50 protein-coding genes, 1 tRNA gene and 1 pseudogene (1 of these 52 running past the window's edge) are annotated in these 57,671 nt (G+C 53.3%); 32 read left to right on the top strand and 20 right to left on the bottom strand.

Annotated elements, in window-relative coordinates:
* The 6 genes from MOY_RS05815 to MOY_RS05790 form a co-directional block, all read left to right on the top strand.
* On the top strand, positions 1-324 hold the 3' portion of the coding sequence (locus MOY_RS05815; RefSeq protein ID WP_009097531.1) for a class I adenylate-forming enzyme family protein. The gene continues 1,278 nt to the left of window position 1, outside the view; the window shows 324 of its 1,602 coding nt (coding positions 1,279-1,602); its start codon lies beyond the left edge, outside the window; the stop codon is at positions 322-324.
* Positions 321-785, top strand: a complete 465-nt coding sequence (locus tag MOY_RS05810; protein ID WP_009097529.1) for a PaaI family thioesterase — start codon at positions 321-323, stop codon at positions 783-785. The genes MOY_RS05815 and MOY_RS05810 overlap by 4 nt, the downstream gene beginning before the upstream one ends.
* Positions 782-2,185: a hypothetical protein gene (locus MOY_RS05805; RefSeq protein WP_009097527.1), complete on the top strand. Its 1,404-nt coding sequence runs from the start codon at positions 782-784 to the stop codon at positions 2,183-2,185. Before MOY_RS05810 ends, MOY_RS05805 begins: the two co-directional genes overlap by 4 nt.
* A 151-nt stretch (positions 2,186-2,336) precedes the next feature.
* Positions 2,337-3,086: an electron transfer flavoprotein subunit beta/FixA family protein gene (locus MOY_RS05800; RefSeq protein WP_009097525.1), complete on the top strand. Its 750-nt coding sequence runs from the start codon at positions 2,337-2,339 to the stop codon at positions 3,084-3,086.
* Positions 3,087-3,115: 29 nt separating this feature from the next.
* Positions 3,116-4,042, top strand: coding sequence for an electron transfer flavoprotein subunit alpha/FixB family protein (locus tag MOY_RS05795; RefSeq protein WP_009097523.1), 927 nt, complete (start codon positions 3,116-3,118; stop codon positions 4,040-4,042).
* Positions 4,043-4,115: 73 nt separating this feature from the next.
* On the top strand, positions 4,116-5,087 hold the full coding sequence (locus MOY_RS05790; RefSeq protein ID WP_009097521.1) for an NAD(P)H-dependent flavin oxidoreductase: 972 nt from the start codon (positions 4,116-4,118) through the stop codon (positions 5,085-5,087).
* Here MOY_RS05790 and MOY_RS05785 read toward each other — a convergent pair.
* The 8 genes from MOY_RS05785 to MOY_RS05750 all read right to left on the bottom strand — a co-directional run bounded on the left by MOY_RS05785 (position 5,069) and on the right by MOY_RS05750 (position 16,215).
* Complete coding sequence (locus MOY_RS05785) at positions 5,069-5,848, bottom strand: enoyl-CoA hydratase/isomerase family protein (RefSeq protein ID WP_009097519.1); 780 nt, start codon at positions 5,846-5,848, stop codon at positions 5,069-5,071. The genes MOY_RS05790 and MOY_RS05785 overlap by 19 nt on opposite strands.
* 33 nt (positions 5,849-5,881) lie before the next feature.
* Positions 5,882-7,000, bottom strand: a complete 1,119-nt coding sequence (locus MOY_RS05780) for an acyl-CoA dehydrogenase family protein (protein WP_009097517.1) — start codon at positions 6,998-7,000, stop codon at positions 5,882-5,884.
* A gap of 7 nt (positions 7,001-7,007) precedes the next feature.
* Positions 7,008-8,201 (bottom strand): acyl-CoA dehydrogenase family protein, encoded by a 1,194-nt coding sequence (locus tag MOY_RS05775; RefSeq protein ID WP_009097515.1) that lies wholly within the window; start codon positions 8,199-8,201, stop codon positions 7,008-7,010.
* A 1-nt stretch (position 8,202) separates the two neighbouring features.
* Positions 8,203-9,672 carry an enoyl-CoA hydratase/isomerase family protein gene (locus tag MOY_RS16660; protein ID WP_009097514.1) on the bottom strand — a complete coding sequence of 490 codons (1,470 nt, stop codon included), beginning with the start codon at positions 9,670-9,672 and terminating at the stop codon, positions 8,203-8,205.
* A gap of 201 nt (positions 9,673-9,873) precedes the next feature.
* Positions 9,874-11,019, bottom strand: coding sequence for a TAXI family TRAP transporter solute-binding subunit (locus MOY_RS05765; RefSeq protein ID WP_009097512.1), 1,146 nt, complete (start codon positions 11,017-11,019; stop codon positions 9,874-9,876).
* Between the two features lie 28 nt (positions 11,020-11,047).
* Positions 11,048-13,054: a TRAP transporter permease gene (locus MOY_RS05760; protein ID WP_009097510.1), complete on the bottom strand. Its 2,007-nt coding sequence runs from the start codon at positions 13,052-13,054 to the stop codon at positions 11,048-11,050.
* Positions 13,055-13,144: 90 nt separating this feature from the next.
* Positions 13,145-14,305, bottom strand: a complete 1,161-nt coding sequence (locus tag MOY_RS05755) for a TAXI family TRAP transporter solute-binding subunit (protein ID WP_009097508.1) — start codon at positions 14,303-14,305, stop codon at positions 13,145-13,147.
* Positions 14,306-14,514: 209 nt separating this feature from the next.
* The gene (locus MOY_RS05750) at positions 14,515-16,215 is read right to left on the bottom strand and encodes a SulP family inorganic anion transporter (RefSeq protein WP_009097507.1); all 1,701 of its coding nucleotides are present in this window, start codon (positions 16,213-16,215) and stop codon (positions 14,515-14,517) included.
* 296 nt (positions 16,216-16,511) lie between these two features.
* Here MOY_RS05750 and MOY_RS05745 point away from each other — a divergent pair, with 296 nt between their 5' ends.
* Entirely contained in the window at positions 16,512-18,170 is a 1,659-nt protein-coding gene (locus MOY_RS05745; protein WP_009097505.1) for a methyl-accepting chemotaxis protein, read from the top strand.
* Here the strand turns inward: MOY_RS05745 and rarD are convergent.
* Entirely contained in the window at positions 18,141-19,049 is a 909-nt protein-coding gene (gene rarD / locus MOY_RS05740) for an EamA family transporter RarD (protein WP_009097503.1), read from the bottom strand. The two genes, MOY_RS05745 and rarD, sit on opposite strands and share 30 nt — an antisense overlap.
* Positions 19,050-19,120: 71 nt before the next feature.
* Between rarD and MOY_RS05735 the strand changes: the two genes are divergently transcribed.
* Positions 19,121-19,936: an amidohydrolase gene (locus tag MOY_RS05735; protein ID WP_009097501.1), complete on the top strand. Its 816-nt coding sequence runs from the start codon at positions 19,121-19,123 to the stop codon at positions 19,934-19,936.
* Entirely contained in the window at positions 19,936-20,640 is a 705-nt protein-coding gene (locus MOY_RS05730) for a pseudouridine synthase (protein ID WP_009097498.1), read from the top strand. Before MOY_RS05735 ends, MOY_RS05730 begins: the two co-directional genes overlap by 1 nt.
* A gap of 158 nt (positions 20,641-20,798) precedes the next feature.
* Here the strand turns inward: MOY_RS05730 and MOY_RS05725 are convergent, their stop codons facing one another.
* The 6 genes from MOY_RS05725 to gloB are packed head-to-tail and all read right to left on the bottom strand — an operon-like array spanning position 20,799 to position 28,565.
* Complete coding sequence (locus tag MOY_RS05725) at positions 20,799-22,397, bottom strand: ABC transporter ATP-binding protein (RefSeq protein ID WP_009097496.1); 1,599 nt, start codon at positions 22,395-22,397, stop codon at positions 20,799-20,801.
* Positions 22,390-23,463, bottom strand: coding sequence for an ABC transporter permease (locus tag MOY_RS05720; RefSeq protein ID WP_009097494.1), 1,074 nt, complete (start codon positions 23,461-23,463; stop codon positions 22,390-22,392). The genes MOY_RS05725 and MOY_RS05720 overlap by 8 nt, the downstream gene beginning before the upstream one ends.
* 2 nt (positions 23,464-23,465) lie before the next feature.
* The gene (locus MOY_RS05715; protein WP_009097492.1) at positions 23,466-24,539 is read right to left on the bottom strand and encodes a microcin C ABC transporter permease YejB; all 1,074 of its coding nucleotides are present in this window, start codon (positions 24,537-24,539) and stop codon (positions 23,466-23,468) included.
* A gap of 20 nt (positions 24,540-24,559) precedes the next feature.
* Positions 24,560-26,464 (bottom strand): extracellular solute-binding protein, encoded by a 1,905-nt coding sequence (locus tag MOY_RS05710; protein ID WP_009097490.1) that lies wholly within the window; start codon positions 26,462-26,464, stop codon positions 24,560-24,562.
* A gap of 41 nt (positions 26,465-26,505) precedes the next feature.
* Entirely contained in the window at positions 26,506-27,768 is a 1,263-nt protein-coding gene (locus MOY_RS05705; RefSeq protein WP_009097488.1) for a transglycosylase SLT domain-containing protein, read from the bottom strand.
* A gap of 29 nt (positions 27,769-27,797) precedes the next feature.
* A complete protein-coding gene (gene gloB / locus MOY_RS05700) occupies positions 27,798-28,565 on the bottom strand; it encodes a hydroxyacylglutathione hydrolase (protein WP_009097486.1) in 768 nt (255 codons plus the stop codon).
* A gap of 193 nt (positions 28,566-28,758) precedes the next feature.
* Here gloB and MOY_RS05695 point away from each other — a divergent pair, with 193 nt between their 5' ends.
* From MOY_RS05695 to nudC, 4 genes are read left to right on the top strand one after another with little or no spacing between them, the layout of a single operon-like run.
* Positions 28,759-29,559 carry a class I SAM-dependent methyltransferase gene (locus MOY_RS05695; protein ID WP_009097484.1) on the top strand — a complete coding sequence of 267 codons (801 nt, stop codon included), beginning with the start codon at positions 28,759-28,761 and terminating at the stop codon, positions 29,557-29,559.
* Positions 29,552-30,031: a ribonuclease HI gene (gene rnhA / locus MOY_RS05690; RefSeq protein ID WP_009097482.1), complete on the top strand. Its 480-nt coding sequence runs from the start codon at positions 29,552-29,554 to the stop codon at positions 30,029-30,031. Before MOY_RS05695 ends, rnhA begins: the two co-directional genes overlap by 8 nt.
* Complete coding sequence (dnaQ, locus tag MOY_RS05685; protein ID WP_009097480.1) at positions 30,019-30,756, top strand: DNA polymerase III subunit epsilon; 738 nt, start codon at positions 30,019-30,021, stop codon at positions 30,754-30,756. Before rnhA ends, dnaQ begins: the two co-directional genes overlap by 13 nt.
* A complete protein-coding gene (gene nudC, locus MOY_RS05680; protein WP_009097476.1) occupies positions 30,749-31,522 on the top strand; it encodes an NAD(+) diphosphatase in 774 nt (257 codons plus the stop codon). Before dnaQ ends, nudC begins: the two co-directional genes overlap by 8 nt.
* Before the next feature lie 54 nt (positions 31,523-31,576).
* Here nudC and MOY_RS05675 read toward each other — a convergent pair whose 3' ends face one another.
* Entirely contained in the window at positions 31,577-31,888 is a 312-nt protein-coding gene (locus MOY_RS05675; RefSeq protein WP_009097474.1) for an SCP2 sterol-binding domain-containing protein, read from the bottom strand.
* A gap of 196 nt (positions 31,889-32,084) precedes the next feature.
* Between MOY_RS05675 and sohB the strand changes: the two genes are divergently transcribed.
* Positions 32,085-33,149 (top strand): protease SohB, encoded by a 1,065-nt coding sequence (sohB, locus tag MOY_RS05670; RefSeq protein ID WP_009097472.1) that lies wholly within the window; start codon positions 32,085-32,087, stop codon positions 33,147-33,149.
* A gap of 49 nt (positions 33,150-33,198) precedes the next feature.
* Here the strand turns inward: sohB and MOY_RS05665 are convergent, their stop codons facing one another.
* A complete protein-coding gene (locus MOY_RS05665) occupies positions 33,199-33,519 on the bottom strand; it encodes an ArsR/SmtB family transcription factor (RefSeq protein WP_009097469.1) in 321 nt (106 codons plus the stop codon).
* Positions 33,520-33,816: 297 nt separating this feature from the next.
* Here MOY_RS05665 and MOY_RS05660 point away from each other — a divergent pair, with 297 nt between their 5' ends.
* The 3 genes from MOY_RS05660 (at position 33,817) to MOY_RS05650 (ending at position 37,384) form a co-directional block, all read left to right on the top strand.
* Positions 33,817-35,733, top strand: a complete 1,917-nt coding sequence (locus tag MOY_RS05660) for a propionyl-CoA synthetase (protein ID WP_009097467.1) — start codon at positions 33,817-33,819, stop codon at positions 35,731-35,733.
* A 159-nt stretch (positions 35,734-35,892) separates the two neighbouring features.
* The gene (locus MOY_RS05655; RefSeq protein ID WP_009097465.1) at positions 35,893-36,561 is read left to right on the top strand and encodes a 7-cyano-7-deazaguanine/7-aminomethyl-7-deazaguanine transporter; all 669 of its coding nucleotides are present in this window, start codon (positions 35,893-35,895) and stop codon (positions 36,559-36,561) included.
* Positions 36,562-36,577: 16 nt separating this feature from the next.
* A complete protein-coding gene (locus MOY_RS05650) occupies positions 36,578-37,384 on the top strand; it encodes an alpha/beta fold hydrolase (RefSeq protein ID WP_009097462.1) in 807 nt (268 codons plus the stop codon).
* Here the strand turns inward: MOY_RS05650 and MOY_RS05645 are convergent.
* Complete coding sequence (locus MOY_RS05645; RefSeq protein WP_009097460.1) at positions 37,365-38,789, bottom strand: 3'-5' exonuclease family protein; 1,425 nt, start codon at positions 38,787-38,789, stop codon at positions 37,365-37,367. The genes MOY_RS05650 and MOY_RS05645 overlap by 20 nt on opposite strands.
* 33 nt (positions 38,790-38,822) lie before the next feature.
* On the bottom strand, positions 38,823-39,971 hold the full coding sequence (locus MOY_RS05640) for an ABC transporter substrate-binding protein (RefSeq protein WP_009097458.1): 1,149 nt from the start codon (positions 39,969-39,971) through the stop codon (positions 38,823-38,825).
* A gap of 151 nt (positions 39,972-40,122) precedes the next feature.
* Here MOY_RS05640 and MOY_RS05635 point away from each other — a divergent pair.
* From MOY_RS05635 to MOY_RS05565, 15 genes and pseudogenes are all read left to right on the top strand, one after another.
* A pseudogene (locus MOY_RS05635) lies at positions 40,123-41,821 on the top strand (potassium/proton antiporter).
* Between the two features lie 58 nt (positions 41,822-41,879).
* Positions 41,880-41,970 (top strand) — tRNA-Ser (locus MOY_RS05630).
* A 160-nt stretch (positions 41,971-42,130) separates the two neighbouring features.
* Entirely contained in the window at positions 42,131-43,411 is a 1,281-nt protein-coding gene (locus MOY_RS05625) for a tyrosine-type recombinase/integrase (RefSeq protein ID WP_009097456.1), read from the top strand.
* The gene (locus tag MOY_RS05620; RefSeq protein WP_009097454.1) at positions 43,408-44,004 is read left to right on the top strand and encodes a hypothetical protein; all 597 of its coding nucleotides are present in this window, start codon (positions 43,408-43,410) and stop codon (positions 44,002-44,004) included. Before MOY_RS05625 ends, MOY_RS05620 begins: the two co-directional genes overlap by 4 nt.
* Positions 44,005-44,117: 113 nt before the next feature.
* Complete coding sequence (locus MOY_RS05615; protein WP_009097452.1) at positions 44,118-44,336, top strand: helix-turn-helix transcriptional regulator; 219 nt, start codon at positions 44,118-44,120, stop codon at positions 44,334-44,336.
* Positions 44,336-44,605, top strand: coding sequence for a hypothetical protein (locus MOY_RS05610; protein ID WP_009097450.1), 270 nt, complete (start codon positions 44,336-44,338; stop codon positions 44,603-44,605). The genes MOY_RS05615 and MOY_RS05610 overlap by 1 nt, the downstream gene beginning before the upstream one ends.
* Positions 44,592-45,074: a hypothetical protein gene (locus MOY_RS05605; protein ID WP_009097448.1), complete on the top strand. Its 483-nt coding sequence runs from the start codon at positions 44,592-44,594 to the stop codon at positions 45,072-45,074. Before MOY_RS05610 ends, MOY_RS05605 begins: the two co-directional genes overlap by 14 nt.
* On the top strand, positions 45,067-46,629 hold the full coding sequence (locus MOY_RS05600) for a YfjI family protein (protein WP_009097446.1): 1,563 nt from the start codon (positions 45,067-45,069) through the stop codon (positions 46,627-46,629). Before MOY_RS05605 ends, MOY_RS05600 begins: the two co-directional genes overlap by 8 nt.
* A 157-nt stretch (positions 46,630-46,786) precedes the next feature.
* Positions 46,787-47,287 (top strand): hypothetical protein, encoded by a 501-nt coding sequence (locus MOY_RS05595; protein WP_139029292.1) that lies wholly within the window; start codon positions 46,787-46,789, stop codon positions 47,285-47,287.
* Positions 47,288-47,611: 324 nt separating this feature from the next.
* A complete protein-coding gene (locus tag MOY_RS05590) occupies positions 47,612-49,171 on the top strand; it encodes a type I restriction-modification system subunit M (protein ID WP_009097442.1) in 1,560 nt (519 codons plus the stop codon).
* On the top strand, positions 49,168-50,430 hold the full coding sequence (locus MOY_RS05585) for a restriction endonuclease subunit S (RefSeq protein WP_009097440.1): 1,263 nt from the start codon (positions 49,168-49,170) through the stop codon (positions 50,428-50,430). The genes MOY_RS05590 and MOY_RS05585 overlap by 4 nt, the downstream gene beginning before the upstream one ends.
* A complete protein-coding gene (gene darT / locus MOY_RS05580; RefSeq protein WP_009097438.1) occupies positions 50,427-51,065 on the top strand; it encodes a type II toxin-antitoxin system toxin DNA ADP-ribosyl transferase DarT in 639 nt (212 codons plus the stop codon). Before MOY_RS05585 ends, darT begins: the two co-directional genes overlap by 4 nt.
* Before the next feature lie 9 nt (positions 51,066-51,074).
* A complete protein-coding gene (gene darG / locus MOY_RS05575; protein WP_009097436.1) occupies positions 51,075-52,112 on the top strand; it encodes a type II toxin-antitoxin system antitoxin DNA ADP-ribosyl glycohydrolase DarG in 1,038 nt (345 codons plus the stop codon).
* A complete protein-coding gene (locus MOY_RS05570) occupies positions 52,109-55,330 on the top strand; it encodes a type I restriction endonuclease subunit R (protein ID WP_009097434.1) in 3,222 nt (1,073 codons plus the stop codon). The genes darG and MOY_RS05570 overlap by 4 nt, the downstream gene beginning before the upstream one ends.
* 40 nt (positions 55,331-55,370) lie before the next feature.
* Complete coding sequence (locus MOY_RS05565; protein ID WP_009097432.1) at positions 55,371-57,473, top strand: DUF262 and DUF1524 domain-containing protein; 2,103 nt, start codon at positions 55,371-55,373, stop codon at positions 57,471-57,473.
* Positions 57,474-57,539: 66 nt separating this feature from the next.
* On the opposite strand, the gene MOY_RS16875 is transcribed toward MOY_RS05565, so the two are convergent.
* On the bottom strand, positions 57,540-57,671 hold a 132-nt coding region (locus MOY_RS16875), incomplete at its 5' end, for an IS3 family transposase (protein ID WP_139029290.1).

Below are 57,671 nucleotides of genomic sequence, written 5' to 3'. Positions count from 1 at the left end.
CGCAGCAAAGAGCTGATTATCCGCTCGGGGTTTAATATTTACCCACCGGACGTAGAAGCGGTGATTAATGAGCACCCGGCGGTAACGCTGACTGCAGTGGTCGGTCGGCAAATCGCCGGGAACGAAGAAGTCGTCGCCTTTGTTCAGTGTGAACCGGGCGTCGAGGTGGAGCTTACAGAGCTTAAGGCGTTTATCGCCGAGCGGCTGGCGCCCTACAAAAGGCCCACGCAAATTGTATTAATGGATTCGCTACCGTCCACAGCCAGCGGAAAAATCCTTAAAGGGCGACTGCGGGATTTAGCTCAGCAGGAGAGCGGCAAATGAGCCATTCATCTCAGCAGGCGCTAATGGGCTATCACGAACTGCTGGGCATGCACGTTGTTGAGTGGGAAGAGGGGCGAGTTGTCGTTGAACTGACCATTGAGCCAAAGCATCTTAACCGCAGCGGCAATGTCCACGGCGGTGTATTAGCCTCTATGTTGGATAGCGCCCTAAGCTTGGCGGGTCTGCACTGTCGCGTGCCGGGCAATATTCGCCGCGGCATGACGCTGTCCTTGACCACCACCTTTGTCGGGCCCGCGCAGCAAGGGTTACTGCGCGCCACGGGGACGCTGCGCGGAGGTGGACAGAAAACCTATATGACCAGCGGTGAGATAGTGGATGGAAACGGCAATTTAGTCGCCGTGGGTGAGGGATCATTCCGGCGCCGAAGCGGCAGTGAGTCCCCCGAAGGCATGCCCGATAATCAGCCCCAACTGACCAAACCGTGGGAGTCCGCTGAGTGAGTCCAGCCCGCCTGCGGGTCTCTTTTCTACTGCTGGTCACTCTGGCAACGCTGTTTCATCTGGTGCTCGGGAGTGTGGTGTGGCAAGCCGTCGGTATCGGTGCGCTGATCCTGTATTTAACAACCCTGGGTGCTCAGCTAACCCGCATGGCGAAAGGGTTACTGTTAGCCGCAGGAGTGTTAACACTGCTTGCGCTCTGGCGCGCATCAAACCCTGGCCAGCTTCTTTTTGAAGCCAGCGGGCGTTTTGCTTTTTTTGCCACCTTTGTGGTGGCTTTGAGTATGCTTCGTTTGCCTGCCTATCGCTCGCGTTTAGTACGCCGTTGTGGGCAGAGCATGCTGCTTCAGCCGCCTAGCCGTCGCTACCCAATTTTATCCCTTGGTTCAGCGCTATTTGGGATTATTCTCAATATTGGCGTACTTAACCTGTTTGCCGCCATGATTGAAAAAAGCAATACCCTAGGGGCGGCTCAGGGGCGGGTGTGGGTACGTGAGGCGCGCCAGCGGCGCATGATGCTGGCGCTATTGCGCGGGTTTTCCCTGGCGCCGCTGATTTCTCCTATGGGTATTGGTGTGGCGGTGGTGCTGTCGAGTCTTCACCAGGTGACTTGGCTGGAGCTTGCTCCCTACATTTTGGGCGCGGCGGTGCTGATATTTCTGGCGGGATGGGCCGTGGATTTTCTCACCGGGCCGCATCCTCCTGGCAATAAAACCCAGGCCAGTAAAACCCACCTAGCCGCACCCTCATTGCGCCCGCTGGGCCAGTTTAGTGTGCTGTTGCTGGGGATTGTCGCGCTGGTGTTTAGTATCGCGTGGCTACTAGAACTGCGCTTACCGATTGCCGCGCTTATTGGTGCGCCCACAGGAGCGCTGGTTTGGCTTGCCTGGCAGCGGCGCAGGCTTGGTTATGCAGGGCTACCTGCTGCCGTCAGCACAGTGCATCGTCAGTTGCCATGGCTGCTTTCACCCAGCGCCAATGAAATTGTGGTGCTTGGCGCGGCGGGGTACTTGGGGCACCTGTGTGTAGGGCTGGTGGATACACAACAGTTGGCGCCGCTATTAACTGTGCTGAACCAGTGGGGAGCGTTTAACGCCGTGCTCGCAATGCTGATGGTGGTGGGGCTAGCGCAAATAGGCGTTAATCCTATTGTCACGGTGACATTGCTGGTGGGTTTATTACCACAGCTTGGTATTGAAGGGCTATCGCCTGCGCTAATTGGCGCATCGTTGATGGTTGGCTGGGCGTTGGCGCTAATGTCGTCGCCGATGACAGCATCGATGCTGATTTTGTCTCGTTTTACCGGCGTACCGGCTACGCGCATCGGCTACCGCTGGAACGGCAGATTTTTGGTCGCGTCGATTCCGCTATTGGCAGCGTGGTTTATGTGGTCACCCTTTTGAGAGGTCGCGTTTAAGAAGTGCCGTTTGAAAGGCGCAAAAACGCGGAAGCGCTTGACCTTTGGTCGGCGTTTTTTTATTGTTATTTCTATAAAGTAAAACAGTATTTTGCTATGCAAAATAAAGTGCTATTTAATCGCCCGGAGCCGGCCTTATGAAAATACTCGTCGCGGTTAAACGCGTCATTGATTACAACGTCAAAATCCGTGTCAAAGCGGATCACTCAGACGTTGATCTTACCAATGTCAAAATGGCCATGAATCCGTTTTGCGAAATTGCTGTGGAAGAGGCGGTGCGCCTGAAAGAGAAAGGCGTGGCCACGGAAGTCGTGGCCGTAACGGTGGGGCCCAAAGCGGCCCAGGAGCAGCTGCGTACGGCGCTGGCGCTGGGTGCGGATCGCGCCATTCATATCGAAACCGATGAGCGCGTTGAATCTCTGGCGGTTGCCAAGCTGCTGGCTAAGGTGGTCGAGGAAGAGCAGCCGGGCATGGTCATTCTTGGCAAGCAAGCCATCGATACCGACAACAACCAAACCGGCCAAATGCTGGCAGCGTTGACTAGCCTGCCGCAGGGCACGTTCGCCTCAGAAGTGGCGGTGGACGGAGACAAAGTAAACGTTACCCGTGAAATTGACGGCGGCCTGCAAACTATTGCACTGACGCTGCCGGCGATTGTTACTACAGACCTGCGTTTGAATGAGCCGCGCTACGCCAAACTCCCCGATATCATGAAGGCCAAGAAAAAGCCGCTGGATGTGAAAACGCCTGCTGATTACGGCGTCGAGGTGGCTTCCAAGGTGAGCCTAATGAAAGTGGAATCGCCAGCTGAGCGTAAAGGCGGTGTCAAGGTTGCCTCCGTAGACGAGCTAATCGACAAACTAAAAAACGAAGCCAAAGTACTTTAACTAAGGTGCTTTAAATAGGAGCTAATTCCATGAGCATTCTGGTACTTGCTGATTTACACGAAGGCCAACTGGCTGGCGCTACGGCCCATGTCGTGGCAGCTGCGAAAGCCATTGGTGGTGATATTGATGTCCTCGTTGCCGGAGAGGGTGTTCAAGCCGCTGCCGACGCAGCCGCACAACTGGATGGCGTCAGCAAAGTGCGCGTTGCCGACAACGCCGTTTACGCCCACCAGCTAGCCGAACCGATGGGCGTGCTGCTGTTTGAACTGGCCGATAGCTACACCCACGTGCTAGCTAGCGCTTCCACCACCGGGAAAAACGTGCTGCCGCGCCTGGCAGCGCTCAAAGACGTTAGCCAGCTGTCTGACGTGATAGCGGTCGACAGCGCCGACACTTTCAAGCGGCCTATTTACGCGGGTAATGCCATCGCCACGGTTAAAAGCGCCGATGTGCTGAAAGTGATCACCGTGCGCACCACTGGTTTTGACGCGGTAGGCGCAGGCGGCAGCGCCAATATTGAAGCCGTGGACGTAGTGGTAGATAACAGCCAGTCGAGCTTTATCAAAGAAGAGCTGGCGAAGTCGGACCGTCCCGAGTTGGGCGGTGCCAAGGTGGTCATCTCCGGCGGCCGCGGGATGGGCAACGGGGAGAACTTCAAGTTGCTTGACGGCATTGCCGATAAGCTGGGCGCGGCTATTGGCGCCTCCCGTGCGGCCGTCGACGCAGGCTTTGTGCCCAACGATATGCAGGTAGGGCAGACCGGTAAGATTGTCGCTCCGGATTTGTATATTGCCGTCGGTATCTCCGGTGCCATTCAACATCTGGCGGGAATGAAAGACTCCAAGGTGATCGTTGCCATTAACAAGGACGACGAAGCGCCGATCTTCCAGGTCGCTGACTACGGGCTGGTGGGGGATCTGTTTGAGCTTTTGCCTGAGCTTGAGAGCAAGCTGTAAGCAGTTCATAAAAGGCTCCGAAAGGGGCCTTTTTAGTCATGAGTTCACACAATAACAACCAGTGAGTTGTCCTATGCTAACGCGCCTAACTGCCTCGTTAACTCTGCCGGTAATTGGCTCCCCTATGTTTATCGTCTCTGGGCCTGAATTAGTGATTGCCCAGTGCCAATCAGGGATCATCGGTGCCTTTCCGGCATTAAATGCTCGGCCCGCCGAAGCGCTCCGTGATTGGCTACAGCACATTACCCAAACACTGGCTGACTATGACGAGCAGCACCCCGATAAGCCCTCAGCACCCTTTGCGGTTAACCAAATTGTGCACCCCACTAACGATCGCCTAGAGCACGATGTTGCACTGTGCGCCGAGTTTAAGGTGCCCCTGGTGATTACTAGCCTGCATGCACCTAATCAGGTAGTGGAGCAGGTGCACGCCTATGGTGGACTGGTTTTTCACGATGTCACCACGTTGCGGCACGCCAAGAAAGCCATTGATGCGGGTGTCGATGGGCTGATACTGGTATGCCACGGCGCGGGTGGTCATGCGGGGCGATTAAACCCCTTTGCGTTTGTCGCTGAGGTTCGCCGTTTCTATGATGGTCCGCTGGTGTTAGCGGGGGCCATTACCAGCGGTGAGCAAATAGCGGCTGCCCAGGCGCTAGGCGTGGATTTTGTGTATATGGGTACGCGCTTTATTGCCACCCAGGAAGCCAACGCCCAAGCGGCCTATAAGCAGATGGTACTGGAGGCGGGGGCAGGAGACATTGTATATACCAACCTATTTACTGGCGTGCACGGTAACTACCTACGGCAAAGTATTGAGCAGGCGGGGTTGGATCCTGATGCGCTGCCTGAAGGCGATAAAGCCTCAATGCGCTATGGTTCAGGGGGTAGCAGTAAAGCAAAAGCATGGCGGGATATTTGGGGCGCGGGCCAGGGCGTAGGTGGTATTGCAACGCTTAATAGCGTGGCCGAAGAAGTGACCACGCTACGTGATGATTACCAGAAGGCCTTGGAGAAAGCGCAATCTCATTTGCGGCGGCTTTGACGAAACGCGGCTAGCCGCGCCTGAAACTCTTCAGACGCTTTGCACTGATCTTGAAGCTCGCCTTCTAATGCCATGGTGTCACTTAGCGAGCGTTGCGCTGCTTCACGCAACGCTCGCTTGGTGGCGCTTAGTGCCTGGGTTGACTGTTCAACCAGCATTTTTGCGAGCGTGCGAGCTTCCTGTAACACCTGGTCATCTTCAACCGCTCGATTGGCCAAGCCGAGTTCCAAGCATCGCTCTGCTGAAATCGGCGTCGCCAAGGCGGCCATTTCAAAGGCCTGGGCGTGACCAAGCTTGCGTACTAAATGCCAACAGGCGCCGCCATCGGGAATCAAGCCAATATTAATAAAGGCAAGCTTCAGGTAGGCTGATCGCCCCATTACTACCATATCGCTGGCGAGAACATAAGAAACACCAATACCTGCTGCTGCACCGGACACTGCCGCAATGACGGGCTTATTCATTGCCATCAAACCGCGTAGAGCAGGTAAGAAGAGCGTCTCCAATCGTTCGCTAGCCGGTTGAGACGATGCCTTCTCAAACTCCGCCAGGTCAGCACCGGCACAAAAAGAGCTGCCCTCGCCGCTAAGGATGACGCATCGTATCTGCTCATTGGCGGCTACCGCCGACAGCGCTTTGTTGAGCGCTAGGGCGGTGTCTTCATTAAGGGCATTACGTACTTCAGGACGTGCAATGGCGACTTCTACTACGCCGTTTTCAATAGCGCTGACAGTCACTAACTGGCTGGGGTGATCTGACATGTATCGCTCCTTTATCAACTTTCTAAGGCCGCCTTAGGCGACGTCTAATAGATCGCTGACCGTTTCAAGGTGGTAGTCACTGTCGCCTAGGTAGTGATCAAACATTACTAGGTGTTTAGCGTAGTGAGCCACATAGCACTCTTCTGTCATGCCCATGCCGCCGTGAAGTTGAATCGCCTGCTCGGCAATAAAGCGTGCCGACTCACCGCAATAAGCTTTGGCTGCGGCAATTTTATAATCCCGTTCGCTGGCAGGCAGCGTAAGGCTAGTGGCGGCTAAAATGGCCATGGAGCGGGACTGCTCCAGATGCAGGTGCATATCCACCATACGGTGCTGAAGCGCCTGGAAGGTCGATAGCGGCAAACCAAACTGCTTGCGTTCTTTTAAATAGGCAAGCGTTTGGTCGCAGGCCTCTTCCATGGCACCAATAGCCTGCGCGCATAGTGCGGCGCGGCCAAGGGCTAGCAAATCGGCCAGTGCATCGCTGACATCTTCGCTCAAGCAGTTTTCTGGCGGCAGCGTGACGTTATCTAGCGTTAGATCACCGGCGGGCTGGTCGTCCATGGTCAGGTAGAGGTGCGAAGATGTACCTGCGGTATTGTGGGGCACCACAAATAGCGCTAATTTACCGCTGTCTAATCGGGCGATTACCAAAGTGGCTGCAGCGGCCCCCAGGTTAAGAACCACGTCCTTTCTGCCGTTGATATGCCACTGGCCGTCACGTTGAGCGGCGTGGGTGGACACGTCAAACGCATCGTAGCGGGCGTCATGCTCCTGCCAGGCCAATGCCAGCTGATGCTCGCCTTCCAGCAGCGGAGTGAGCCAACGTTTTTGCTGTTCGCCGTTGGCAGTAAGCGCTAATAGCTGGCCTGGTAATACTAGGCCAGCTAAGTAAGCTTCAGGCACTAGGCCGCGGCCGAGTGCCTGCATGATTATCATTAGGTCGGTGCCGTCGCCGCCTAAGCCGCCAACGTCTTCGCTGAAGGGCATATGCAGCAGGCCCAGCTCAGCAAAGGTGTGCCACAGTGGGGAGCGTTCAGCGTTAGCGCTGCTGAGCATTGAACGGCGCTGTTCGGGGGATACTTGGTCAGTCACCAAGCGAGTAAGCGTCTCTTCGAGCATGCGCTGCTCGTCGGTTAAAGCAAAATCCATGGTGACCTCACATTTCTAAAATTGTTTTGGCGACAATACTTTTTTGTATTTCGTTGGAGCCGCCATAAATTGATAGCTTGCGACGGTTTAAATACTGGGCACTTGCCGCAGCGCTTTGCGTGTAGGCATCATCTAAGCGTTCATCGCCATGCAGGAACTCAGGAAAGAAGGGCAGTGCGGCGGGGCCAAGCGCGCGCCGAGTGAGTTCACTTAGTTCTTGGCGAAGTTCCGAGCCACGTACTTTTAGCAGTGAGCTTTCTGCGCCGGGTGCGCCGCCGTCACGGGCAGCGGCAATCACACGTAAATTGGTGACTTCCAGCGCCATTAGCTCAAGCTCGGCCTTCACCACCCGCTGACGAAAGCTGGGCAGCGCCAGCAGCGGCTTGCCGCGATGCTGAATGCGGCTGGCCAGTGACTTTAAATGCCGCAGGGCCTGCTTAGCGTGACCGAGCCCGGCAATGCCGGTGCGCTCATGGGTAAGCAAAAACTTGGCGCAGGTCCAGCCCTGGCCTTCTTCACCAACGCGGTTTTCAATCGGCACACGAACATTGTCTAAAAAGATTTCGTTAACTTCGTGAGCACCATCGAGGGTAATAATTGGCCGCACGGTAATACCAGGCGTCTGCATATCAATCAGCAAAAAGCTAATGCCGGCCTGCTTCTTGGCATCGGGATCGGTGCGTACCAAACAGAACAGCATGTTGGCGTGCTGACCCAACGTGGTCCAGGTCTTCTGACCGTTAACAATATAGTGATCACCGTCCCGCACGGCACGGGTATTCAGACCTGCTAAGTCAGAGCCAGCGCCGGGCTCGGAATAGCCTTGGCACCACCAGTCCTGGTTACTCAAAATACGCGGCAGGTAGTGCTGCTGCTGTTCTGTGCTGCCAAATTTCATGAGGACGGGGGCCACCATGTTGACGCCAAAAGGAACCACCGTTGGCGCGTGAGCAGCGGCGCACTCTTCATCGAATATATGCCGCTGCACCGGCCCCCAACCTGGGCCGCCGTGCTCCTTTGGCCAGTTAGATGCCAGCCAACCCTGCTCGCTGAGAATATTCTGCCAGCGCAGGTGGTCATCAGCGCTAAGGTGACGCCCTAGGCGCACGCGTTCGCTGATATCGCTGGGTAACGCATCCGCCAGAAAGCGCCGCACTTCTTCGCGAAACGCCTGCTCTTCGGGGCTAAAGGTGAGGTTCATGTTAGTCGTCCTTAGCAGTTGAATTAGCCGTTGAGCCAGCCTTTGAGACTATTTTTGAGAGGGTAGCTTGACGATGAGGACCGCCCAGGTGGCGTGGGTAGCCGAACGCTTCCACGGCCAGCAAATCAATGTCGCTTGCGCGATAGCAGAAGCCCTGTTCTGAAATACCCACGCTCACCCGTTCAAGGGCTGTTTGCTTGTCGCTGGCTGGCGCCTGTTGGATGGCTTCATACATTGTCTTCAGCAGGCTTTGCTGTTGGCTAACCACTACGTTTAGGCGAAGTGCTTTCAGCGTAAGTGCAGCCTGTTGTTGGATCAGTGGCCCTGCACTTAGGTCGACCAGCTCAACCATGCTGCCGTTATCAGCAACGATCAGGCTAAGCGCTGTGTCCTTGCCGCCGTTTTTACTGTTGCCACCATGAGTGTCAATGGCTTCCATCGTGATAACGGGACATTCGGTGGCAACGCTATTGGCGCTATTCGGGGCAACGAGGCATAGCTCAGTGTCACTGTTTGGCGCGCTGGTTAAGGTAATGCCTGCCCGATGGGCGGCTTTTTGCAGACGTTCAAATAGCGGATGCTGTCCGATTAACGCGACGTTGCTAAATGCGCTGGCGCTCTCAACGTTGGGCACTAGGTGGGGGCTGCGCGCGGCAAAAAAGAGGTGAATAAGGCCTGCGCGCTGGGGTGAGTCCATGCAGGCCAGAAACAGCTCCCGCTCGCGACGCAAGCCGTCCTGAAGTGACGCTGCAGTCACGCAGGCCTCGATCGCTTCTACAATGCGAAAGGGTGAAAAAAGCGCTGAAGCGTCTTGGTTTAACTGTTGCAGGGTAGAGGCAATCGCCTGTGGATTCGCCGCAGGGGCAGGAAGCTCTCCGGTGATGCGTGACGTTTGCCTGCCTGTGAGCACCTGCTCAGCGGCAGCTAAACCTGCTTCCAGGGGCGTTTGGGCATCACTAATGGCATCTATAATGCCTGCTTCAAGGGCTTCTTCAGCTTCTACAAAACGCCCGCTAGTGATTATCTCCAACGCGCGCTCGACGCCAACCAAGCGTGGTAACCGTTGTGTACCCCCCGCGCCGGGCAGTAAGCCAAGCTTCACCTCAGGCAACCCAACGCGAGTGCCCTTCAGTGCCACACGATAGTGACAGCCCAACGCAACTTCTAAGCCACCGCCTAGGGCGGTGCCATGTAGAGAGGCAATTAACGGTTTAGAACAGGCTTCCAGTTGGGTAATAACATCGGGCAGCAAAGGAGCCTGGGGAGGTTTGCCGAATTCTTTAATATCTGCACCGGCAATAAAGGTGCGGCCATCAGCTAACACTACCAGCGCTTTGGCTTGCGAGTCAGCGATACCTTCTTCAAGTGCCTTCACTAAGCCACTGCGCACGGCGTGCCCCAATGCGTTAACCGGTGGATTGGCAATGTGAATAACGCCTACATCGCCGTGACGCTGGTAATGAACAGACATGAATTGCTCCAATGTTTCGCATGGCGAAACTTATGATTATTTATTGGAATGAATAATGATTGAATAATGACGAAACAGGGCAGCTTAGTCAATATAGTAGAATTGTGTTCCGCAATGCAGAATTAAGCGGTTGCGAAATAACTGCTTTTAGCATTAGAAAAAATGCCGCCGCCTACTGAGGCGACATTTTTAGAAGGGTTTTTAAAAGACGGGATTCATGCTGGCGTTTTCCAACGCCGCGCGACGCGCTGTCATCCATCCCGCTATAAAGGCTTCTTCGTCCTCCGGGGCATCTGCTTTATAGCTTTCCCAGGTATCCATCAGAAGTGCCTGGCGCTCGACCAGTGCTTTTTGATGCTCTTCCATTGCCTCTGTCCAGACGCCAGTGTCTCGATAATAGTCAACAACCGCATCGTGAAAAGGCACCACCCAGGTCATGTTCTGATTTTCCAGCGCATAGCCGCTTGCACCTGGGGCGTTGTCTTTATAGTCATCAAATGATTCAGTCAGCGTGGTGATCAACCCGCGCGCAGTTTCTGGAGCAAGGTCGGCATTGCTGACCATAATGGGGTAAGGGTAGCTTGCGCTGGCGAGTGGGGCGTCGGCATTAATACCAGCCCCTGCAGTAACGTCGTGGGGCTGAAAGTAGGGTGCGACGTCGAGCATGCGCTCCCAGCCGTCTTTATCTTCTGTGGGTAATGTAGGCCACTGTAATCCGCGAGGGCTGGCAGAAAGGCGCTGCGCAGCTGGCGTGACGGTGGTGGTGATAGCAGCATCGGCTCGACCGCTGATTATGCCATCAAAGGCTGCGTTGTAGCCGGGGAAGTCAACGCGTTCAACGTCATCCCACGTCAGACCGGCAAACGCCAAATACGCCTCTGCGGCCTTGTTGAGGGCATCGTCTCCTCGTAGGTAGGCCAGTCGTTTACCCTCAAGGTCAGCGATTGAGTCAATCTCAACGTCACCTGCCACAGCCATACCTAAGCCAAAAGTGGCTATGGACGTGGAAATAACGCGAATAGGCTGTGGCCCCCAGTCGGGGCCTGCAAACATCATAACGCCTTCAGAACCGTAGTAGCTGGCAATGCCGCAGGCGCAAAGGTCAACCCGGCCTGTTTTTAAAGGCGTCATGCGCATTGTGTCGTTCTCGCCAGGAATAACGCGAGATTGGGTGCCGTACTCTTCCTGCAGTAGCTGACTGATGGCCATGATTTGCGCGTGGCCACTGGTTCCGGTGCCGTAGGCAGTCCAGTTAAGCGCATTAGGCATAGCAACCGCTTGGCCCGCGAACAAAATACCAATCGCTACTCCGCTTAATTTAAATGAGATTTTTGTTTTTGTGTGCATAAAACTCCTCAGGTTGTCGTTGCTCACATTAAGCGCTAGCTGAATGTGAGCGCTGATGGTGGCGCTGGCTTAAGCGCGCTAGTAGCACGCCAGGAATTAGCGCTGCGACGGCCATGCCAAGCAGTTCAAGCTGGCTTAGCGGCACCATGCCTCCGCCGGGCAGGGCCAGCAGCAGTCCCGCGATTAAGATCAGGCCGCGGATGATGGTCTCTTGTAGTACGCCATAGCCGAGACGGCCGATCCCAATCAGATAACCCTGCATCGCTGATGCAAATAGAATGATGCCAATCACCGCTTGGATAAACACGGCCACTATCGTCAACGGCTCGCCCTGCATAATCAGCGCGGGATTAAGGACAAACAGGAAAGGGATAAAGTAAATCACGCTGCCTAAGCGCATGGCCTGTAGGCCGGTTGCCATTGGCCGAGCGCCAGCCACGGTCGCTGCGGCAAAAGCACCGAGTGCCACGGGTGGCGTAATAAAACTCAACATGCCCCAATAGAGGATGAACATGTGTACCGCCATGGGATCAAGGCCTCCGCCTTGAATGAGTGCCGGGGCTAGCGCCACCGCCAGGAAGATATAGGCCGCGGTAACCGTCATTCCAATACCTAGCACGAAACTGGTTACGGCACCCATGATCAGCAGAAGTGGCACGCTGCCACCGGCGATGTTGATAAAGTCGTTGGCAATGGTGCCGGAAAGGCCGGTCATGGAAAGCGCGCCCACCAGCATGCCTACACCCGCCAAAATGGCAATTAGCTCAGCAAACAGCTTGGCGGCAGACGACAACGTATCGCCAACATCCTTCCAGCCCCAGCGGTTATGTTTTGAGAGTTGGTTAAGAACCAGCAGTAGCGCTGTTGCGTAAAAGGGTGCAACGGCTTCTCGTTGCATCACCAGTAACATCCACACCAAGAGCGCGAACACGAAGATAAAGTACCAGCCCTCTTTTAGGGTTTGCCAAAGCGAAGGCAGCTCAACCACAGGCAAGCCTTTAATATCGTTACGCGCCGCGTAAGCGTCGATCTGTATAAATAATCCCAAAAAATAGAGTACCGAAGGAATAACTGCGGCAAGAGCAATAGTGGAGTAAGGAATATCCAAAAACATTGCCATAACAAAGGCGGTGGCACCCATAACGGGTGGCATTAATACACCGCCGGTAGAGGCGCAGGCTTCTACACCCCCAGCAAAAGAGCGGGTCATGCCAATGCGTCGCATCGCCGGAATCGACAAAACACCGGTAGTCAGCACGTTGCTGATCACACTGCCGCTCATTGAGCCCATTAAGCCACTTGAGAAAATCGATACTTTGGCAGGGCCACCGCGGACATGTCCTAATAGTGCAAAGGCCAGGTTAATAAAAAATTTACCGCCACCGCTTTTCTGCAGCACCACGCCAAATACCAGAAAGCCGATCACTAGGCCCGCAAATGCTTGCAGCGGTACGCCCATGATGCTTTCAGTGCTCATGGTGTGGTACATGGCGGTTTGTTCAAGGGTCGATGGAAACGCTTGAATTGGGCCGGGGACAATATCGGCCACCAATGGGTAGAGTGAGAACAACCCGGCAATAATGGCGATAGGTAAGCCACCTGCACGTCGAGCTGCTTCAATAATCAGCAGCCAATAGGCGTAGCTGGCGTAGATAGCGAGGTCAGGTGCAGCAAACGCCCAACCGCGTTCTAAAATAGGTACCGCGTTATAAACAAAATAGCCGCCGACAGTGAGCGTTATGGCGCTAAGTAAGTAGTCGTACCAGGGAATAGGGCGATCTTGTAGGCTGCTGCGCATAGGCCATAGCAAAAAAACCAGCGGCAAAAGCAAGGCAACGACAGCGTAATAGAACTGCGTCTCCAGACCCGTCACAAAGGTAAGCCAGCCGATATTGAATAAGTAGTCCAGCGTCATCAGCATTAAAGCGACGGTGACAGTGGCTGGAATCCAGCGTATCGCCGACGGAAGCTGACGAATTTGGCTGATCTTTTCTTTCACTTGTTGCGTAGAGGCGGGCGCGGTATTTTTGGTCATGGCGAGGTATCTGTGGTCATGGCTGAGTGTCTATTGTTATGAAGAGGTTCATCCATCAGCAGGGGCGGCAAGCGCCGCCCCCCAAGCCGGTTATTCGAAGATGGGTTCGAAGCCAGCATCGTTCAGCGCAGTGGCGCGTGCTTCCATCCAGTCAGCAGCAAATGCCTCAGCATCACTGGGTGCATCCTGCATAAAGCTTTCCCATGCGCTTAAGAGAACGTTCTGACGCTCAACGAGCTGATCTTGATGCGCCTGCATTTCATCCGTCCACACATCGATCTCTTTGTAGTACTCCACGACTGCATCGTGAAATGGCATCACCCACTGAAGGTCTTGCTCCTCTAAGGCGTAGCCAAGTGCCCCCGGGGCATTGTCTTTATAGTCATCAAAATTTTCCTGCATTGCTTTGATCAGGCCGTAGGCGACGTTGTCATCTAGGTCTTGATTAGCAACCACAATCGGGTAGGGGTAGCTGGCACTTGGAACGGGATTGTCGGCGCTAATGCCACCGGCACCAGCGGTGACTTCATGGGGGCGGAAATAGGGTGCCACTGCCGCCATACGCTCCCAGCCTGCTTCATCTTCTGGGTCGAGCACTGGCCAGCTAATACCTCTGGGGCTGCTGGCAAGCTGCTGAGCAGGCGGTGTGACTGTCGTGGTGAACGAGGCGTCAACATCGCCGGCGATGATGCCGTCAAAAGAGCGGCCATAGCCGGGGTAGTCAACGCGCTCAACGTCGTCCCAGGTTAGCCCACCAAAAGCAAGGTATGCCTCGGTACCTTTGTTGAGTGCATCGTCACCCCGAATATAGGCAACGCGTTTGCCTGCTAAGTCAGCAGGCGTTTCAACGTCTAAGTCACCGGCGACCGCAAGGGATAGGCCAAAGGAAGCGGTGGATGTGGTAATGACGCGTAGCGGCTGAGGCCCCCAGTCGCGGTCGGCAAACATCATTACGCCTTCCGCACCGTAGTAGCTGGCGATCCCACAGGCGCACAAATCCACTCGGCCTTGCTTAAGCGGTGTCATACGAGACACATCGTTGTCGCCGGGCAAAATACGCACGGATGAACCGTATTTGTTTTGTAGCATGTTGCCGATGGCAACCGCTTGGGCATAGCCGCTGGAGTTAGTGCCGTAGGCGGTCCATGCCATGGTGCGTGGCAGGTCAACTTCACTGGCGTGGCTTACTGCAGCGCCTAGCAGTGATAAAGGTAAAGCGGCAATCAGTAATCGGTGAGCGAGTGGGCGCATTTAAATGCTCCTTTATTGTGGTTGTGGTTACATTTAGTTACTTTATGTTTTGCTATGCGGTATTTGGTTTTGCTAAGTGGTCGACTGATAGTAGGTAAGCCCATAGGGATATGTCAACGCTGTTCTAACAAGCGACCCTAAATAGCATGAACTTTGCGCAAAAAAGCCAGGCATTTGCCTGGCTTTTCAAGGTAGTAAGTTCGGAGAAATTAGCTAAATTCTCGCCATGCAGCGTAGGTGCTAAGGAAGACGCGCCCGGTAAGCGCTTCAAGGAAGTCGCTTTTTTTAAGCTGATCCATGACGGGCCCTTTTACTTCGGAGAGGTGGAGCTTTACATCGGAGTCTTTTAATCGTGCATTTATGGCCTCTAGGCTTTCTAGGGCTGAGGCATCAATTAAGTTTACCGCTGAACAAATGAGCACGACATGTTCAAGCTCTGGGCGGCTGGCGACTAGATTATAAACGGTATCTTCTAAATAGCGGGCATTGGCAAAATAGAGGCTTTCATCTATACGTAAAAGCGCCGCAGTGCTGACTGTTTCTACATCATGGCGCTCTATGTTACGAAAATGCTCAGTATTGGGCACCCGACCCACCAGCGCGCTATGGGGGCGACTTGTGCGATATAGGAAGAGGGCAATAGATAGCGTTACACCGCCAATAATTCCCGCCTCAATACCTTCAACTAACGTGAGCAGAATGGTGACCGCCATGGCCGCAAAATCACTGCGTGAATAGCGCCACGTCTGGCGTAGCATGGGGATATCTACCAGCGTCAAAATTGACACGGTGATGGTGGCGGCCAAGGTGGCAATCGGCAGGTAGTAGAGCCAGCCGGTAAACGACAGCGTGACCAGTGCAATGCCCAAGGCGGCAAATGCACCTGCCGCAGGCGTTTGGGCGCCTGCATCATAGTTAATGACGGTGCGTGAAAGGCCGCCCGTTACTGGCATGCCGCTGCTAACGCCAGCGGCTAAGTTGGCAGCTCCTAAGCCGATTAGCTCTTGGTTGGGTGAAATACGCTGGCGCCGTTTAGCGGCAAGCATTTGCCCCATGGATACCGACTCCACAAACCCAACTAAGCTAATCAACAGCGCTGGAATTAACAGCGCCCGCCACAGCGACGAATCCCCCCAGGGAAAACTCAGGGCGGGCAGGCCGCTAGGAATATGGCCTACCACGGCCACGCCCGCATCCGCTAATTGCCAGTGCCAAGCGGCCAGTGTGGTGGCGATGACAGCAAACACAGGACCCGCCTTGGCCGTTAAATCAGCAAGCGAATTGGGTACACCTAGGGCGCAAAGTCCCTGTTTGCCAAAACGACGCAAGGTGACCAGAAACACCAGAGTGCCACCTCCTATCGCAAAGGTGTAAGGGTTAACGTTGGACACGTTAGGCAGCAGGGTCATCAGGCGCTCGACCAAGGTAAAACCGCTGCTAGATATGCCGAGCAAGCTACCCACTTGACTGGCAGCGATAAGAATACCTGAGGCGGTTAAAAAGCCTGAAATCACCGGGTGGCTTAAAAAGTTGCTAAAAAAGCCCATTTTAAGCCCACCCATCACTACCAGCAGTCCCCCGGAGAGCAACGAGAGCACCAGTGCTGCTTGTAGGTACGCATCACTGCCAGGGGTGGCCACAGAGCTGAGCGCGGCGCCGGTCATTAACGCAATAATAGCCACCGGCCCCACGGCTAAGGTTCGGCTGGTCCCTAACAGCGTATAGACCAGCTGCGGTAAAATGCTGGCATACAAACCAACCACGGCAGGCAAGCCTGCGAGCAAGGCATATGCCAGGGACTGCGGTATGACCATCACCGTAACGATTAGCCCCGCCAGGATATCGGCACCAAGCAGACGCCGATGGTAATGAGGAAGCCAGGTCAGAATAGGTAAATAGCGCTTTAACATAAGCTCCTAGGCATGCTCCTACTGTGCTCAACAGCTGCTGGCAGGGAATGTCGTTGAAATATGGCTGATTAGTTTAACGCGTTATACCTTAATAATCGTTTTTTTCGCTGTGGGCATCATCTTTTCTAATCCGTTATCTCCCCCCGAAGTGCTACTTCTTTCATTAGCATTACCCGTTAAGCTGGCTTGGAAATAAGTAATCCCCAAATGGCATCGTTTAGAGGATAGGGGTGGGTTTGCTTTTTTCTCGCATTGCTTCGTTACTCAATAACGTCAATTAAAAAAGAGTGTTTCTTATGCGACTAATTTTTATGCTAGTACCGTTGGGGTTGCTGGGCCTTTCCGTTTGGCTGGCGTCACAGGCAAATATGCTGCCCTACCTCGCGGTCGCCTGCGCTGTATTGGCTGGCGCAGGCTTAATGCTCAGCGCGTTGCAAAGCGTTTATTCTGCCGATCAGAACCGTTTAGCAATGCCAACGCGTAGTTTAAAACCGCTGCGAGACTACGCTTCTTTGCGGGCGATGGCCTATAGGCTTATGAACCGCGCCAGCAGAACCGCCATTGCTTCGGCTGAGGTTTCTCACTACGCCGACTTGATGGATCAACGTCTATCCAAGCAAGAAGTAATGGCCAGGGATGCCTCGTCCAGCATGGGTGCGATTAACGCGGCCATTATGCAGGTCAGCGCCAGTGCTACCCAGGTGGCTTCGCTTGCTGAGAGTGCTCGACAGTCGAGCCACCTGAACCATAGCGAATTGGTTGACATTATTACTGATATGGCGGGTGTCGCCGAGCGCTCCGATCAAGCGCTTGAGATGTTGACGGCGCTTAACGATAAAATTGAACGCGTGCGTAATGTCACCTCCATGATTGAAGGCATTGCTGAACAAACCCACTTGCTGTCACTTAATGCGTCTATTGAGGCAGCGCGGGCAGGTGAGCATGGCAAGGGGTTTGCCGTGGTGGCCGGGGAAGTGCGTAATTTAGCGCTAAAAACATCAACGGCTACCCAAAGCGTCGATGAGCTTGTTAAGGACATGCACCAAAGCGGGCATAGCGTTGTCGCTACCATGGGGTCGTTAATGACTCGTATCCGCGAGCGTTCACAAGGACTGCAGCAAGTAGGTGGCAGCCTGGCGACAATTACCCAGGAGTTTGACGATGTGCAGCGTGAAATTACCAGCGTGGCAGAAGCCATGGCCAGCACCAGAGAGCACAGTCAAACGGTTGCGGACAGCCTGCGCCAGTTAGAAGACGATGTAGATGAAGGCAACAGAAATATGCACGATTTAGCCACCCAAGCCCGTGCATTAATGGATGCCGCAGAGGGTGTTGATGGTGAGCTAGCACAGCAGCGTTTAGAAGGACGGCACCAGCAAGTATTTAGCGCTGCGCGCCGCACCGCCGACCAAATAGGCAAGTTATTTGAAAAAGGGATCGAGAGTGGCCAGCTATCACAGGACGCGTTATTTCAGCCGGAGTATCGCCTCATCCCTGGCACTCAGCCGCCGCTTTACCATACGGGGTTTGACGACTTTACCGATCAACATCTGCACAGCCTGCAAGAGCCGCTGCTTTCCCAAGTTGGCCTGAGCTACGCCATTGCTTGTGACCGTAAAGGCTATGTGCCTACCCACAACGCGGCGGTAAGTCGGAAGCCCACCGGCGATATTGATCACGACTTAAAGTACTGTCGTAGTAAGCGTATTTTCGATGACCCAACGGGCAGCCGCTGTGGGGCCCATGAAAATCCGCTGCTGTTACAAACCTACAAGCGCGACACTGGAGAAATTATGCATGACCTTTCAGTGCCGATTTATGTGAATGGCAAGCATTGGGGCGGTTTCCGTGTTGGCTATTGCCCGGTACATGACGAAGTCACCCACCGTGATACTCCTGTACTGCCCCCCGCTAGCCAACCAACGCTAATTGACCCTCGGTTGACGCGGGCGTGATTGCCAGGAAGACCAGGAGTAGAGTGCAAGGCCTGTCCAGATCATCAAGAAGGTTGCCAGTTGAATAAGGCCAAGCGGTTCACCGAAAACGGTTAATGCAATCAAGAACTGGATGCTCGGGTTGATGTACATTAAAAACCCAAGCGTGGCGAGTCGTAAGCGGCGTGCGGCTCCCGCAAAAGCCATCAGTGGCAGCGCGGTAAGCACTCCGCTAATGACCAGTAGAATCGACATCGGCGCATCATGGATAAAGTGCGACTCCCCTTGCCAGCTAAGCCAAGTGAGCGCCATAAGTGCAAGGGGAAACAGCAGGAGCGTTTCCACAAACAGGCCAGAAAGCCCGTCTAACGGGACCTGCTTACGAAATAGCCCATAGCTACCGAAGCTTAGTGCTAGTAGCAGGCTAATCCAGGGAAGTTCTCCAAGCATTACAAACTGTATGCCAATAGCAAGGCTGGCTAACCCAAGGGCCACCAGTTGCAGGCGCGCCATGACTTCGCGTAGTACCAGCATGCCAAGGGCCACGTTTACCAATGGGGTTAAAAAGTAGCCTAAACTGGCCTGAAGTACCTGCTTACTTTCCACGGCATAAATGTAAATTCCCCAGTTAAACGCAATCAGCAGCGCGCAGGCTAATACACGTCCTAAGCGTTTAGGCTCTACCAGTGCCGCAACCACCGGTGGCCAGCGCCGCAATAGGCTGATCAAGCCCACTAAAAAAAGGCACGACCAGAGGATTCTGTGAATAAGGATTTCAAAGGCAGGAATTCCCTGGAACAGAGCAAAAAATAGTGGAAAGCAGCCCCACATGGTGTAAGCGGTTAAGCCAAACATAACGCCTTTAACCGCCTCGGGATCCCGGGAAGAAGGTGGAAGCATAGCAGCCTCATTAATTTAAAATGCTAATCTAGCACACAATAAGCGAAGACACTGACGAAAGGAGAGGTGGCATGAGTCAGCTGAGAACGAGCCTAGTACAGTGTGATTTACGCTGGGAAAACCCCGAGGCAAATCACACACACCTTGAAAAGTTGCTGGGGGAACTGGACAGTCGTGATACCGACCTTGTTGTGTTGCCCGAAATGTTTGCCACGGGCTTCACTATGAACTCTCGGGAAATGGCCCAGCCAATGGAGGAGAGCCAGAGCGTTTCTTGGCTTCAAAACCAAGCCAAAGCGAGGGGCTGCGTCATGACCGGCAGCGTCGCTATTGTTGACCAGGGCGAGTACTACAATCGAATGGTCTGGGCGACGCCGGAGGGCAGCCTTCGCTATTATGACAAACGCCACCTATTCCGTATGGCAGGTGAGCACGAGCGTTATGATATGGGTAAGCAGCGTCAGCTAGTTGAATTAAAGGGCTTCAAGCTACTACTGAGCGTTTGCTACGACCTACGCTTTCCCGTTTGGATGCGTCAGCAGCCAGCAGACGATGAGCATTTCGAGTATGATGCGCTGCTGTGTGTCGCCAACTGGCCTGCCCCGAGGCGCCAACCCTGGCGTACATTGCTTCAAGCTCGCGCGGTTGAAAACCTTGCCTACGTGGTAGGTGTTAATCGAGTGGGTCAAGATGCTAAAGGACTCGCCTACAGTGGTGATTCCATGCTGGTCGATTTCAAAGGGGAACCGCTGATCGACCAACCCGCAAATGCTCCGTTTATTGAAACGGGGACGCTAGATAAAACGGACCTAGATGCTTTTCGTGAAAAATTTCCTGCTTGGCAAGATGCCGACCGCTTTTCATTACTGCCAGGAGTGGGTCAATAATGCGCCTTGATCGCTTCTTGAGTGAAACAACTCCATTAACCCGCAGCTTAGCCAAGCGGGCGCTGAAAAATGAAGAAGTTACCTTAAATGGTGAACTCATCAAGCAATCAGCGACCCAGATAGATACTGCCCACGATGAAGTAAAACTCAACGGTGAAACGCTGGTATTAGTCGGGCTGCGTTACCTGATGATGCATAAACCGGTGGACGTCGAGTGCACCGCTCGGCGTGGGCTCTATCCACGGGTAATTGACTTGATTGACCTGCCGAAAGTGGAGCGGCTACAGCCGGTAGGGCGGCTAGATGTCGACACCACCGGCCTGTTATTGTTGACTGACGATGGGCAGTGGTCCCACCGGGTGACCTCTCCGCGCCATCGCTGTGCGAAGGTGTATATTGCTGATTTGGCTGAGCCATTTGAGGATGAGTCGGCTCAGTGGGCGGTGAAGCAGGTGGCCGAAGGGATCATGCTAGACGGTGAAGAGACACCCACTCAGCCCGCCACGCTGCGCTTTATTACGCCACAACAAGCCGAACTGACGATAACCGAAGGGCGCTATCACCAAGTAAAACGAATGTTTGCTGCCTTAGGTAATCACGTGACCACGCTGCACCGACGTTCGATTGGCGACGTGGTACTGCCGGATGACTTAGCGCCGGGTGAATGGCGAGAGCTTACGCCCGAAGAGATTGCTAGTTTCTAGCCTTATATGGACGAAAGTTTTCCGGCGCCCCATTGGCATGGCTTTGCAGTGGGGCGTTTTAATAGCAATGAGCATTTTTATACCGTTATCTTGTACTGGTCTATAGGGGCTGTTCATCTGTTAGCAAGTAGTGCCAAAAACTGAGCGTTAAGCAGACGCTAGCTTAGATGGGCGGCTTCTATAAGCGCTTTGGTATAAGCGTGCTTAGGGGTAGCAAGTACTTCAAGGCAGTTCCCTTGTTCAACCACGACACCATCCTTGAGCACCATGATCCGGTGTGCCATGGCGCGAACCACGGCGAGGTCGTGACTGATAAACAGGTAGCTTAGCTGGCGGCGTGCCTGAAGTTCGCGAAGTAGCGTCACTAGCTGCTTCTGCACGGTACGGTCTAGCGCTGAGGTTGGCTCATCCAATACCAGCAACTCTGGTTCTAAAATGATGGCGCGCGCCACGGCAATGCGCTGTCGCTGTCCGCCGGAAAACTCGTGAGGGTACCGCGCAGCACAGCTTTCCGGTAGGCCCACTTCGCGTAGCGTTCGGTGCACCCGCTCGGTGACTTCTGTGGTCGACAGAGTAGGGTAATGAAACCGCACACCTTCGCTAACAATATCAAACACGGACATGCGCGGGGAAAGTGCGCCGTAAGGGTCTTGAAACACCATTTGTAAGCGATGACGCTGGCGCCTTAGCGCATCGCCGGAGAGTTGGCTTAGCGTGGCATCGCCCAATGAGACGTCACCTTGGCTAGTCACTAAACGCATGATCGCCGAGGCAAGGGTGGTCTTGCCAGAGCCAGATTCCCCGACAATGCCCAGGGTTTCACCAGGGGCAATAGTTAAATTTGTCGCTTTTAGGGCTTCAAAAGCGGGTGGCTGGCGCTGAAAAAGCCCCGTTTTAGGCCGCTTAAAACTAACGCTAAGCTGGTGCGTGGTTAATAGCGGTGTGGTATCGGTCGGGGCTGCTGGCCGGCCTTCGGGCTCCGCGGCAATCAGCGCTTTTGTGTAGTCGCTTTGCGGATTGTTAAATACCTCGGTAACGCTACCGGCTTCCTGCAGCTTACCTTGATACATGACGCAAACCCTGTCCGCGTGGCGGCGTACGAGATTCAAATCGTGGCTGATAAACAACACACCCATGCCATGTTGGTCACGCAGTTCTTTGAGCAGGGCTAGAATTTCCTGCTGTACGGTGACGTCGAGGGCGGTAGTGGGTTCATCGGCTATTAACAGTGTTGGATTGTTGGCAATTGCCATGGCAATCATCACCCGCTGGCGCTGGCCACCGGAAAGTTGATGAGGCCATGCATCAAGCAACTCTTCCGAGCGGGGTAGTTTGACCTGCTCTAATAGCGATTTGGCGCGCATGCGAGCTGCTTGGCCGCTAAGCCCTTGGTGAAGCCGCAAGGTTTCACCGATCTGCTTTCCAATGCGGTGTAAGGGGTTAAGCGAGGTCATGGGCTCTTGAAAAATAAAGCCAACCCGGTTTCCCCGCACCCCGTTCCAATCCCTGCCAGTTAGTTGATTTAAGTCGATGTCCTCTAGCCACCGCTCACCATGAACAGTGGCGTTGCTGGGTAGTAAATTAATGGCACCCAATGCAGAAACCGACTTGCCTGAGCCCGATTCACCCACAATGGCCAGCGTTTCACCCGCGTTCACAGTGAGCGAAAGGGAGTCGACAACCACGTTGCCATCGAAGGAAACCGAAAACTCGTTTAAGCGTAGTAGCGGCTTAGCGGTGTTTACCTGATTAGGCATGCTGGGTTTCCTGGGCGGATGATGGGTGCTGCTTCACATGGCGTGGGTCGAAGGCATCCCTTAGGCCTTCGCCAATGAATACCAGCAACGAGAGCATAAAGGCTAACGTCATAAAGGCAGTAATACCTAGCCAAGGGGCGTGTAGGTTGTTTTTGCCTTGTGCCGCCAGTTCCCCGAGGGAAGGAGCCCCAGGGGGCAGGCCGAACCCCAAAAAGTCGAGAGCGGTGAGTGTCCCGATAGCGCCAGTGAATAAGAAGGGAATAAAGGTAAGGGTAGCCACCATCGCGTTAGGTAGCACATGCCGCCACATAATTAGCCGAGAGGGCAGGCCCATCGCCTTTGCGGCGCGCACGTATTCCAGATTTCGGGCGCGCAAAAACTCAGCGCGTACGATATCCACCAGCCCCAGCCACGAAAACATCAGCATAATGCCCAGTAGCCACCAAAAACCGGGCTGCACAAAGCTTGCAAGAATAATCAGTAAAAAAAGCACCGGCAGCCCCGACCATATTTCTGTCATGCGTTGCCCAATTAAATCCACCTTGCCGCCGAAGTAACCCTGAATGCCCCCTACCAGCACACCCAGAACCAGTGAGCCTGCGGTGAGCACTAAGGCAAAGACCACCGATAACCGAAACCCGTAAATGACACGTGCTAACACATCGCGCCCCTGGTCGTCGGTGCCCAGCCAGTGGCGGCCATCGGGCGGTGCAGGGGAGGGTTGGGTCATCTGCATGTCTAGCGTTTGGTAGGAGAACGGGATAAGGGGCCACAAAGCCCAGCCGTTTTCGTTAATTTGCTGCTGAATGAAGGGGTCTAGGTAGTCGGTTCGTGTGGGTAAAAAACCGCCGAACTCTGTTTCTGGATAGGCGACGAGCAGCGGTATATACCATTGGCCGTCGTACTGCATCACGATAGGTTTGTCGTTGGCAATGAGTTCTGCGAACAGGCTGAGAATAAACAGCACGCCAAATAACCATAGCGAAACGCGTGCGCGTCGGTTGGCTTTGAAAGCCGCTAAACGGCGCAAGGTGATAGGCGATAGCCGAGAGGAGATAAAGCCCATCTTTACGACTCCCTTGAGGCAAAGTCGATGCGCGGGTCGACCCACACATAGGTTAAATCGGATATTAGCTTCAGTATCAGGCCGATGACGGTATACAGAAACAGCGTGCCAAAGATAACGGGGTAGTCCCGTTGCATAACGGCCTCAAAGCCCAACAAGCCCAGCCCATCCAGCGAGAAAATAACCTCAATGAGCAGTGCGCCGGTAAAGAAAATACCGATCATGGCGGCCGGCAGACCAGCAATAATAATCAGCATCGCGTTACGGAATACGTGGCCGTAAAGAATACGATGCTCATCAGCGCCTTTGGCGCGGGCAGTGAGTACATACTGCTTGTGAATTTCGTCCAAGAAGCTGTTTTTGGTTAGCATGGTTAATGTCGCGAAGCTACCAATGGCGGCAGCCGTAACGGGAAGCGTGATGTGCCAGAAATAGTCTTTTACTTTGCCCCAGGGTGATAGGTCGGCAAAATCGGGCGAGGTTAAGCCACGCAGCGGGAACCAGTCCAGGTAGGTGCCCCCTGCGAACAGCACAATCAGCAAAATAGCGAATAAAAACCCCGGGATAGCGTACCCCACTACCACAAGCCCTGAGGTCCACACGTCAAAGCGCGAACCATGCCGAAGGGCTTTACGAATACCAAGAGGGATCGAAATTAAGTAAACCAGTAACGTCGTCCAAAGCCCTAGTGAGATGGACACCGGCAGGCGCTCAATCATTAGCTCGATCACCGGTCGGTCGCGAAAGAAGCTAGTGCCGAAGTCGAAGGTAAGGTAGTCCACCATCATGCCGATGAAACGTTCATGGGCGGGCTTATCAAAGCCAAACTGCTGCTCCAGCTGCTCTATAAAACGTGGATCGATACCCCGCGCACCACGGGAATCATCGCTTACTTGGACATCGGCACCGCCCATGTCCAAGCGTGTGCTGGCCATGGCATCAGCACCCTCAAAGCGTGCCAGCATCTGGTCGATGGGGCCGCCGGGGGCTGCTTGGACAATCATAAAGTTGAGCAACATGATGCCGAATAGGGTCGGTATCATCAGTAGCAAACGACGCAGGGTATAGCGTGCCACGGAGTACTCCTTAAACAGGTTCAGCGGCGTCGGTGACGGCGCTGCAGTTCTGCCTCGCGGTCGGTATCCACCCACCAGGCATCTAAATCCATGGCATATTCAGGGAAGGGCTCTGGATAACCAAATTTATCCCACACGGCAATACGGGTTTCCCCCGAGTGGTAATGGGGGATCACGTAAAATCCCCAGCGAAGTACTCGGTCAAGGGCGTGGGCAACGGTGTCGAGTGATTCACGATCCTCTGCGCGGATGAGCTGTTCAACCAGTGCATCAACGGCAGGGTGCGCTAATGCCATACGGTTACGGCTCTGGGGTGCTTCTGCGGCGGCACTTGTCCAGTAATCGCGCTGTTCGTTACCAGGGTTGTTTGACTGTGGAAAGTGGCTGATCACCATGTCGTAATCGTAGCTGCGTTGACGATTAAGGAATTGGTTAATATCCACTATACGCAGCGATGTTTGAACACCTAGGCGTGCCATATTGCGAAGCATGGGTTGTACCACCCGCTCCAAACCAGAATCATAAAGCAGCACTTCTAAGCTTAACGGGCGACCGGTGTCATTATTAACGAGCACGCCATCAACGACGTCATATCCCGCTTCACGTAACAAGTCCAAGGCTAGCCTCAAACGCTCACGTAGCTCAGTGGGGTGGGCAACAGGCAGTGGTTCGGTAAACAGTCTTTCAGACTGGTGAGAGGCGAGTAGCTCATCTCGAAATGGCGCTAACAATGCCAGCTCTTCCTCTGAGGGTGGCCCGACAGCCTCCATTTCAGAGTTTTGGAAGAAGCTTTCAGTGCGCTGGTAAGTGTCGTAAAAAATATTGGTATTGAGCCACGGAAAATCGAAGGTCAGGCTCAACGCTTCACGCACGCGTGGATCTTGGAATTTCTCTTTACGCAGGTTGAACACAAACGCCTGCATCATCGAAGGATTTACATCGGGCACGGTAATGCGTTTCACCAATCCATCGCGATAAGCAGGGAAATCATAGCCGATGGCCCAGGTGGCCGCCCGAGCATCAACGCGAAAATCTGTCAAACCTGCTTTAAAAGCTTCCCAAGCAATATCACGGTCTCGGTAGTACTCATACACAATTTGGTCAATGTTGTAGCGGCCGACATTAACTGGTAGGTCTTTACCCCAGTAGTTTTCGTCTCGTTGAAATACGATGCGTCGACCAGGGTCTACGTTACTAATACGGTAAGGGCCAGAGCCGGGGTGGGCAGCAAGGGTAGGTGCGGTGAAATCCCGCGGCTCCCAGTAGTGACGGGGAAAGATGGGGAGTTGCGCCACAATTAACGGCAGTTCACGTGATTCAGTATCGTTAAACTCAAAGCGCACCTGGTGCTCGCTTTGGGCGATGACGCGCTCTACCCCCGCGTAATAACTAGCATAAAAAGGGTTACCTTCATCGCGTAATAGGTTGAACGAGAAGACCACGTCATAGGCGGTAACCGGCTCGCCATCTTGAAAACGTGCCTCAGAACGAAGGTCAAACTCAATCCACTCTCGGTTAGGGTCTAAGCGAACGCCTTTTGCCAATAACCCATACAGGCTAAAGGGTTCGCCAGGGTTGCTGGCCATCAACGTATCGTAGATGTTTGAAATGCCCGTGGCAGGGGTGCCGCGGATAATAAAGGGGTTGGTCGAGTCAAAGCTGCCGCCTACGGCGGTATGGGTGATAGTGCCGCCTTTGGGCGCCGACGGATTGACGTGAGGAAAGTAGGCGAAGTCCACTGGCAGTTCGGGGCTGTCGTAAAGAGACAGCCCGTGCTTGGTTTCAATAGGGGTAGAGACGTACTCATTTACCACAAGTGGCGGTGTGCCGGTATTCGCCTCACGTTCCGAGGCAATGAGTGGCATGCTGAGCATAAAGCAGCTGGCTAGCATCATTGCTTTGGCAAACAACACACTGCGTGACATGAGTAACATCCTTTGTGAACACAGCCATTGGATACCCAGCTTTAACGCCCTGAGAGGCTAAGTAGTTGCCCTGGCTGAATGGATTCAGGTCGGGTTAGTGCATTCCATCTGATTAGATCCTGCTGATTAAGATTATAGCGTGCCGCAATGGCTGACAGGTTGTCACCATTTTCAACGCGGTGCACATCTGGGGTCGCCGTTGTGGCAAGCTCGCTGCTGCCTGATTGCGAAAGCTGCGCCAATACCTGTGTATCGACTTCTTCGGGCACTAATAACGTTTGTGCACTATGCAAATCGATACTGCCATTCAGCAGACCAGGGTTTAGCTCGGCCAGCGCGGATTGGCTGACATCTAATAACCGCGATGCTTGAGCAAGACTCACTGGCTGCTCTAACTGCACCTTGGCAAAGGCGGGATCGGAGTGAATTTCCGGCAGGCTGATGCCATAAAATTCAGGGTCATTGATAATGGTGGCGATGGCTTTAAGCTTGGGGACGTACTGCATGGTTTCATTGGGGAGGGCAAGATCCCAGTACTCGCCTGGTAACCCTTGGCCCTGCGCTTGCCGTTGAGCGCGATTAACCGTGCCTGCGCCCGCATTATAGGCCGCCAGCGATAGCATCAAATCACCTTGGTACCACTCATCGGCCTGCATTTCTAGGTAATCCAGTGCTGCTTCGGTGGAAGTGACGACATCCAGCCGACCGTCGTAGTTACCGTTGCGCACTAAACCGAGCGCATCGCCCGTGCGCGGCATAAATTGCCATAGCCCGGCAGCTCCTCGGTGGCTACGTGCACTCGGGTCAAAGGAGCTTTCGACAAAAGGAATAAGGGCAATTTCACCCGGCAAGCCACGCTCTTTAACCTGCTGATTGATCCACGCTAGCCAGGGCGTAGCCCGCTCAGTGATGGCCACAATATTTTGCGGGCTTGCCTGATAATGCTCAATCCACTTATCGACTCTGGCTTGAGCCTCGGTAGATAGCTGCTTTTCTTGCCATTGAAAGTTTGCGCGTAACGAACTCCACGCATCCTTTGGTTCTAATACCAAGGCATCCCAGAAATGGGTATGAAAAGTGGAAGGCTGCGGCGTGGCCTGGGCAGTTGCAGGCTGCACTGTGGTATCCGGGGTGGCTGTTGCCGGCGAGGTGGTGGAAGATTCACCCGGCGTAGCGGACCTGTAAGTGCTTGTGTAATCGGTAGCAGAGGCCTGTGAATTTGCTGCCGCTGCCATAAAAAAGCCCATTATTACGGTGCTACCCGCGCTTAACAGCAGGCGCTGGCGAATCGTTCGATAAGTCATAGTCGGTACGTTTCTTTACGATAGTTTTCTTAAAAACGGTTCTTCCACTCGCGAAGAGTGGTGAATGTGGCGAGATCGTCATCATTAGAACCCTGTGTTCCTGCCGCTTGGCGAACGCTGTCGGTGCTCACACGCAGGTAGGGGTTAATTTTCAGCTCGCGTCCTATCGTGCTGGGTAAGGTGGGCCGGTCGAGTGCCCACGCCTTTTCACACTCCTGCCAGGCGTATTCAACGTCTTTATTGTCAGGGTCTGCAGCACGCGCAAACGTTAGATTTGCTTGCGTATATTCATGGGCTGCAAAGACCAGTGTATCCTCAGGGAGTTCCGTAATCTTTTTCAGCGATGCGAACATTTGCTCAGGGGAACCCTCAAAAAGGCGGCCGCATCCTGCACAAAACAGCGTGTCGCCGCAGAACAGTAAAGCAGGAATGCCCGGTGTAAAGTAGCTGATGTGGTCCAGGGTGTGACCCGGTGTCGTAATTACTTCAAACAGCCGCCCCATGACTCTTACTTCGTCGCCTTCACCTACTGCCACATCAATACCTTCGATGGATGAGTTAGCAGGACCGATAACACGGGGCGAGTAGCGTTTAATCAGTTCATTCAGCCCACCGGTATGATCGTGGTGATGGTGGGTAATTAATATGGTGTCTAGTTTTAGAGAGTCTCGCTCCAGAATCTCGATAACCGGCGCCGCTTCACCAGGATCCACTACGCAAACGCTTTGACTGGTATCTTGTCTCAATAGCCAAATATAGTTATCGCTAAGGGCGGGAATCGGTGTCACGCTCATCATGGGCGAGATCCTTTGAAGTTCGAATGTTAAAGTTCTAATAACGAATAAGTAGTAATAAATTGGTGCTAGTAATCTGCACACTAACTGCACATAACTATGCTGTGCTGAGCAACTGTTAGACCGTTTATTTGACGCGCGCAAGATCGGCGCCAATGTCGCTAAAAGATAGCTACTGTGGAGGGAAGCGCTGTTCATGTCAAATTCGTCAATGGCACCGATGCTCGCTAAGCGGATGGCTCAAAGTCAGGCGTACTGGCAAACCGAAGCTGGCCGTTCACTATGGGATGTGCAGCGCGCTTGCTTAGGCCCGGTTGTTGAAGGGCGCAAGGGGGGGCATAGCTTAGAGATGAGTATGGGGCCGGCATTAATGACCATGTCAGCGATTCCCCACATGATGCGATGGGCGCCTACCCGCGCCCTGGCAGAGTCGCCCTCTACGCTGGTGTGCCCGCCAGGCCAACTGGCGCTGCCGGACCGCTGTTTAGATACCGTGGTGGTACATCATTGGCTGGAGCATCTACCTGATGCTCACTACACCCTTCAAGAGGCAGCGAGAGTGACGGCTGATAACGGTGTATTAGTACTGTTTGGCTTTAACCCTGTTAGCCTCAGCGGGGTCGCTCAGCGCTGGCGTAAAAAGCAGCCTCAGTTTCCGTGGAATGGGCAGTGGCGCACCGCAAATCGGCTGCGAGACTGGCTGGCGTTTGTCGACTTTGAGGTGGAGCGCGTAGACTATTGCTGCTTTCGAGGCCTAGTGAACGCCAAGTGCGGCGAACATTGGGAGGCTTGGGGGCGAAGACATAATCTTCCCCTTGGTGAAAGCTACATGATCCAAGCGCAGCGGCGCCAGCGCCATGCGCCTATCGAGCGAGTTAAGTTTGGCCTAAGCGCCCCCGTTTCATCCTCCACGTTAGGTGCGACACGAACCGGCGCTTCGGCGCGCTATCAGTCATCAGATCAACGTCGTCAAAATAAGGATAGAGAGCGTGAGTAAGCAAGTAGCCGAGGGGCTGCCTCAGGTGACGGTTTATACCGACGGGGCGTGCCGAGGAAATCCAGGCCCAGGTGGTTGGGGAGTGGTGCTCTCTAGTGGTCAGCACGAGAAGACGCTTAAAGGCTACGAAGCCGAGACGACAAATAATCGTATGGAGTTAATGGCCGCTATTATGGCGCTGCGTACCCTCAACAAATCCTGTGAAGTGGCGCTTTGGACGGATTCTCAATACGTGCGTCAGGGCATTACTCAGTGGATATATAACTGGATTAAGCGAGGCTGGAAAACCGCCGCCAAGCAACCGGTAAAAAACGCTGAACTTTGGAAAACCCTTCACGAAGAAACTCAGCGGCACAAGGTGGAGTGGCACTGGGTGAAAGGGCATAGCGGTCATCCCGGTAACGAACGTGCAGATGCCTTGGCCAACGAAGCAATTGATGAGCACCAAAGGAGAGCTGCATGCGCCAAGTAATCTTAGATACTGAAACTACGGGCATTGATCCAAAAGATGGCCATCGTTTGGTAGAAATTGGTGCTGTTGAAATGATCAACCGGCGCTTTACTGGCCGCACTTACCATCAATACATCAATCCCGAACGGCATATTGACGCTGAAGTTGTCGCTGTTCACGGCATTGATGACGCCAAAGTTGCTAATGAGCCAGTATTTGCAGAAATCGCCGAGGCTTTCTGGGCATTTATCGATGGGGCCGAGCTGGTTATTCATAACGCGCCCTTCGATGTTGGGTTTATCGACCATGAATTGACGATGCTCAGTCAGCGTCATAAAGCGCCAGTGCTGGGCCCTGTTCGGGAACATTGCCGTATTTTGGATACGCTGGTGATGGCGCGCGAGAAGCATCCGGGCCAGCGCAATAATCTGGATGCGCTGTGTAAGCGCTACGATATCGACAACGGCCACCGGGTGCTCCACGGTGCACTGTTAGATGCCGAAATTCTCGCCGAAGTGTATTTGGCCATGACCGGCGGCCAAACAGCGCTCATCCTGGATGCTGATACCTCATCAAATAAACAGCAACAGCAGCAGGCAACTGAAGGTCTAGCGGTTAAGCGGCTTTCACTTACCCCTGGTCAGCTACGGGTGATTCGCCCGAGTGCTGACGAGCAGGCAGCCCACCAGGCTAAGTGTGAAACTCATCACCTGCGCTGGTTTGAGGAAACCCAAGCCGATGCTTAAACGTGAAATACCCCACCATGCCCGTGAAGGCCGCGTGATTCGTGTATCCCGCAGCCGTATTGCCCCGGCACTGCTCGACGGTGAGCTAACCCCGCTTCAGCCCCTCCAGCCTTGGAGTGAGCAGATGCAGCCGCTGTGCTATTGGCACGATGAGCCTGTTGCGCTGCTGGTTGAGCGCACGCCGGGCGAAGACTGGATTGATGGCCGGCAATGGCTAGGGCAGTTGGCAGCTTCATGGTTCAGCTTGCTTTCTACTGCGTTACAGGTGGGTGCTTGGCTTGAAAACCATCGGTTTTGCGGGCGCTGTGGCGAGAAGGCCGCCAAACTTGAAGCCGAGTTTGCTATGCATTGTCACGCCTGTGGGCACCGCAATTATCCGCGTATTTCACCGTGTATTATTACCCTAGTGACCAGCGGCGAAGCGATGTTGTTGGCGCGTAGCCCGCGCTTTCCTCCTGGCCGCTATTCAACGCTTGCGGGATTTATTGAGCCTGGCGAGTCTGCTGAAGAGGCTGTGCATCGAGAGATATTCGAAGAGGTTGGTGTCCACGTAGATAAGCTCCGTTACCACCAGAGCCAGGCGTGGCCGTTTCCGCATTCGTTGATGTTTGGCTTTTTTGCTGAAGCGACCACGCGGCGTATTCGCATTGATGGCGTGGAAATTAGCGATGCCGCGTGGTTCTCGCCGCGTCAGCTACCTGCGCTGCCGCCGCCTTACTCTATTTCCCGTGAGCTCGTTGAAACTCACTTGGCCCGTTGGCGTTAATCACTTTGGCCGATTAACGCCCACCGAAGACGATGTTTTAAGGCGGTGTACGGATTACTTGCTGGGGAACAGCGTTGTGAGTTTAGTGGCGAGCATGACATTACCGGTCGCTTTCAGCTTGCCGGTCATGAAAGCCGTCATGCCGTTTATATCGCCACTCATGATGCCTTTTAGGGTTTCAGTGCTCATGGTTAGGCTGACAGAAGGGTCGTCGTGCTCACCTTCTTGGGCATCTAAGGTGCCGTCTTGAATATTCAAATAGTGGCTTCCCGCATCAGTGAAATGAAACTGAAACACTTCGTCCATGCCTTTAGCAGCTTCTGGGTTGAAGCGGGCTTGCAACTTTTCAAGGGTATTTGATGACATAGTAAAATTCCTAATGGCTTATGGGTGAGTTATGGGTTGCTGTCCAAGAGTGTTGGTGAATCAGCACGTTGACCATGAGATTATTTCAAACAATTGTTTTAATCAAGCGCCGTAGGCTGAGTGCAATACGTTCTTAGGCCTAAGGGTGGGCACGGTAAAGCTTTTAAGCGTTTAAACACAGTATTGGGAGCAGCATATGAGTGAGTGGGTAGTAGAGATAGGCACCTTCCTGGTTCAGGCGGTCATTGTGATAGCGCTAATTGGGTTCGTTCTGGTGCTGATCATGCGCAGCAAGGAATCTGACGATGGCAGCCTTAAGCTGAACGTTGAGTCGTTAAATGATCAGCGTCGCTCCCGTGGGCGCCGATTACGTGTGACCACCACAGAGCATGGGGCGCGTAAAAAGCTCATCAAAGCGTTTCGCCAAGAGGAGAAAGCGCGACATAAAGCGGCAAAAAGCGGTAAAAGCGGTAAAAGCGGTAAAAGCGAGCAACAGCATTCACCGAAAGTGTGGGTTCTGGATTTTCATGGGGACTTGAAAGCGTCGCAAACTGAGCAGTTCGCTCAAGAAGTTTCAGCGATTATCGAGGTCGCAACGGCAGAAGATGAAGTGATTGTGCGCCTTGAGTCCGCAGGTGGTTTGGTTCACGGTTATGGGCTTGCAGCGGCTCAGTTAGACAGGCTACGCGTGGCGGGTCTAATGACTACTGTGTGTATCGATAAAGTGGCTGCTAGTGGTGGCTACATGATGGCCTGTACCGCTAGTCACATTAAAGCAGCCCCCTTTGCAGTCATTGGCTCTATTGGCGTTGTTGCGCAGGTGCCCAATATTCACCGGCTGCTTAAGCGCCACGATATTGATGTGGAACTGCTGACCGCTGGTAAATATAAGCGCACCTTGACCGTCCTGGGAGAAAATACCCAAGAGGGGCGCGAGAAGTTTATTGATGATCTGGAAAACACTCACCAACTGTTTAAAAACTTCGTCTCCCAGCATCGTCCTGCTATGGATATCGACAAGCTGGCGACGGGTGAAATCTGGTACGGGAGCGAGGCCCTTGAGCAGCAGCTAGTGGATAGCGTTGGGACTAGCGAGGCGTACCTAGTTGAGCGTATGGCCGAAGCAGAGGTTTATCACGTTAAGCTTGAACCACCCAAAACTATTAGTCGTAAAATCGGCTTAGCGGTTTCAGCCGGGGTAGAGCAAGCCGCCGTCAAAGCGCTAGGGCTAATTGACTCGGCGGGGTGGCAGCGTCGTTAGGAGGCGCCCACCTAAGCCTGCTTCAACCACGGTTTAAGGCGCCATAGAGTTACGCTGCGTAGTGGTGCGCCAAGGTGTCAATAATGGCCTTGGCGCTATCACTTTTAAGTGAATAATAAATGGTTTGGGACTCCCTGCGGGTGTTAACCAACTGGTCGCGCCGCAAGATTGCAAGGTGTTGTGAGAGTGCCGACTGGCTAAGAGCAAGTTGCTGATTAATTTGGGTTACCGACAGCTCTGTTTCCGCTAATAAGCAAAGGATTTGCAGACGCTTTTCATTGGCAAGGGCTTTAAGCAAATTAGTACCTGCCTCAATGGCATGGCCGTTATGCTCTAAGAGGCGTGAGGCGGCGCTTGGGGAAGCAGACATGAGTTTCTCCTTGCCTACACTGATGACACAGCGTTGTTATGGTTTTATAGGCATTTTCGCGTCGGGAGCATACCGCGAGAATTGTTTATTCAATGATCAGTAATTTAGCGTGTTTTGTCCAAAAGCTGGTTTAACGGTTAATCAATGGTAGTGTCTTCTTGGTTTGTCGACAATCTGTGTGGGCTTATACGGCTTTGGTCGCGATTTATCCCATAGTATGAGGGTGGTCAAGCGATTAACTTTATAAAGTGTCAACAATCAGATCCATTTCGTTGACAAAGTCCAGGCAAGGCCACTATGACTCTCTATCAGAACATCTTCCAGCAATCGGTTGAGCACCCCGAAACCTTTTGGGCTGAACAGGCTAAAAGGCTTCCATGGTACACGCCTCCCACTCAGACGCTCTCCTATGATGATCAGCAGCATGCCCGCTGGTTTGGCGATGGCGAATTGAATATTTGCTATGCCGCCATTGACTATCATGTGGAACAAGGACGCGGTAGCCAGCCGGCTATTTATTGGGATTCCCCCGTAACTCAGTCAAAGGAAACTATTACCTACCAGGAGCTACGTGACCGAGTGGCCCAGTTCGCAGGCGGTCTTGCAACGCTCGGGGTGGCTAAAGGCGACCGAGTGGTGATCTACATGCCGATGGTGCCTGAAGCACTAATTGCCATGTATGCCTGTGCTCGGCTGGGCGCGGTGCACTCTGTCGTGTTTGGTGGTTTTGCGCCCCATGAGTTAGCCGTTCGAATTGAAGACGCAGAGCCAAAGGTGGTTATTGCGGCCTCTTGCGGAATCGAAGTTGATAAGGTGCTGCCTTACAAACCTATTATTGATCAGGCTATCGCCCAAAGTAGCTTTAAGCCTGAAGCGTGTGTGGTCTTCCAGCGTGATGCCCTTCAGGCCGACTTAGCGCAGGGGGATCATGACTGGCAAGCGCTAGTAGCAGACGCTCCCTTTGCTGAGTGTGTGCCTGTTAAGGCAACTGACCCCTTGTATGTGCTCTATACCTCAGGTACGACGGGTAAGCCCAAAGGCGTCGTGCGTGATACTGGCGGCTATGCGGTGGCGCTGGCCTACTCCATGGAAGCGATTTATGCGCTGCAGCCGGGCGATGTAATGTTTACCGCCTCGGATGTCGGTTGGGTCGTCGGGCACTCCTATATTGTTTATGCGCCGCTGCTGAGAGGCTGCACGACGATTATTTATGAAGGGAAGCCAGTAAAAACGCCGGATGCGGGTAGCTTCTGGCGATTAATCCAAGAGTATAAGGTTAAGAGCTTCTTCACCGCGCCAACGGCATTTCGGGCGATTAAAAAAGAGGATCCAGACGCTAAGCTACTGGAAAATTACGATATCAGTAGCCTTGAGCATCTGTACGTTGCTGGCGAGCGGCTAGATCCACCGACTTTCCATTGGTTAGATGATTTGTTAGATGTGCCAGTGATCGATCACTGGTGGCAAACCGAAACAGGTTGGCCCATTGCCGCTAACTTACCTGGTATAGAGGCTACACCTACCAAAGCAGGTTCTGCGACGTACCCTGTGCCTGGGTTTAATGTGCAAATCTTAGATCGCGATGGTGAAACCGCTGCGCCCATGCAGCAGGGAAGTGTGGTGATCAAGCAACCGCTTCCGCCAGGGTGCTTAACCGGTATTTGGCGCGACCCACAGCGGTTCCATAGCGCCTACATGGCGGCGTTCCCTGGCTATTACTTAACCGGTGATGGCGGCTATTTTGATGAAGATGGCTATCTGTTCATCATGGGCAGAACCGACGATGTTATTAACGTGGCTGGGCATCGTCTCTCGACGGGTGAAATGGAAGAGGTGGTAGGCGGGCACCCAGCCGTTGCTGAATGCGCAGTCATTGGTATCCACGATGACTTGAAAGGTCAGCTTCCGATTGGCTTGGTGATTACCAAAGATGGCTTTGAGGGCGATGAAGCGCAACTCGAAGCCGATCTGATTAACTTGGTGCGTGAGCGTATTGGGCCGATTGCGTGCTTTAAGCAAGTGTTGGTGGTTAGCCGTTTGCCTAAGACGCGTTCCGGGAAAATATTGCGTAAGCTGTTACGCAATATTGCTGATGGTAAGTCGTTTGGCATACCTTCAACAATCGATGATCCAACCAGCCTAAGTGATGTGCACACCGCCATGTGCGAACGTTCAGTAGGTGCTGCTGAACAGGCTAAACCGTTGGACGCTTAATGTTGTGAAACTGTGGCACGGCAACTGCCCAAGCCGCTCGATTCGTCGAGCGGCTTTTTTATTGCTCAGCGGAAAGCGTATAATGCGCGCCCGTTAGCGTTAAAACGCTTTTTTGAGGGTTCCCTAACCCCTCATGTGATTAAAAAAAGGCCATCCTGAATGTTTGCATTAACTGATACCCAATACCGCCGCTGCTTGGTGGTGATGATCGCTTTTCATATTGGCATTATTGCTGCAAGTAACTACTTGGTTCAGCTGCCGTTTACGTTATTTGGTTTTCATACCACCTGGGGTGCATTCAGTTTCCCCTTTATCTTTCTGGCGACGGATTTAACCGTACGGTTATTTGGTAAAAGGCCAGCACGTTCAATTGTCCTGCGTGTTATGTTTCCCGCGTTGGTAGTCTCGTATGTGGTATCGGTTGTTTTTCCACGGGGCAGCTTTGCTGGACTAGAAGCCTTGGGCGAGTGGAATTTGTTTGTGGCACGTATCGCGCTGGCTAGCTTCCTGGCCTATGTGATAGGGCAGTTGCTAGACGTGCAGGTGTTTGATCGTTTACGCCAATGGGCGTGGTGGGTAGCGCCAGTATGCTCAACGGTATTAGGCAACTTAGCCGATACCTTCGCGTTTTTCTTTGCGGCTTTTTACAACAGCCCAGACCCCTTTATGGCTAATCATTGGGTTGAGATTGCGGTGGTCGATTATGTGATTAAGCTAGGTATCAGCCTACTCTTTTTCCTGCCACTTTACGGCTTATTGTTAGCCTGGCTTACCCGTCACTTGGTGGTGTGGACAGGCCAAACAGATGCGCCCCCTCGAACTGCATAATGGCTAAGGAGCCCGCATGACCGAACTTGCCGCCGTTGAACTTCATGTCATTGACCTGCCTGCCGAGCAAGGCAGTCATGACCAGCTTCCGTTAGTGGTTATCCATGGCCTGTTGGGCAGCGCTGATAACTGGCGCTCTCATCTCAAAGTGTGGCAGCAGACTCGCCGTGTAATTGCAGTTGATCTGCGTAACCATGGCCGCTCACCCCATGTAGAGGGCATGAGTTATAAAGCCATGAGCCAAGATGTGCTGGCAGTATTGGACAAGCTTTCGATTGAGCGTGCGCATGTTCTTGGGCACTCCATGGGCGGCAAAGTCGCTATCACGTTAGCCCGTGTTGCACCAGAGCGCTGCGCGTCCTTGGTGGTGGCTGATATCGCACCGGTGGCTTATCAGCATGGTCATGATGATGTGTTTGCTGCTCTTGAGCGTGTAAAAACAGGGAAACCTACTAACCGTCGCGAAGCGGATGCGTTGCTTGCCGAACACGTTGATTCACGTCCTACCCGGCTGTTTCTTGCCACGAACCTAGTGCGCAACGATGAAGGAAGTATGAGTGTGCGTGTTGGTTTAGATGAGATTCAGAGGGGCTATGAAGCCATTATTGGTGTGCCAGACGGCGAGGGTGCTTTTGATGGCCCAACGCTGGTGCTGCGTGGCGCTGATTCTCATTACGTCAGCGATGATATGCTGCCAGCACTGCGGGAAATGCTACCGAAGGCAAGAGTGGTAACCCTCAAAGAAGCGGGCCACTGGCTGCATGCTGATCAGCCTGCAGCATTTCAGCAAGCGGTTGAGGTTTTTATCGCGGCGCAGTTTTAGGCATTGAGGCCGGCTGATTCTCAAGCTGGGTGATTTTTAGACAGTGTTGCTCTGGGTTGCGTAGGAATCGATTTAGGATACGGTAAGTGTCGGCATCAAACTGTGGGTTTGAAGCGATAAGCTTTCTAGCCGCAGTTAACGTTCCTGTGCGACCTAGGTAGCACCAGTGATCTACCACATGATACGCATTGCTCCGAGTGTTTTGGCCTTTCTCACGGATCACAATTCGGCCAGGCCATGGCCAAGTGCCAACCTGGAGTTTTTCCATTGCTTCCTGTGCACGTTGAGTGTGCTCTTTCATTCCCTCTTTACCGCAGCAAGCACCTTTGCATTTACCCAGCTGGTTGGCAAAGCAGCGGCCCTTACCTTTTTCTAAGCCAAGTACCTGTGGACATAGCTGGTGCGTTTCACTCAGAGAGCGCAGTGTGTCTTTAGCTTCTTTGGCGCTGCGAAAAAGTCCGTAAAAGCTACCTGATTGGGGCTGCCCCAGGGCGCTGCCATTAATCAAAGTGGGAGCGTGTTGCTTGGCTGGCCAGTGCCAGGTGTTTAATTTTCCTTGGCGCCTAAGTTGTCGGTTCATTATGGGCATCAGTTGCTTAATCAGCTGAGCCTCTCGAAGTTGGGCGCCCATGTCGCCTGCCGTCTCTTCCCACTCAACATGCTGTATTTGTTGGGCTAGGCGCATTTCTTTGTCATCTTGGTAATCGCGCTGAAAGTGGCCCAGCACGCGGCTGCGTAAATTGATGCTTTTGCCAACATAAAGGGGTAGTCGGTTATGACCGTAAAAGAGATAGACGCCAGGCGTTGAGGGTAACCCTTCAAGCTGTGTGCTATCTAAATGGGCGGGTAAGCTGCGGTGGCGCTGTTCATCGCCAAGGGCAGCCTGCCAGGTAGCCTTGTCATAGAGGCGTTGCCACGCTTGCCACAGCTGCCATAGCGCTAACGCGTCATCTTCTGCCCGATGGTGGCGGTCCACCGCTATTGCATAGCGCTCCACAAGCGCTGCGAGGTTGTGCTGAGCTGCCTGAGGGGCAAGGCGTCTTGAAACGCGTAATGTGCAGATTAACGTGGCGCGGAAGTCGATGCCTGAACGCTTAAATTCATTGCGCAGAAAGCTGTAATCAAAGCGTGCATTGTGCGCGACTAAACGGCCATCCCCCAACCACTGGCGAAACTCAGCTGCTACCTGCTGAAACGAGGGGGCATGAGTGAGCATGCCGTCCTTAATTCCTGTCAGTTGGCTGATGTGCGCAGGAATTTTACATCCAGGGTTAATCAAGCTGCTCCAGCGCTCAGTGATGCTGCCATCAACTACCTTCAACGCTGCCACTTCAGTGATGCGGTCACGGGTGGCTCGTGTGCCGGTGGTCTCTACATCAATGAAAATTAACGGTGCTTCGCTCATATCGCTCCAGCACAAAAAATTCAGCTTACTAAATTACATTGAATGGGGGTCAATCGCTAAGCGTGACACGGGCAGTGCTACGTCGATAAGTTCAGCCTGCAGTAAAAAACTTTCAAACGCCGCATAGCGTCGTGTATCAAGGGCGGCTGGGCTCAAGGTCATCCGTCTGAGCAAATCTTCCCAGGCAGCTGCGTTAATGGTGTTATCAACGACCGGATAGGTTGTGGCTAATAGCGACCAGGCGGCATCAGGGTTTTCGATAATCCAATAACTGGCTTCTTCAAGCGCGATTAGAAAGCGAGACCACGTGGGGGCGCGACGAATAGCTGTGTCGCTATTGGCCAATATGATGAGCCCGTCATGGCGGGGTATTTCTAAATCGTGGTATTGGATGACATGGGTTGCAATGCCTTCTGTTGCAAGCTGAGGGGGTAAATAGTGAAAAAAACCATCCGCGATGGCATCCACTCTTCCTTCTCGTAGTGCCGTAGTGGTGCCAAAACGCACGCTCTCTGGCCGCATGAAGTCATCTATTTGCTGGACTGAGCGGGGTAGTAATTGTTGTAGTACCGCATCACGACCTTCACGGGTAGAAAAGCCATAGTGTAGTTCCGCAAGATGCATGTGGGGATCCTCGCCCTGGTGTTGGGCCCCGGATACAATAACTGCGGTCAGTGGTGTTTCAAAAAGGGTGCCAATACGGATAATCGGCGACCCTTCGTGGGCATGCAAATGCAGCAAGGGTTGTCGAGTTAGCGCAAGATCGACGTCGCCAGCAGCTAACAGCTTAATCGCGATGGTGGGGTCTGCGGGGGATTGTAGTTCAATCTCGAGCCCCTGTGCGGCAAAAAGGCCTCGCTCTTGGGCAATAATTAGGGCTGCATGTTGAGGGCTTAAGTACCAGTCCAGCATGAGCGTAAGCTGCTTTAAAGGAGGAGGGTCTAACGGCGGCGGTGGGGTCAGAGCCATTGTTGGCACCTCCTCGTCGGCGTTTTCCTCAGCCATAGACTGCAATAACGCTTCTGGAACCTTTACCTCGCTTTCAAGGTGCAGCACTTCAACTTCTTCGACGCTTGCTTCATTGGCGTAAGCAACTGAATCTGAAAATAATAATAAAATTACTAATGCCAGCGGTGTGAGTGCCAGCGCGACTAACCATCGGTGAGGCAAATGTTGCAACATAAACAATAACTCCAGACATCGTGACGGCGGAGTGTAGCCGTGAGGTTAAGCATCTGACCAGCCCCATCGCGAATCAACCCGGTAATATGTCACAGTAAATTCAACGGTGGCATGCAATAATAGAGCGGCATTGATGTAGAGACGGAGACACATGGACGCAATTTATACGTTCTTTTTAGTTGGTGGTTCGCTCATGGCGCTTAGCATTTTAGCGAGCCGCCTTTCATCAATGGTTGGCCTCCCGTTACTGCTTATCTTCCTTGGGCTTGGCATGTTGGCCGGTGAGGAGGGTGTGTTAGGCGTCGTGTTCGACGATTATTCAATGGCCTTTACGATTGGCCACTTGGCCCTGGCCATGATTTTGTTAGATGGTGGTTTACGCACCCGCCTGAAAACATTCCGTGTAGGCTTCAGGCCCGCGCTTTCTCTCGCAACGTTCGGCGTTTTTATTACTAGCGCCATTGTGGGTTTGATTGCCATGTGGGTGTTTGATCTAACGCTGATTCAAGGGCTTTTGGTGGGGGCGATTGTTGGCTCCACCGATGCGGCAGCCGTTTTCTCAATGCTAAGCGGCCGTGGTGTTAACTTGAATGAGCGGGTGGGTGCAACCCTTGAAATCGAGTCGGGCACCAACGACCCGATGGCAATTTTTCTAACGTTGATGCTGGTTGAGTTACTGGTCGGCGATATTGGCGGTTCGCTCGATACACTCTTGTTCTTTATTTCCCAGTTCGGTATTGGCTTGTTAATCGGCATAGGAGGGGGCTGGTTAAGCGCTAAGCTTTTGCGATGGCTTGACCTTGCGCCAGGGCTTTACGCGATGCTAGCGCTGGCGCTTGGGTTTAGTGTCTTTGGTTTAACCAGTGTGCTAGGTGGAAGTGGTTTCTTAGCTATCTATTTAGCCGGTTTGATGATTGGCAACCAACCAGGCCGCCACCTCAACTTTATTTTGCCTGTGCACGATGGTTTGGCATGGTTAAGCCAAATAGGCCTTTTCCTGGTGCTGGGGCTGTTGGTTACCCCAAGCGAGCTCTGGGAAGTGGCACTGCCTGCTAGTTTAGTCGCATTGGCGCTAATTTTTATTGCTCGCCCTTTGGCCGTACTGATTACGATTAAGCCCTTTTTCAAATTTCGTTGGCGAGAAACCTGGTTCATTGCCTGGGTAGGATTGAGAGGGGCTGTTCCTATCGTATTGGCTATTTTTCCGGTGATTGGCGGCGTCGAAAACGCCTCGCTCTACTTTAATGTGGCATTTGCAGTGGTGTTAATGTCGCTGCTCATTCAGGGCGGCTCACTCGGCGCGTTGGTTAAAGGTAGAAGTGCCTGTAGGGACTACCCCCAACCGTCGTGGGCCGCTTGGCATACTGCCGGAAAATGATTTTGAAATGTTTGTCTATGTGGTCGAAAACCAAGACTTAGAAGATGTGCCGATTCGGCTTTTACGCTTTCCGTCCGGCGCTCTGATTTCTGCTCTGTTTCGCGATCATGCCATGCTTCACCCCAAAGGCAGTACGCGGCTCAAACTCAATGACGTGATTTGTGTTATCGGGCGTTCAGAAGACCTGGTAGCGCTGAATCGACTGTTCAATGGCGATGCTAAGCTTAAGCAAGAGCGCGCTTTCTTCGGTACCTTTACCTTAGATGGCAGCGCTCAAATGCAGGATGTTGCCCAGGCTTACGGCTTAACGTTAAGCCCGGGGGAGCAGGATATGACGCTGGCCGAATTTGTCTCGTTGCGAGTGGGTGGACACCCCGTCGTAGGTGATGACGTCGATTGGCATGGCATTCACTGGGTCGTCAGTGCTATGGAAGGCGGCAGCATTACCCGGGTAGGTTTAAGATTGTACTAATTCACCCTAAAGGCATTGACTTCGAAGGAAATACTGTTAGTATACGCACCCATAAGCCGGAGGGATGGCAGAGCGGTTGAATGCACCGGTCTTGAAAACCGGCATAGGTTAATAGCCTATCCAGGGTTCGAATCCCTGTCCCTCCGCCACAACGTTTAAAAAAGCCCGCTAATAGCGGGCTTTTTTTCGTCCATACTTTTTAAAATCAATAACTTACGTTCGCATGGTGTTTTATCGGGTTGCATAGCATCGCACACAAGCGCAGAATCTATGTTGGGTGGGATGTTGGGTAGAGGTTAGAGGCCTGTTATGCCAAGACAAACGAAACCGTTAACCGCGCTGGAAGTGAAGCGGATCACACAGCGCGGGCTTTATGCTGCTGGTGAAGTGCCTGGCCTATATCTGCAAGTGGCCAAGGGAGGCACGCGGTCATGGGTGCTGCGTTATTCCACTGGCGAAACTCGCGTAGCTGCATCTGGCAAGCCGTTCAAGGTGCGTCGTGATATGGGGCTAGGGAGTTACCCCGGCGTGACGCTGGCGCAAGCCCGCGAGAAGGCTCGCGCTTTTCGTGAAAAGCTGGATGCGGGCATTGATCCGGTTACTGAGCGCAGAGCCTCCGATCAGTCCCGCCGCGCTGCTGAGCTTGCGCGTATTACTTTTGCCGATGCCGCCGCTGCTGTTATCAAGATTAAGCAGGCAGAGAGCCGTAACCAAAAGCACGGTAAGCAGTGGCAAGCCACGCTAGACACCTATGCTTTCCCCATGCTGGGCAAGATGGCCGTTTCAGATATTGAGTTGGTACACGTCAAACAAGTGCTAGTGCCAATATGGGAAACCAAAACGGAAACCGCTACCCGCGTTCGCCAGCGTATCGAAGCCGTATTGAACTGGGCAACGGTTCATGGCCATCGTAGTGGCGATAACCCGGCGCGCTGGAAAGGCAACCTCGATACTGTGTTGCCCGCGCCTTCGAAGGTGGCCAAGGTGGAACACCACCGCGCCATGCCGATAGATTCTATGCCCACGTTCTGGCAATCCCTAGAGAAGCGCACCGGGGACGCGGCCAAGTGCCTAGCGTTCACGATACTTACCGGCTGCCGTTCTGGTGAAGCCCGTGGCGCTCGCTGGGATGAAATAGATCTGGCCAACGCCACCTGGACCATACCCGCCAGCCGCATGAAAGCAGGCAAGGAACACCGCGTGCCGTTATCTGCGCCAGCACTGGCCTTGCTCAAAGCGCAGCCCCAGTCTCGGGAACACGTCTTTCTAAGCCCGCAAGGCAAGTTGCTGTCTGATGCAGCCATGACCGCTTTACTCCGCCGCATGAAGGAGGATCTCCGGGCAACGGTTCACGGTTTCCGTTCAACGTTCCGGGATTGGATGGCAGAGCGTACAGGTACCCCACACGAAGTGGCAGAGGCCGCGTTGGCGCACAGCATCCGCAACGGCACTGAGGCGGCTTACCGCCGTAGCGACCTATACTCCAAGCGTGCCCGTGTCATGGATCAATGGGCCGCTTTCGTTACTACGCCTGCACCGGCTGGCACTGGCAATGTTGCACCGATCAGGGGGGAGGTAACTGGTTTATGAGCGCCAGCAGGCAAGAACGATACGATAATGCTGAAGCTTTTGTGAAATACGTTAAACAGCAATTGGAAAATGATTATTCAGAGCTTTCCCTCTGGCATGAACCAGAGTTCACAAACCGCTTCAATCAGTTAAAAAGCATTCCCTCTCCTGACCCAAGAGAGCTGGCTTTTGTTGAGTTGATGAAAGATATATTGCGTGCAGCTTGGGCAATGCCAAGTCGCAATCCTCTGGAGGTGATGCAGGAGAATGGGGGCGCATACAAAATTTTGTTACATCGTGCTGCTGACCTCTTAGAAAAAGGTGAGCCAATAGAGGGGGCGGTTCGTACTTTCTTGATCATGCATTTGCGAGGTGAAATTAGTCCTCCCAAGAAACGTACAGGTCTTAGAACTCATAAAGACAATACTAGGGAAATAACCTGCATGTCGCTGGTTTTGGCTGCTAAAAGATGTGAACTGCCGATATCAAGAGCAAAGGAAAGCGATAGTCGGTTGAATGCCGTTGGCCTTGTATCCGATGTTTCAGGCCTATCTTTTGATCGGGTAGAAAAACTGACTAAACAGCCCTGGATTCGCCCTTTGCTCAAAAAATGAGTCAGGTTGCAAAAGTTGGGTCGTGATAGTTTTTTTGATCATGCCCGGTCGAGCTGCTACTCGCCACTACGCCATGATTTACCCAGTCATCCACTACGACGAGGTAAATCATCATGGCTGCCAAAACGAATCCCCAGACCACTTCTAAGTCCGGCGTCGAATTTCTCAATGCCAAGCAAGTTGCCAACCGCTATGGCGTTCATCCGGCGAGCATTTATCGCTGGGCTAAGGAAAGCAATTTTCCTAAGCCCATTAAACTAGGCCCAAACGTTACCCGCTGGCGCTTGGCAGACTTAGGAGAGTGGGAAGCGACACAGCAGGAGGTGTCGTAATGGTTAAGTCTTCTTCTCAATTTCACAAAGATGAAACAGCTGTGTGTCATTCCATATTGGTTATGGGTGATCATCGAGTAATGAGCCGCATCAGCACGGCGCAAGGCTGCTTGCTAGCTCTTCTTTCTGAAACTGACATACCTCTAAACGACTATTACAGGCATGGCCTTTTATTGGCTCTGAAGGAGCTGACCGGCGTGCTAGAAGCGCGTGTGAGTTATCTCGAAGAGCAACACCTGTGTCCTGGAGGTGAGCATGCGAACGATTAATCAGAAAAATAATAACCGCAGCATCAAAAATACACGCCCTGACGTTCATGCCATGCTGGCGCGGTTGGAAAAGGTGCGCGAAAACGGTCCAGGTCGTTGGATTGCCTCCTGTCCCGCTCACCATGACCGCTCACCAAGTCTAGCGATTCGTGAGACGCCAGATGGCACCCTTCTAATGAAGTGCTTTGCTGAGTGCCCCATAGCGGACGTATTAGTCGCCGTTGGCTTAGAGCTGAAAGACCTGTTTCCTCAGCGTGAGCGCGATGTCTATCGCGCCAGCAAGCGTCCAGGGGAGCGTTGGGTTCCTCGTGACGTGCTCGCTGCCATTGCCCGTGAGGCACTTATCGTACTGCTCGCTGCTAATTCTACTCACCGGGGGGATTGCTTGAGCAGTGCTGACCTCGACCGTTTGGCCACGGCAGCAGGCCGCTTACGAAGTGCGGCTAAGGAAGTGGGCTGCAATGTTTAATCACGATACTACTGGTGCGTCATGGTTGGATGACCAAGCACACCAAATGATAGAGACGCCTTCTAATGATGAAGGCAATCTCGACCTATCACCCGAACCACTGCCGCTTTCACCTAAGCCTCTGTCGTATCCTGTTGAAGCCCTGGGGCCGGTACTTGCCCCTGCTGCCAAACGCCTGGCCTATCACGTTCAAGTACCAATCGGGATGGCGTGCCAGTCAGTGCTCAGTGCGGCCTCGTTAGTAGTGCAAGGTCACGTTGATGTTGCCCGGGGGAATATTGGCAGCGGGCCAGTAGCCCTTTTCCTGATGACTGAAGGAGAGAGTGGGGAGCGTAAATCTAGTGTTGATAAGATTGCGCTGGCCCCCATTCGTACTATCGAAGCGGAGCAGCGGGAACAGTTCGACAAGGTAATGACAACATTCAGGGCCGAGGATGAAGCCTGGGAAATGTGCCGTAAGTCGATCATTGCCGCAAACGAAGTTAAGGGTAAGCAGGCCATGAGCGAAGAGCAGCAAGCCCGCTTGTCAGAACAGTTGGCGGCGCACGATGAATGCCGTCCTAAGCCGCCACCTATGCCAAATTTAACGTTCTCGGAGCCAACAGCAGAAGGGATGTATAAGCATTTGAAGGCTAACCATCCCAGTGCTGGTCTTTATAGTGATGAAGCTATCGGTTTTTTCGGTGGGCACGGCATGAGTGAGGAGGCGAGGGGGCGCACCATTGAAGCGCTTTGCCACCTATGGGATGGAGCACCGTTAACACGTACACGTGGGACGGTAGGTGAATCTGGCTTTCTGGCAGGACGCCGCCTATCTACCCACCTGATGATGCAACCAATCATTGCCGATAAGGTACTGGGCGATCCGTTACTCCAAGGGCAGGGGTTTCTGCCTCGGTTTTTGATTTGCCGGGAGCCAAGCCTCATTGGTACCAGGTTTTTAGCCGACCGTGATCCTAGCGCCAGCGTGGACACCGACCCGGATATTGCAGCGTACTGCCGCCGTATCGACGAGCTGGCACGTAAGGAGCTACCCATTAACGACAGCGGCGAACTCGAGCCCCGCTTGTTACGTATCGAAGGCGAGCCTTTTAAAGTGATGTGCGATCTTCACGACGGCATCGAGTCTGAGTTAGCTCCCGACGGGGCCTTCCACGATATACGCGCCTTCGCCAGCAAAGCCACTGAGAACGCCGCCCGCCTGGCCGCCATTATGTCCGTAGTAGAAGGGGCCGACGCGATCAGCGTGACCCACATCGAACGCGCCGGGCAATTGGTTACGTATTACCTCGAGACGATGAAGAACCGCACCAATGAAGCACAGCAAGATCAACAGGAACGCCAAGCCCGTGATTTACTGGGCTGGATCAGCAGCCACGGTAGCACGCTGCATCAAAATGATTTCAAGCGACTTCCAAGCGCCTATCGTAGCGCCAAAAAAGCCCGGCTGCTGCTTGATAAGCTGGTGCTGGCGGGGTACTTGCGCGCTACTAAATACAGTGCTCGTAACACTGCGACTGAATGGAAAGTTGTGAACCATGTTCAATCCCATTGAGCGCGGTAGGCAGTTACGCGAACAGCGTAAATATGCCAATAAGGGGAGCTGCGGATTTAGCGGATTTGAGGATGCATCCCAAAAAATACAGCGATACCAATGCGTTGGTGATAGCGCACCGTTTGCGGGCAAAGTGCGGATAACTGCGGATAGTTCTGTGGATGCACCCACAGTCGAGAAAGTCCGCAATGTATCCGCAGTGCATCCGCAGCTTATGAAGGCCTCAGCTTCAAGCCTTTCCGCAAATCCGCAAAACCCGCATAGGGGAGGGGTGGGGATAGCGTTGCCACCTGTAGAAGAGGCGACAACGGCTGCGAACGTGGAAACCTTGCTGACCAACTTGCTTATGGTTGGTCGCGATTTAGGAGGGGTAAAAGAGCTGGCGCGCACCACGATGCTTCAACAAAGCCAGAAAGCGGTAGCAGAGTTGGCCGCTGCACTGGATGATGCTTTTGAGGTGTCACCAGACATCGCTACTGCCATAGCTCAGTGCCGCCAGCTACTTACAAATCCGGCGGCGCTCGAAGCTGCTAAAGCGCTATGGCCAAAGTTGCCACCAACGCCAGCGCCAGCCTCTAACGGCCTATTGATACAATCTCCCCCACAACAGGAGCCATGCCCTTGGGGGCCTCCTATCCCCCCACAAACCACTCCTTAGCCTTTTGCTTTAGTAAAACGTAAAAATGAGGTGAAAATGCCCTTTGATAAGCTTTTACGTTTTAATCTTCGCGGGTTTTCAGCAAAACGGGACACCCCACTAGGGGGGTGAAAAATAAGGTGAGTGGAAAATTAGGGACATATCCCGACCTGCAATATGGTGAAGCTACGAACACCTGAATGCCTATCGCAGCCCCGATGTTTTTAAAGCCGCATCCATGCTGATGAAAAGACATGCGCCGCGCTGCAAAACCTCAGGTGCCTGTAGTAAGCTAATCCTAATTCAATACGTTACGAAAACGGTAATACCAACGGGAGCATCACCTTGGTCGATGGAAGCGCAGAAAAACGGCTGTGGGCAGCCGCTGACCAGTTATGGGCCAACACCGGCCTGAAGCCTGCCGAGTTCTCAGCCCCCGTGCTAGGCCTTATTTTCTTGAAATACGCCGATAGGAAGTATGCCGCCGCCGAAGAAAAGCTGGGGCCAGTGGGGTCTGGTGGCCGCCGTAAGGTGAGCAAGGACGACTACCTGGCAGAAGGCGTGATTTTCCTTCCTGAAACGGCTCGCTTTTCCTACCTTCTAACGCTGACGGATGGCGACAACATCGGGCGAATCATCAACGATGCCATGAAGGCTATCGAGGAGGAGAACACAGACCTAAAAGGTGCTCTACCGCGAACCTATACCCGCCTTGAAAACTGGGTGCTCCAGGAGCTGCTCAAGCAGATCGGCCCGGTGGATCTCTCCGGTGATGCGTTCGGCAAGGTGTACGAGTACTTCCTGGGTAACTTCGCCTTGAAGGAAGGCCAGAAAGGCGGGGTCTTCTACACCCCGGAATCGGTAGTTAAGCTGATTGTCGAGATTCTTGAGCCCTACCACGGGCGCATCTTCGACCCGGCCTGTGGTTCCGGTGGTATGTTTGTACATTCGGCTGAATTTGTGCAACGCCACCACAAATCAGCGGTGGATGAAATATCGGTGTTTGGTACCGAGAAAGACCAGACCACCGTCAACCTCAATAAGATGAACCTCGCAGTGCATGGCCTTTCCGGCGATGTGCGGGTGTCCAACACCTACTACGAAGACCCCCACCACGCGGTCTACAAGAACGGTGAAGGCTTCTTCGACTTTGTGATGGCTAACCCCCCGTTCAACGTCTCTGGTGTGGATAAGGAGCGGCTGGAGGGCGACCCACGCTTCCCCTTCGGGATGCCCAGAACCGACAACGCCAACTACCTCTGGATCCAGCTCTTCTACGCTTCGCTGAAGCCGACTGGCCGAGCTGGCTTTGTTATGGCCAACTCGGCGGGAGATGCCCGAGGCAGCGAGCAGGTCATCCGCCAGAAGCTGATAGAGTCCGGCGCCGTGGATGTGATCGTCTCGGTGGGGCCGAACTTCTTCTATACCGTCACGCTGCCCTGCACCCTATGGTTTTTCGACCGGGCTAAGAGCGAGACTGAGCGGGGTGACAAGGTGCTGTTCGTTGATGCCCGCCACCTTTACCGCCAGATCGACCGGGCGCACCGCGACTGGCTGCCGGAACAGATCGAGTTCCTGGCCAACATTGTGCGCCTCTACCGTGGTGAAGACATCGAGCTGGATCAGGGTAGTGAAACACTGCTGGCTGAGAAGGGGCTGGGCGATGGCTACGCCGATATCCCTGGCCTATGCACAGTGGCGACTCGTAAAGAGATCGAGGCGCAGGGCTGGTCGCTGAACCCTGGGCGCTATGTTGGGGCTGCGGCGAGAGAAGCAGAGGATGTGGACTTTACAGAGCGGCTGGAGGAACTGGCTGAGGAGCTGGAGGTGCTGAACGCGGAGGCAAGAGAGCTTGAAGAGATAATTGGAAGCAATGTTGCTGGTATTCTAGAGGCAGCATCATGAGCTGGAACAATATCACTGTTGGTGACCTTGTCGAAAGTGGAGAGGCCGAGGTCAAAACCGGCCCTTTCGGAACCCAGCTCAGAGCCAGCGACTATGTTGAGAAGGGGACGCCCGTTATCAACGTCAGAAACATCGGATTCGGTAGCATTCGACCCGATAAACTTGAGTACATTCCTGAAGAAGTAGTCAAAAGGCTTTCCAATCACCTGCTCCGTAAAGGTGATATTGTCTTTGGGCGAAAAGGAGCTGTTGAGAGACATGTCTACATCCGGTCAGGCCAAGAACGCTGGTTTCAGGGGTCCGATTGCCTTAGGCTAAGAATTAATAGTGAAAACAGTGTGCTATCTAAGTACCTTTCTTTCACATTTCTTACCCATGAACATCAGTCTTGGATGATGCAGCAGTGTTCACACGGCGCCACTATGGCTTCGCTGAACCAAGACATTATCAAACGAATCTCTGTGAGACTTCCTCCAATTGAGAAACAGAGAATGATTGTCGATATTCTCTCCGCCTACGACGATCTCATCGAGAACAACACCCGCCGCATCGAGATTCTTGAAGAAATGGCCCGGCGACTGTACGAGGAGTGGTTCGTTCACTTCCGCTTCCCTGGGCATGAGGAGGTGAGTTTTAAGGAGAGTGAGCTTGGGAGGATTCCTGAGGGGTGGGGGATAGCCAACCTAGAGGAAGTTGTTGATTTGACGATGGGGCAATCACCCAAGTCAGAGTTTTACAACGACAGAGGGGAAGGACTTCCATTTCACCAAGGTGTCACGGACTTCGGAAACTACTTTCCCAGCAACAGGCTTTACTGCACTGTGGAGAACAGAGTCGCTGAGGAGGGGGATATCCTTTTCAGTGTTCGCGCCCCAGTGGGAAGGATCAATATCTCGAAAGAGAAAATTGTCATTGGACGCGGTGTTTCTGCACTCCGCAGCAAGGCGGGTCATCAGGTATTCTTGCTGTCACAGCTCCGAAAAATCTTCGAGGAAGAAGACTCGATTGGTAATGGCGCCATATTCAAAGCAGTCACCAAGAAAGATATGCAAACAATCAAGATGTTACAGCCTAATGTTCACTACATAGAGAGCTTTGAGTCCATCGCTGGCCCTCTCTGGAAGCAGATACGAGTGCTTTCAGACAAGAATATTAACCTTCGCGGCCAACGCGATCTTCTCTTGCCCAAGCTGGTCTCCGGTGAGATCGACGTATCCGATATTCCCATGCCCAACGACAAGGAGGTCGAAGCCGCATGACACCCCCTGACCCGACGCATATCTTCCATATCACCGCCCTTGATAATCTGCAGAAGATCCTCGCGGCCGGTGAGCTACGAGCCAAGCGTGCATTGGAGCAGGAAGATACGGGTTACACCAACATTGCCCATATGACGATACAGGATCGGCGAAATCATACCCCGGTGCCGTGTGGCCCTGGTGGTGTGTTGCATGACTATGTGCCGTTTTACTTTGGGCCGCGTTCTCCCATGCTATTCACGCTGTCAAAAGGCAATGTTGAGGGATTCACTGGCGGCCAGCCATCTATTGTCCACATAGTATCCAGCATCCAGAGAGTAGAGGCCGCTGAACTGGGTTTTGTGTTCACAGACGGCCACGGGATTATGGAGTTTACCGATTTCTATGATGACCTGGCTCAGCTGGACGAAATCGACTGGCCGTTGATGCGTGCCCGTTACTGGGCAGATACTGATGAAGACCCCGACCGTAAACGCCGCAGGCAGGCTGAGTTCCTTGTTCATGAAAGATTCCCTATTGGACTCATTATAGGAATAGGGGTGATGAACGAGCACACAAAAGAAAAAGCCGAAACCTTGATCCAACGTTTAGGGCTGAACATTCCGGTGGCCGTCAAAGCCGGTTGGTATTACTGAGGTGGCATTATGATTGAAACGACACAAGGCAATTTGCTGGAAGCCGATGCCGAGGCCCTCGTCAATACCGTGAATTGCGTGGGTGTTATGGGGAAAGGTATCGCCCTGCAATTTAAGCAAGCGTTCCCGGAAAACTTTTCGCTGTATGCCCGCGTTTGCAAAGAAGGGCGCATGTTACCCGGCAGAATGTTGGTCTTCGAAACGGGCGGCATGGTCAACCCTAAATACATCATCAATTTCCCGACAAAACGGCACTGGAAAGGGAAGTCGAAGATAGAGGATATTGATGCGGGCCTGATGGATCTGGTCGCRCAGATTGAACACTACCGTATTCAATCTATTGCTATACCCCCGCTAGGGGCGGGGCTAGGTGGGCTTAACTGGGCAGACATCAAACCGCGCATTGAGCAAGCCTTTGCAGAACTGCCGGATGTCCGCGTGCTGATGTTCGAGCCAAAGGGAGCCCCACCGGTTGAGCAAATGCCAGTGCGCACGAAACGGCCGAAGATGACCCCTGGACGGGCACTGCTCATCCGGTTACTAGACCTTTATGGCCGCCAGGGTTACCGCCATAGCTTGTTGGAAGTACAGAAGCTTGCCTACTTTTTGCAGGCCGCTGGTGAACCCATGCAGTTGCAATTCACCGCGCACCACCTGGGGCCTTATGCAGATAACCTAAACCACGCGTTACAACGGATGGAAGGGCATTTTATTAGGGGCTATGGTGACCGCTCCGGTAATGCTGAAATCCGCCTAATGCCCGGTGCTTTGGAAGAAGCGCAAGCATTTTTGGCAAACAATTCAGAAGCCGAGCACCACCTTGAGCGCGTCAAGGCGCTAATAGAAGGCTTTGAAACCCCCTATGGCATGGAACTGCTGTCTACGATTCATTGGGTAGTGTCCCATGAGCCTGATAACGCCAGCAGCCTGGAACACATCAGCGAGCGCGTAGCGTCTTGGAGCCATCGCAAAAAGCAATTGATGAAGCCAAAACATATTCACAAGGCCTATGCGCGCATTGAACAACAAGGATGGGCTTCTGCATGACACCACCTCCGTCTCTCGCTTACGCCTACTCTGAGGATGCCCTGGTCGAGCAGCCTGCTATTAAGCTGTTTGCTGACCTAGGCTGGGACACCGCCAATCTCTACGGGGAGTGGTCGGGAACGGTATCGAGCGAGGGGCGGCAGACCCAGCAGGATGTGGTGCTGGTGCCTCGGCTGCGTCTAGCGCTGGAAAAGCTCAACCCCAAGTTGCCCGCCGATGCGCTGGAGAAGGCCATTGAAGAGCTGACCCGCGACCGTGCCACGCTGCTGGCGGTAAATGCTAACCTGGAGGTCTATCGGCTGCTCAAAGATGGCGTGAAGGTTGAGGTCTCCGATGAGCATGGCGGCACCGCTATCGAGACGGTAAGGGTGATCGACTGGAGCCAGCCAGAGCAGAATGACTTCCTGCTGACTTCTCAGTTCTGGGTGCGGGGTGAACTGCACACTCGGCGTACTGATTTGGTCGGCTTCATCAATGGATTGCCGCTGCTGTTTGTGGAGCTGAAGACCAGCCATAAAACCCTCAAGTCAGCCTTTGACGGTAATCTGAGCGACTACCGCTCGGTGATCCCTCAACTGTTTACTTATAACGCCGTGGTAATGCTCTCCAACGGCAGCGAGACCGTGGTGGGCAGTACCTTCTCCCCCTGGGAGCATCTCTTCGAGTGGAAGCGGATCAACGACGAGGGCGAGAAAGGGGTGGTGTCCTTGGAGACCGCCATCCGGGGTATTGCCGAGCGAGTACGGCTGCTGGATATCGTGGAGAACTTCACGGTGTTTGAGGAAGCCCAAGGCGGCACCATCAAGAAGATCGCCAAAAATCACCAGTACCTCGGGGTGAACAAGGCTATCGCCGAGTTGCAAAGGATCAAGAATCGACCTGCCGGTGAGGCGGGACGGCTGGGAGTGTTCTGGCATACCCAGGGTTCGGGCAAGTCGCTTTCTATGGTGTTCTTTACTCAGAAGATCCACCGCACTATCCCCGGCAACTGGACGTTCGTGATCGTCACCGACCGCAACGAGCTGGATGAGCAGATCTACAAGACCTTCGCTGCCACGGGAGCGGTCAACGAGGTGGAAGCCCACGCGGAAAGCGGTGCTCACCTCAAGCAGCTGCTCAGCGAGGATCACCGCTATGTCTTCACGCTGATCCAGAAATTCGGCACCAAGCAGGGTGAAACCTACCCCAAGCTCTCCGACCGGCAAGACATTATCGTCATCACCGACGAGGCCCACCGCTCCCAGTACGACACCCTGGCCATGAACATGCGCACAGCGCTGCCCCATGCCGCCTTCCTGGGTTTCACCGGGACACCGCTGATGGCCGGGGAGGAGAAGACCAAGGAGGTGTTCGGCGACTACATCTCGGTGTATGACTTCGGGCAATCCATTGCCGATGGGGCAACGGTGCCGCTCTACTACGAGAACCGTATCCCCGAGCTGCAGCTGATCAACGAGAACCTGAACGATGACCTGACACGGCTACTGGAAGATGCCGAGCTGAACGAAGATCAGGAGAAGAAAGTCGAGCGGGTCTTTGCTCGGGAGTACCACCTGATCACCCGCGATGACCGCCTGGAAGCCATCGCCGAGGATCTGGTGCAGCACTTCGTTGGTAGGGGCCACCAAGGCAAAGCGATGATGGTCTGCATCGACAAGGCTACCGCCGTGAAGATGTACGACAAGGTACAGGCCCACTGGCAGGACTACCTGGCCCGACTTCAGGCTGACCTGACCTCTGCCCCAGAGGAGCAGCAGGAGGCCCTGAAGCACAAGATCAAGGTGCTGGAGACGACCGACATGGCGGTGGTGGTCTCTCAGGGTCAGAACGAGGTGAAGGAGCTAGCAGACAAGGGGCTCGACATACTGCCTCACCGCAAGCGTATGGTGGAGGAAGATCTCGACGAGCAGTTCAAAGATCCCGACAGCACGCTGCGGCTGGTGTTTGTCTGCGCTATGTGGATCACCGGCTTCGATGTGCCGTCCTGCTCGACCATCTACCTCGACAAGCCGATGAAAAACCACACCCTGATGCAGACCATCGCCAGGGCCAACCGCAAGTATCCCGGCAAGGAAGCGGGTCTGATCGTGGACTATGCGGGAGTGTTCAGAAAGCTGCAGGAGGCCTTGGCCATCTATGGCGGCGCTGCCCCCTCTAAAGTGGGTGAGCCGCCGGCTGCCTACGGCGATCAACCGTCACAGGACGATAGCAGCCCAATCCAGCAGAAGGCCGAGCTGGTGGAGTACCTCAAGCACCTGTTGGCCAAGGCCATCACCTTCCTGACTGAGAAGCAGATTAACCCCGAGGCGATCAAGGCGGCAGGGGGCTTTGAAAAGGTGGCCCTGCTGGACGATGGCGTGGAAAAGCTGCTGGAGAGCGAGGAGACCAAGAAGGCCTTCCTGGGGCTCGCCAGAGCCACCTCCAGGGTTTATAGAGCGATCCTGCCCGATCCTTCCGCCAACGAGCTGGCGCCCGATGCGGTATTGCTCTCGGTGCTGGCGCAGAAAATCAAGGCGCTAGAGCCTGAAGTAGATATCTCCCAGGTGATGCGGGAGGTAGACGACCTGCTGGATCAGTCCGTGGCTCCGGTACCCTACCTCATCGAGGATACCGACGAGGAAAAACTGTTTGACCTCAGCAAGATCGACTTTGACAAACTTCAGGAGCGCTTCAACAAAGGCAAGAAACGTACCGAGTCTGAAAAGCTGCGGGCGCTGCTGAACCAGAAGCTGGAAAGCATGGTGGCCAAGAACCCCAGCCGCACCGACTTCATGGAGAAGCTGCAGGCGCTGATCGAGAAGTACAACTCAGGCAGCGTGAACATCGAGGCGTTCTTTCGCCAACTGATGGCGTTCACTGAGGAACTGCAGGAGGAAGACCAGCGGGCAATCCGCGAAGGGCTCACCGAGGAAGAGCTGGCGCTATTTGACATTATTACCAAGCCAGCCCCAGAGATGAGCGACAAAGAGGTAGCGAAGGTGAAGGCCATGTGCCGGGAGCTGCTGGAAACCCTAAAGCAGGAAAAGCTGGTGTTGGACTGGCAGAAGAAAGCCCAGGCCAAAGGCGATGTTCGCCGCACCCTGGAAATTGTTTTCGACCAGGGACTGCCATCGAGCTTCGATGAACACGTCTACAACGAAAAGTGTGAAGCAGCGTTCCACCACTTGATGACCAGCTACTACGGCGGCGGGCAGAGTGTGTATTCGTCTTATATTTAGCGCAAATTTTTGAAAATATCTATTAGGTTAAGGAAAACGCATGAAGGCAACTGAAGCCAATTTGCTAGAGGTGCTAGAGAAGCCAAGACAGTTTCGCATCCCTATTTACCAGCGCAATTATGCTTGGGGTGAAGCTCAATGTGGGCAGCTCCTCAGAGATGTGTTGGCAGTGGGTGCCGATGAGGGAGCAGCTACGCATTTCTTAGGCACCATTGTTTACGTGGAGCGGGCTCAGTCCATTCTCGTTAAGCAAGAACCGCTAATGGTCATTGATGGTCAGCAACGTTTGACCACTGTTACTTTGATGCTGTTAGCGCTTTACCACTATCTTGCTAAAAACTTGTCGCCTGATCAGGCCGAAGCGCTACGCCGCCGTTTTTTGATCAATCCCAATGAAAACGGTGAAATGCTTTACAAGGTGGTTTTGTCAGATATTGACCGGCCTACGCTGATTTCACTTATTGATGAATTACCAATGCCAGATCCTTGTAGTTCATGCGTAATAAATAATTATAATTTTTTCAAGGAGTGGTTTGAAGCTAACCCAGCTAAATTAGATGCGGTCTATCTTGGACTCTCGAAGTTAGAGATTGTGGCAGTTGCCTTGGAGCGCCAGCGAGATAACCCTCAGTTGGTCTTCGAAAGTATGAACTCAACTGGCTTAGATCTTAGTCAAGCAGATCTGATTCGTAATTTTGTATTGATGGGGCAAGAGCCTCATGAGCAGGAGGCGCTTTATAGCCATTACTGGCGAGCTATGGAAGATGGATTCGGTCAAAAAGCGTATGCTCGTCATTTTGATAGCTTCATGCGTCATTATCTGACGACGGTCACTAATGATATTCCCAATATCAATAAGGTGTATGCGGCTTTCAAAAAGTACGCGGCAGGATACAACGGCTCTATCCGTGATCTGATCAAAGAGGTGCATACTTACGCCAAGCATTATTGCGCTATGGCCTTGGGCAATGAGTCAATTCCCAAGCTGCGACAGGTCTTTAAAGATTTGCGAGAGTTGAAGGTTGACGTTGCGTACCCTTTGTTACTAGAGGTGTACCACGACTATAAGCACAACGGGCTACTTTCTGCAGAAGAATTAGAAAAAGTTGTGAGGTTGATTGAGAGCTATGTTTTTCGTCGTGCAGTTTGTGGAATCCCCACAAACTCTATGAATCGGACATTTGCCCGTTTTACACATAACATACGAAAAGATCGCTACTTGGAAAGCATAGAGGCGACCTTCATGTTGCTTCCATCATACCGCCGTTTTCCAAGCAACGCTGAGTTTCAAACAGCCCTAGAAGAACGTGATCTTTATCATTTCCGAAACTTACGTTATTGGCTGAGAAAATTAGAAAACCACGGTCGAAAGGAAATCGTGTTGATAGATGAATTTACTGTTGAGCATGTGATGCCTCAGAACAGTGAGTTATCTCAAGAATGGCAGGCATTACTTGGGCCACAGTGGCAAAGTGTCCAGGAGTTCTATCTGCATACGTTGGGTAACCTAACATTAACCGCTTATAACAGTTCCTATTCGGATAAGCCGTTTCTTGAGAAGCGAGACGCAAAAGATAAAGCAGGCAAACCGATAGGTTTTGCTCATAGTCCACTTCATCTTAATAGTGACTTACGTCACCTTGAGACTTGGAATCAAGACACTATCCAGAAAAGAGCGACTCGATTGTCAGCATCCGCTCTTTCAGTGTGGCCTGTACCAGCTGTTAGTGATCAACTTCTAGAAGCTTATCGAAAACCATCACAGACTGAAGACACTGAATATACATTGGATGATCACCCCCAGCTAACTGGAGGTGCTATGCGCGAGCTATATGATACTTTTGCCACAGAGGTGTTAGCTCTCGACCCATGTGTCTATCAAGACGTTAAAAAGCTTTACATTGCTTTTAAAGCCGAGACGAATTTCGTTGATGTGATTCCACAAGCAAAGCGCTTGTTGCTTTCAATAAATATTGCTGCCACTGACCTGGAAGATCCTCGTGGTTTAGGGCGTGATGTTATAGGTATAGGGCGATGGGGTAATGGGGATATAGAAGTTCCTTTATCATCAGCTAGTGATCTTCCTTATGTTATAGGTCTTGTGCGACAAGCGCTTGAGCAGCAGATGGATGGCACGGCTTAAACTTATGTTTTCTAAAACCGTCTTTCTATGGCGGCGTTTTACTGGGTTTGAATCGCCCCGGATATTCTAGACACCCGTTAGGCTCTTAAAGTAACGCCTTTCATACTCAACCGGTGACAAGTTATCACTTGTGCCGTGTCGGCGCTTTGGGTTGTAAAACATTTCAATATAATTGAACACGTCACATCTAGCTGCTTC

It is taken from the genome of Halomonas sp. GFAJ-1, from assembly GCF_000236625.2.
In the GTDB taxonomy this organism is placed as follows: domain Bacteria; phylum Pseudomonadota; class Gammaproteobacteria; order Pseudomonadales; family Halomonadaceae; genus Vreelandella.
This window is presented reverse-complemented; position numbering and strand designations above follow the sequence as displayed.

What these genes read in the sequence shown, in the direction of transcription:
- MOY_RS05810 (WP_009097529.1), top strand. Translation starts at nt 321, where the DNA reads ATGAGCCATTCATCTCAGCAGGCGCTAATGGGCTATCACGAACTGCTG.
- MOY_RS05800 (WP_009097525.1), top strand. Translation starts at nt 2,337, where the DNA reads ATGAAAATACTCGTCGCGGTTAAACGCGTCATTGATTACAACGTCAAA.
- MOY_RS05795 (WP_009097523.1), top strand. Translation starts at nt 3,116, where the DNA reads ATGAGCATTCTGGTACTTGCTGATTTACACGAAGGCCAACTGGCTGGC.
- MOY_RS05790 (WP_009097521.1), top strand. Translation starts at nt 4,116, where the DNA reads ATGCTAACGCGCCTAACTGCCTCGTTAACTCTGCCGGTAATTGGCTCC.
- MOY_RS05785 (WP_009097519.1), bottom strand. Translation starts at nt 5,848, where the DNA reads ATGTCAGATCACCCCAGCCAGTTAGTGACTGTCAGCGCTATTGAAAAC.
- MOY_RS05780 (WP_009097517.1), bottom strand. Translation starts at nt 7,000, where the DNA reads ATGGATTTTGCTTTAACCGACGAGCAGCGCATGCTCGAAGAGACGCTT.
- MOY_RS05775 (WP_009097515.1), bottom strand. Translation starts at nt 8,201, where the DNA reads ATGAACCTCACCTTTAGCCCCGAAGAGCAGGCGTTTCGCGAAGAAGTG.
- MOY_RS16660 (WP_009097514.1), bottom strand. Translation starts at nt 9,672, where the DNA reads ATGTCTGTTCATTACCAGCGTCACGGCGATGTAGGCGTTATTCACATT.
- MOY_RS05765 (WP_009097512.1), bottom strand. Translation starts at nt 11,019, where the DNA reads ATGCACACAAAAACAAAAATCTCATTTAAATTAAGCGGAGTAGCGATT.
- MOY_RS05760 (WP_009097510.1), bottom strand. Translation starts at nt 13,054, where the DNA reads ATGACCAAAAATACCGCGCCCGCCTCTACGCAACAAGTGAAAGAAAAG.
- MOY_RS05755 (WP_009097508.1), bottom strand. Translation starts at nt 14,305, where the DNA reads ATGCGCCCACTCGCTCACCGATTACTGATTGCCGCTTTACCTTTATCA.
- MOY_RS05750 (WP_009097507.1), bottom strand. Translation starts at nt 16,215, where the DNA reads ATGTTAAAGCGCTATTTACCTATTCTGACCTGGCTTCCTCATTACCAT.
- MOY_RS05745 (WP_009097505.1), top strand. Translation starts at nt 16,512, where the DNA reads ATGCGACTAATTTTTATGCTAGTACCGTTGGGGTTGCTGGGCCTTTCC.
- rarD (WP_009097503.1), bottom strand. Translation starts at nt 19,049, where the DNA reads ATGCTTCCACCTTCTTCCCGGGATCCCGAGGCGGTTAAAGGCGTTATG.
- MOY_RS05735 (WP_009097501.1), top strand. Translation starts at nt 19,121, where the DNA reads ATGAGTCAGCTGAGAACGAGCCTAGTACAGTGTGATTTACGCTGGGAA.
- MOY_RS05730 (WP_009097498.1), top strand. Translation starts at nt 19,936, where the DNA reads ATGCGCCTTGATCGCTTCTTGAGTGAAACAACTCCATTAACCCGCAGC.
- MOY_RS05725 (WP_009097496.1), bottom strand. Translation starts at nt 22,397, where the DNA reads ATGCCTAATCAGGTAAACACCGCTAAGCCGCTACTACGCTTAAACGAG.
- MOY_RS05720 (WP_009097494.1), bottom strand. Translation starts at nt 23,463, where the DNA reads ATGGGCTTTATCTCCTCTCGGCTATCGCCTATCACCTTGCGCCGTTTA.
- MOY_RS05710 (WP_009097490.1), bottom strand. Translation starts at nt 26,464, where the DNA reads ATGTCACGCAGTGTGTTGTTTGCCAAAGCAATGATGCTAGCCAGCTGC.
- MOY_RS05705 (WP_009097488.1), bottom strand. Translation starts at nt 27,768, where the DNA reads ATGACTTATCGAACGATTCGCCAGCGCCTGCTGTTAAGCGCGGGTAGC.
- gloB (WP_009097486.1), bottom strand. Translation starts at nt 28,565, where the DNA reads ATGATGAGCGTGACACCGATTCCCGCCCTTAGCGATAACTATATTTGG.
- MOY_RS05695 (WP_009097484.1), top strand. Translation starts at nt 28,759, where the DNA reads ATGTCAAATTCGTCAATGGCACCGATGCTCGCTAAGCGGATGGCTCAA.
- dnaQ (WP_009097480.1), top strand. Translation starts at nt 30,019, where the DNA reads ATGCGCCAAGTAATCTTAGATACTGAAACTACGGGCATTGATCCAAAA.
- nudC (WP_009097476.1), top strand. Translation starts at nt 30,749, where the DNA reads ATGCTTAAACGTGAAATACCCCACCATGCCCGTGAAGGCCGCGTGATT.
- MOY_RS05675 (WP_009097474.1), bottom strand. Translation starts at nt 31,888, where the DNA reads ATGTCATCAAATACCCTTGAAAAGTTGCAAGCCCGCTTCAACCCAGAA.
- sohB (WP_009097472.1), top strand. Translation starts at nt 32,085, where the DNA reads ATGAGTGAGTGGGTAGTAGAGATAGGCACCTTCCTGGTTCAGGCGGTC.
- MOY_RS05665 (WP_009097469.1), bottom strand. Translation starts at nt 33,519, where the DNA reads ATGTCTGCTTCCCCAAGCGCCGCCTCACGCCTCTTAGAGCATAACGGC.
- MOY_RS05660 (WP_009097467.1), top strand. Translation starts at nt 33,817, where the DNA reads ATGACTCTCTATCAGAACATCTTCCAGCAATCGGTTGAGCACCCCGAA.
- MOY_RS05655 (WP_009097465.1), top strand. Translation starts at nt 35,893, where the DNA reads ATGTTTGCATTAACTGATACCCAATACCGCCGCTGCTTGGTGGTGATG.
- MOY_RS05650 (WP_009097462.1), top strand. Translation starts at nt 36,578, where the DNA reads ATGACCGAACTTGCCGCCGTTGAACTTCATGTCATTGACCTGCCTGCC.
- MOY_RS05645 (WP_009097460.1), bottom strand. Translation starts at nt 38,789, where the DNA reads ATGAGCGAAGCACCGTTAATTTTCATTGATGTAGAGACCACCGGCACA.
- MOY_RS05640 (WP_009097458.1), bottom strand. Translation starts at nt 39,971, where the DNA reads ATGTTGCAACATTTGCCTCACCGATGGTTAGTCGCGCTGGCACTCACA.
- MOY_RS05625 (WP_009097456.1), top strand. Translation starts at nt 42,131, where the DNA reads ATGCCAAGACAAACGAAACCGTTAACCGCGCTGGAAGTGAAGCGGATC.
- MOY_RS05620 (WP_009097454.1), top strand. Translation starts at nt 43,408, where the DNA reads ATGAGCGCCAGCAGGCAAGAACGATACGATAATGCTGAAGCTTTTGTG.
- MOY_RS05615 (WP_009097452.1), top strand. Translation starts at nt 44,118, where the DNA reads ATGGCTGCCAAAACGAATCCCCAGACCACTTCTAAGTCCGGCGTCGAA.
- MOY_RS05610 (WP_009097450.1), top strand. Translation starts at nt 44,336, where the DNA reads ATGGTTAAGTCTTCTTCTCAATTTCACAAAGATGAAACAGCTGTGTGT.
- MOY_RS05605 (WP_009097448.1), top strand. Translation starts at nt 44,592, where the DNA reads ATGCGAACGATTAATCAGAAAAATAATAACCGCAGCATCAAAAATACA.
- MOY_RS05600 (WP_009097446.1), top strand. Translation starts at nt 45,067, where the DNA reads ATGTTTAATCACGATACTACTGGTGCGTCATGGTTGGATGACCAAGCA.
- MOY_RS05585 (WP_009097440.1), top strand. Translation starts at nt 49,168, where the DNA reads ATGAGCTGGAACAATATCACTGTTGGTGACCTTGTCGAAAGTGGAGAG.
- darT (WP_009097438.1), top strand. Translation starts at nt 50,427, where the DNA reads ATGACACCCCCTGACCCGACGCATATCTTCCATATCACCGCCCTTGAT.
- MOY_RS05570 (WP_009097434.1), top strand. Translation starts at nt 52,109, where the DNA reads ATGACACCACCTCCGTCTCTCGCTTACGCCTACTCTGAGGATGCCCTG.
- MOY_RS05565 (WP_009097432.1), top strand. Translation starts at nt 55,371, where the DNA reads ATGAAGGCAACTGAAGCCAATTTGCTAGAGGTGCTAGAGAAGCCAAGA.